At 55.7% G+C, this 56913-nt stretch carries 56 protein-coding genes and 2 tRNA genes (1 of these 58 only partly in view); 20 read left to right on the top strand and 38 right to left on the bottom strand.

Going from position 1 to position 56913, the window contains the following annotated elements:
• The 8 genes in view from flgF to AC07TV_RS19915 are tightly spaced (at most 60 nt apart) and all read left to right on the top strand, a layout consistent with a single transcriptional unit that may run on beyond the window.
• Positions 1-701, top strand: partial view of a flagellar basal-body rod protein FlgF gene (gene flgF, locus AC07TV_RS19950; protein ID WP_494650128.1) — the 3' portion only. Its footprint begins 43 nt before the window's first position; the window shows 701 of its 744 coding nt (coding positions 44-744); its start codon lies beyond the left edge, outside the window; it ends in the stop codon at positions 699-701.
• Positions 702-713: 12 nt separating this feature from the next.
• A complete protein-coding gene (gene flgG / locus AC07TV_RS19945) occupies positions 714-1496 on the top strand; it encodes a flagellar basal-body rod protein FlgG (RefSeq protein WP_494650127.1) in 783 nt (260 codons plus the stop codon).
• 9 nt (positions 1497-1505) lie between these two features.
• Positions 1506-2162 carry a flagellar basal body L-ring protein FlgH gene (locus AC07TV_RS19940; protein ID WP_494650126.1) on the top strand — a complete coding sequence of 219 codons (657 nt, stop codon included), beginning with the start codon at positions 1506-1508 and terminating at the stop codon, positions 2160-2162.
• Positions 2163-2186: 24 nt separating this feature from the next.
• Positions 2187-3281, top strand: a complete 1095-nt coding sequence (locus AC07TV_RS19935; protein ID WP_494650125.1) for a flagellar basal body P-ring protein FlgI — start codon at positions 2187-2189, stop codon at positions 3279-3281.
• A gap of 16 nt (positions 3282-3297) precedes the next feature.
• Positions 3298-4254, top strand: a complete 957-nt coding sequence (gene flgJ / locus AC07TV_RS19930; protein WP_494650124.1) for a flagellar assembly peptidoglycan hydrolase FlgJ — start codon at positions 3298-3300, stop codon at positions 4252-4254.
• Between the two features lie 60 nt (positions 4255-4314).
• On the top strand, positions 4315-6348 hold the full coding sequence (gene flgK / locus AC07TV_RS19925) for a flagellar hook-associated protein FlgK (RefSeq protein WP_494650123.1): 2034 nt from the start codon (positions 4315-4317) through the stop codon (positions 6346-6348).
• Positions 6349-6359: 11 nt separating this feature from the next.
• Positions 6360-7580 carry a flagellar hook-associated protein FlgL gene (gene flgL, locus AC07TV_RS19920; RefSeq protein ID WP_494650122.1) on the top strand — a complete coding sequence of 407 codons (1221 nt, stop codon included), beginning with the start codon at positions 6360-6362 and terminating at the stop codon, positions 7578-7580.
• Complete coding sequence (locus AC07TV_RS19915; protein ID WP_494650121.1) at positions 7577-8035, top strand: hypothetical protein; 459 nt, start codon at positions 7577-7579, stop codon at positions 8033-8035. Before flgL ends, AC07TV_RS19915 begins: the two co-directional genes overlap by 4 nt.
• On the opposite strand, the gene fliR is transcribed toward AC07TV_RS19915, so the two are convergent.
• From fliR to fliF, 13 genes are all read right to left on the bottom strand, one after another.
• Positions 8029-8814, bottom strand: a complete 786-nt coding sequence (gene fliR, locus AC07TV_RS19910) for a flagellar biosynthetic protein FliR (protein WP_494650120.1) — start codon at positions 8812-8814, stop codon at positions 8029-8031. The genes AC07TV_RS19915 and fliR overlap by 7 nt on opposite strands.
• 2 nt (positions 8815-8816) lie before the next feature.
• The gene (gene fliQ / locus AC07TV_RS19905) at positions 8817-9086 is read right to left on the bottom strand and encodes a flagellar biosynthesis protein FliQ (protein ID WP_494650119.1); all 270 of its coding nucleotides are present in this window, start codon (positions 9084-9086) and stop codon (positions 8817-8819) included.
• A complete protein-coding gene (gene fliP, locus AC07TV_RS19900; protein ID WP_494650118.1) occupies positions 9083-9829 on the bottom strand; it encodes a flagellar type III secretion system pore protein FliP in 747 nt (248 codons plus the stop codon). Before fliP ends, fliQ begins: the two co-directional genes overlap by 4 nt.
• Positions 9822-10232, bottom strand: coding sequence for a flagellar biosynthetic protein FliO (gene fliO, locus AC07TV_RS19895; RefSeq protein ID WP_494650117.1), 411 nt, complete (start codon positions 10230-10232; stop codon positions 9822-9824). The genes fliP and fliO overlap by 8 nt, the downstream gene beginning before the upstream one ends.
• A 129-nt stretch (positions 10233-10361) precedes the next feature.
• The gene (gene fliN, locus AC07TV_RS19890) at positions 10362-10799 is read right to left on the bottom strand and encodes a flagellar motor switch protein FliN (protein WP_494650116.1); all 438 of its coding nucleotides are present in this window, start codon (positions 10797-10799) and stop codon (positions 10362-10364) included.
• A complete protein-coding gene (gene fliM / locus AC07TV_RS19885; protein ID WP_494650115.1) occupies positions 10792-11808 on the bottom strand; it encodes a flagellar motor switch protein FliM in 1017 nt (338 codons plus the stop codon). Before fliM ends, fliN begins: the two co-directional genes overlap by 8 nt.
• Before the next feature lie 6 nt (positions 11809-11814).
• Positions 11815-12381, bottom strand: coding sequence for a flagellar basal body-associated FliL family protein (locus tag AC07TV_RS19880; protein ID WP_494650114.1), 567 nt, complete (start codon positions 12379-12381; stop codon positions 11815-11817).
• A 35-nt stretch (positions 12382-12416) separates the two neighbouring features.
• A complete protein-coding gene (locus AC07TV_RS19875; RefSeq protein WP_494650113.1) occupies positions 12417-13658 on the bottom strand; it encodes a flagellar hook-length control protein FliK in 1242 nt (413 codons plus the stop codon).
• Positions 13659-13740: 82 nt separating this feature from the next.
• Positions 13741-14196, bottom strand: coding sequence for a flagellar export protein FliJ (fliJ, locus tag AC07TV_RS19870; RefSeq protein ID WP_494650112.1), 456 nt, complete (start codon positions 14194-14196; stop codon positions 13741-13743).
• 3 nt (positions 14197-14199) lie between these two features.
• On the bottom strand, positions 14200-15603 hold the full coding sequence (gene fliI / locus AC07TV_RS19865) for a flagellar protein export ATPase FliI (RefSeq protein WP_494650111.1): 1404 nt from the start codon (positions 15601-15603) through the stop codon (positions 14200-14202).
• Positions 15600-16319, bottom strand: coding sequence for a FliH/SctL family protein (locus AC07TV_RS19860; protein ID WP_494650110.1), 720 nt, complete (start codon positions 16317-16319; stop codon positions 15600-15602). The genes fliI and AC07TV_RS19860 overlap by 4 nt, the downstream gene beginning before the upstream one ends.
• A 6-nt stretch (positions 16320-16325) precedes the next feature.
• Positions 16326-17330, bottom strand: a complete 1005-nt coding sequence (gene fliG / locus AC07TV_RS19855; protein WP_494650109.1) for a flagellar motor switch protein FliG — start codon at positions 17328-17330, stop codon at positions 16326-16328.
• Positions 17320-19017, bottom strand: a complete 1698-nt coding sequence (gene fliF, locus AC07TV_RS19850; RefSeq protein ID WP_494650108.1) for a flagellar basal-body MS-ring/collar protein FliF — start codon at positions 19015-19017, stop codon at positions 17320-17322. The genes fliG and fliF overlap by 11 nt, the downstream gene beginning before the upstream one ends.
• Before the next feature lie 233 nt (positions 19018-19250).
• On the opposite strand from fliF, the gene AC07TV_RS19845 reads away from it, so the two are divergent.
• The 3 genes from AC07TV_RS19845 to fliE are packed head-to-tail and all read left to right on the top strand — an operon-like array spanning position 19251 to position 22089.
• Entirely contained in the window at positions 19251-20372 is a 1122-nt protein-coding gene (locus tag AC07TV_RS19845; RefSeq protein ID WP_494650107.1) for a sensor histidine kinase, read from the top strand.
• The gene (locus AC07TV_RS19840; protein ID WP_494650106.1) at positions 20365-21714 is read left to right on the top strand and encodes a sigma-54-dependent transcriptional regulator; all 1350 of its coding nucleotides are present in this window, start codon (positions 20365-20367) and stop codon (positions 21712-21714) included. Before AC07TV_RS19845 ends, AC07TV_RS19840 begins: the two co-directional genes overlap by 8 nt.
• A gap of 48 nt (positions 21715-21762) precedes the next feature.
• Complete coding sequence (gene fliE / locus AC07TV_RS19835) at positions 21763-22089, top strand: flagellar hook-basal body complex protein FliE (protein WP_494650105.1); 327 nt, start codon at positions 21763-21765, stop codon at positions 22087-22089.
• Positions 22090-22104: 15 nt separating this feature from the next.
• On the opposite strand, the gene AC07TV_RS19830 is transcribed toward fliE, so the two are convergent.
• From AC07TV_RS19830 to AC07TV_RS19715, 24 genes are all read right to left on the bottom strand, one after another.
• Entirely contained in the window at positions 22105-22902 is a 798-nt protein-coding gene (locus AC07TV_RS19830) for a flagellar brake protein (protein WP_494650104.1), read from the bottom strand.
• Positions 22903-22912: 10 nt separating this feature from the next.
• Positions 22913-23224 carry an EscU/YscU/HrcU family type III secretion system export apparatus switch protein gene (locus tag AC07TV_RS19825; protein ID WP_494650103.1) on the bottom strand — a complete coding sequence of 104 codons (312 nt, stop codon included), beginning with the start codon at positions 23222-23224 and terminating at the stop codon, positions 22913-22915.
• Entirely contained in the window at positions 23205-24533 is a 1329-nt protein-coding gene (fliK, locus tag AC07TV_RS19820; RefSeq protein ID WP_494650102.1) for a flagellar hook-length control protein FliK, read from the bottom strand. Before fliK ends, AC07TV_RS19825 begins: the two co-directional genes overlap by 20 nt.
• Positions 24530-24787, bottom strand: coding sequence for a hypothetical protein (locus tag AC07TV_RS19815; protein ID WP_494650101.1), 258 nt, complete (start codon positions 24785-24787; stop codon positions 24530-24532). Before AC07TV_RS19815 ends, fliK begins: the two co-directional genes overlap by 4 nt.
• Positions 24788-24821: 34 nt before the next feature.
• The gene (gene fliS, locus AC07TV_RS19810; protein ID WP_494650100.1) at positions 24822-25232 is read right to left on the bottom strand and encodes a flagellar export chaperone FliS; all 411 of its coding nucleotides are present in this window, start codon (positions 25230-25232) and stop codon (positions 24822-24824) included.
• A 77-nt stretch (positions 25233-25309) separates the two neighbouring features.
• Complete coding sequence (gene fliD / locus AC07TV_RS19805; RefSeq protein ID WP_494650099.1) at positions 25310-26653, bottom strand: flagellar filament capping protein FliD; 1344 nt, start codon at positions 26651-26653, stop codon at positions 25310-25312.
• Between the two features lie 30 nt (positions 26654-26683).
• The gene (locus AC07TV_RS19800) at positions 26684-27061 is read right to left on the bottom strand and encodes a flagellar protein FlaG (RefSeq protein ID WP_494650098.1); all 378 of its coding nucleotides are present in this window, start codon (positions 27059-27061) and stop codon (positions 26684-26686) included.
• Between the two features lie 77 nt (positions 27062-27138).
• Positions 27139-27825, bottom strand: coding sequence for a flagellin (locus AC07TV_RS19795; RefSeq protein WP_494650097.1), 687 nt, complete (start codon positions 27823-27825; stop codon positions 27139-27141).
• Between the two features lie 152 nt (positions 27826-27977).
• Positions 27978-31715 (bottom strand): glycosyltransferase family protein, encoded by a 3738-nt coding sequence (locus AC07TV_RS19790; RefSeq protein ID WP_494650096.1) that lies wholly within the window; start codon positions 31713-31715, stop codon positions 27978-27980.
• A gap of 115 nt (positions 31716-31830) precedes the next feature.
• Positions 31831-32772, bottom strand: coding sequence for an FkbM family methyltransferase (locus AC07TV_RS19785; protein WP_494650095.1), 942 nt, complete (start codon positions 32770-32772; stop codon positions 31831-31833).
• Positions 32769-33809 (bottom strand): NAD-dependent epimerase/dehydratase family protein, encoded by a 1041-nt coding sequence (locus AC07TV_RS19780; RefSeq protein ID WP_494650094.1) that lies wholly within the window; start codon positions 33807-33809, stop codon positions 32769-32771. The genes AC07TV_RS19785 and AC07TV_RS19780 overlap by 4 nt, the downstream gene beginning before the upstream one ends.
• An 11-nt stretch (positions 33810-33820) precedes the next feature.
• Complete coding sequence (locus tag AC07TV_RS19775; protein ID WP_494650093.1) at positions 33821-34738, bottom strand: NAD-dependent epimerase/dehydratase family protein; 918 nt, start codon at positions 34736-34738, stop codon at positions 33821-33823.
• A 1-nt stretch (position 34739) separates the two neighbouring features.
• Entirely contained in the window at positions 34740-36515 is a 1776-nt protein-coding gene (locus tag AC07TV_RS19770; protein WP_494650092.1) for a radical SAM protein, read from the bottom strand.
• The gene (locus AC07TV_RS19765; RefSeq protein ID WP_494650091.1) at positions 36516-37658 is read right to left on the bottom strand and encodes a methyltransferase domain-containing protein; all 1143 of its coding nucleotides are present in this window, start codon (positions 37656-37658) and stop codon (positions 36516-36518) included. It abuts the gene before it with no gap.
• Positions 37655-38962, bottom strand: a complete 1308-nt coding sequence (locus AC07TV_RS19760) for a radical SAM protein (protein WP_494650090.1) — start codon at positions 38960-38962, stop codon at positions 37655-37657. Before AC07TV_RS19760 ends, AC07TV_RS19765 begins: the two co-directional genes overlap by 4 nt.
• A complete protein-coding gene (locus AC07TV_RS19755; RefSeq protein ID WP_494650089.1) occupies positions 38959-39798 on the bottom strand; it encodes an NAD-dependent epimerase/dehydratase family protein in 840 nt (279 codons plus the stop codon). The genes AC07TV_RS19760 and AC07TV_RS19755 overlap by 4 nt, the downstream gene beginning before the upstream one ends.
• Positions 39798-40877, bottom strand: a complete 1080-nt coding sequence (locus tag AC07TV_RS19750) for a radical SAM/SPASM domain-containing protein (protein WP_494650088.1) — start codon at positions 40875-40877, stop codon at positions 39798-39800. The genes AC07TV_RS19755 and AC07TV_RS19750 overlap by 1 nt, the downstream gene beginning before the upstream one ends.
• Positions 40878-40901: 24 nt before the next feature.
• The gene (locus AC07TV_RS19745; RefSeq protein ID WP_494650087.1) at positions 40902-41690 is read right to left on the bottom strand and encodes a hypothetical protein; all 789 of its coding nucleotides are present in this window, start codon (positions 41688-41690) and stop codon (positions 40902-40904) included.
• A 31-nt stretch (positions 41691-41721) separates the two neighbouring features.
• Positions 41722-42363: an HAD family hydrolase gene (locus AC07TV_RS19740; protein ID WP_494650086.1), complete on the bottom strand. Its 642-nt coding sequence runs from the start codon at positions 42361-42363 to the stop codon at positions 41722-41724.
• A 6-nt stretch (positions 42364-42369) separates the two neighbouring features.
• Positions 42370-44229: a thiamine pyrophosphate-binding protein gene (locus AC07TV_RS19735; RefSeq protein WP_494650085.1), complete on the bottom strand. Its 1860-nt coding sequence runs from the start codon at positions 44227-44229 to the stop codon at positions 42370-42372.
• Positions 44226-45542 (bottom strand): lipopolysaccharide biosynthesis protein RfbH, encoded by a 1317-nt coding sequence (rfbH, locus tag AC07TV_RS19730; RefSeq protein ID WP_494650084.1) that lies wholly within the window; start codon positions 45540-45542, stop codon positions 44226-44228. The genes AC07TV_RS19735 and rfbH overlap by 4 nt, the downstream gene beginning before the upstream one ends.
• 4 nt (positions 45543-45546) lie before the next feature.
• On the bottom strand, positions 45547-46599 hold the full coding sequence (rfbG, locus tag AC07TV_RS19725; protein WP_494650083.1) for a CDP-glucose 4,6-dehydratase: 1053 nt from the start codon (positions 46597-46599) through the stop codon (positions 45547-45549).
• On the bottom strand, positions 46593-47363 hold the full coding sequence (rfbF, locus tag AC07TV_RS19720) for a glucose-1-phosphate cytidylyltransferase (protein ID WP_494650082.1): 771 nt from the start codon (positions 47361-47363) through the stop codon (positions 46593-46595). Before rfbF ends, rfbG begins: the two co-directional genes overlap by 7 nt.
• The gene (locus AC07TV_RS19715) at positions 47360-49117 is read right to left on the bottom strand and encodes a GGDEF domain-containing protein (protein WP_494650081.1); all 1758 of its coding nucleotides are present in this window, start codon (positions 49115-49117) and stop codon (positions 47360-47362) included. The genes rfbF and AC07TV_RS19715 overlap by 4 nt, the downstream gene beginning before the upstream one ends.
• A gap of 45 nt (positions 49118-49162) precedes the next feature.
• Between AC07TV_RS19715 and AC07TV_RS19710 the strand changes: the two genes are divergently transcribed.
• The 7 genes from AC07TV_RS19710 to AC07TV_RS19680 all read left to right on the top strand — a co-directional run bounded on the left by AC07TV_RS19710 (position 49163) and on the right by AC07TV_RS19680 (position 54875).
• Positions 49163-49236: transfer RNA gene (locus AC07TV_RS19710), tRNA-Thr, on the top strand.
• Between the two features lie 304 nt (positions 49237-49540).
• Positions 49541-50359 (top strand): hypothetical protein, encoded by an 819-nt coding sequence (locus AC07TV_RS19705; protein WP_494650080.1) that lies wholly within the window; start codon positions 49541-49543, stop codon positions 50357-50359.
• Between the two features lie 89 nt (positions 50360-50448).
• Positions 50449-50679, top strand: a complete 231-nt coding sequence (locus AC07TV_RS19700) for a DUF2789 domain-containing protein (RefSeq protein WP_494650079.1) — start codon at positions 50449-50451, stop codon at positions 50677-50679.
• 614 nt (positions 50680-51293) lie between these two features.
• Entirely contained in the window at positions 51294-51695 is a 402-nt protein-coding gene (locus tag AC07TV_RS19695) for an MAPEG family protein (protein WP_494650078.1), read from the top strand.
• Between the two features lie 2 nt (positions 51696-51697).
• Positions 51698-52939 carry an MFS transporter gene (locus AC07TV_RS19690; RefSeq protein WP_494650077.1) on the top strand — a complete coding sequence of 414 codons (1242 nt, stop codon included), beginning with the start codon at positions 51698-51700 and terminating at the stop codon, positions 52937-52939.
• On the top strand, positions 52929-53357 hold the full coding sequence (locus AC07TV_RS19685; RefSeq protein WP_494650076.1) for a GlcG/HbpS family heme-binding protein: 429 nt from the start codon (positions 52929-52931) through the stop codon (positions 53355-53357). Before AC07TV_RS19690 ends, AC07TV_RS19685 begins: the two co-directional genes overlap by 11 nt.
• 336 nt (positions 53358-53693) lie before the next feature.
• A complete protein-coding gene (locus AC07TV_RS19680) occupies positions 53694-54875 on the top strand; it encodes an acetylornithine transaminase (RefSeq protein ID WP_494650075.1) in 1182 nt (393 codons plus the stop codon).
• A 222-nt stretch (positions 54876-55097) separates the two neighbouring features.
• On the opposite strand, the gene AC07TV_RS19675 is transcribed toward AC07TV_RS19680, so the two are convergent.
• On the bottom strand, positions 55098-55898 hold the full coding sequence (locus AC07TV_RS19675; protein ID WP_494650074.1) for an IclR family transcriptional regulator: 801 nt from the start codon (positions 55896-55898) through the stop codon (positions 55098-55100).
• A gap of 97 nt (positions 55899-55995) precedes the next feature.
• Between AC07TV_RS19675 and AC07TV_RS19670 the strand changes: the two genes are divergently transcribed.
• Both AC07TV_RS19670 and AC07TV_RS19665 read left to right on the top strand, forming a co-directional pair.
• Positions 55996-56616, top strand: a complete 621-nt coding sequence (locus AC07TV_RS19670) for a ParA family protein (RefSeq protein WP_494650073.1) — start codon at positions 55996-55998, stop codon at positions 56614-56616.
• Between the two features lie 68 nt (positions 56617-56684).
• Positions 56685-56760, top strand: a tRNA-Met gene (locus tag AC07TV_RS19665).
• Positions 56761-56913 lie beyond the last annotated feature (153 nt).

The raw sequence follows: 56913 nt of genomic DNA, 5'->3' as shown, positions 1-56913 counted from the left end.
TCTTCATGCAGCAGGCCGGTACAGCCAACAACCTCGCCAATGCCAGCACTGTTGGCTTCAAGGCGCAGGAGCATCGCTTCCGGGCGGTGCCGATTCTGAGCGATGCCATGCCGACGCGGGCATTCGTCGTCGACGCTTCCGTCAGCGACGTTTTCAGCGAAGGTCCGGTGATGTTTACCGGCCGCAACCTTGATGTTTCAGTTCAGGGGCGTGGCTGGCTGGCTGTGCAGCTGCCCGATGGCAGTGAGGCCTATACCCGTGCCGGCAGTCTGGATGTCGATGTGGCCGGGCTGCTGCAGACCAAGAGTGGTTATCCGGTGGTCGGCGATGGTGGTCCGATCAACGTGCCGCCCGACAACAATATTGAAATTGCCCCAGATGGAACGGTTTCCGTTGTGCCTAGTTTTGGTACACCGAACAATGCCAACGCGATCGGACGTTTGAAGCTGGTTAATCCTCCGGAGGCGGACCTGGTGCGTGGAGCCGACGGTCTGTTTCGTCTGCGTAGCGGACAGCCCGCAGAAGCGGACGCAACGGTTCGCGTTGCTTCGGGTTCGCTGGAAGGCAGCAACGTCAATGTGACCGATGCGATGGTCAACTTGATCAGCCTCTCACGCCAGTTTGAAATGCAAATCAAGATGCTGCAAACCGCCGACACCAATGCCCAGCGCGCCGATCAATTGCTCTCCCTGAATTCCTGATAGGACCAAATCATGATCCGTTCCCTGTGGATTGCCCGAACCGGACTCGATGCCCAGCAAACGCAGCTCGATGTCATTGCCAACAATCTGGCCAACGTCGGAACGAATGGCTACAAGCGTTCCCGGGCGGTTTTCGAGGACTTGCTCTATCAGAACCTGCGCCAGCCTGGCGCGCAATCGTCACAGCAATCCCAGATTCCGACCGGACTGCAATTGGGGGCAGGGGCTCGACCGGTGGCAACGGCGCGCCTGTACACCCAAGGCAATCTCCAGAAAACGGACAACACGCTGGACGTGGCGGTTCAAGGCAGCGGCTTCTTCCAGATTCTTCTGCCGGATGGGACGACTGGCTATACAAGAGACGGTTCATTCCAGAAAGACAATCAGGGCCAGATCGTTACCGCCGACGGTTACCCGTTGCAGCCCAACATCACGATTCCTGCCAATGCCCTCTCCGTCTCGATCGGAACTGATGGGACGGTGACGGTCACGCAGTCTGGAACGGCTGCTGCGACTCAGATCGGCTCGATTCAACTGGCGACTTTCGTCAACAATGGCGGATTGCAGGCGATCGGTCAGAACCTGTTTCTGGAGACTGCGGCAAGTGGAACGCCGACGCCCAATACCCCGGGAACCAATGGCGCCGGGGTGACCAACCAGGGTTACGTAGAAACCTCCAACGTCAACGTTGCCGAAGAGCTTGTCACGATGATTCAGACCCAACGCGCCTATGAACTGAACTCGAAGGTGGTCTCGGTCTCCGATGCAATGCTGGGACGTCTTACCCAGCTATGAGGTGAAATCATGAAACGTCTGTCATTGCTGGCTGTTGTATTGACGAGTGCTTGCGCGACAACGCCGCCGACCAATGTGCACCAACCGATGTCGGCTCGTCCGGCACCGCGCATGGAGTCTCCGGTGACGAATGGTGCGATCTACCAGGCAGCCTACAGCCGTCCGCTATTTGAAGATCGTCGGGCACGCTATGTCGGCGATACGATCACGATCAAGATTTCCGAAAGCACAACAGCGTCGGCTGCCAACGCGAACAAGCTGGACAAGTCGAACACGCAAAAGGCTTCGGTCAGTGCGTTTTCCGGTTTGCCTGGCAAGGGCTTGCTGGGCATGGACTTGGGCGCCACGAGTTCCACCTCGTTCAGCGGCAAAGGCTCTGCTGCGAACAACAATGTGTTTAACGGCAACATTACCGTCACCGTTATTGATGTCATGCCAAACGGGAATTTGCTGGTTTCAGGGGAAAAACAACTGGCGATCGGAGAGGAGCAGGAGTTTGTCCGCATTTCCGGTGTGATCAATCCGAGCTTCGTCGATTTCTCCAATACGATCGAATCTTCCAAAGTGGCTGATGCGCGAATTGAGTACAAATCGGCCGGCCAGATCAGCGATGGTCAGATCATGGGCTGGATGGCACGATTCTTCCTTAATGTCCTGCCATTCTAGGAAATATTCAGGCGGAGACAGATCATGAAGACATTTTGCGGCAATTGGTACCGGCAGGCGGCAATTGTGGCCGCTTGTCTTCTGCCGCTTTGTGGCCAACCCGCCTTTGCCGAGCGCATCAAGGATCTTGCGTCGATTCAAGGGGTGCGCAATAACCAGTTGATCGGCTATGGCATCGTCGTCGGGCTCGACAATACCGGCGACCAGACAACACAAACACCGTTTACGACCCAGGCTATCGGCAACATGCTGTCCCAGCTTGGAGTCAATCTGACGACAGAACAGGCGACCAAGCTCCAGTTGAAAAATGTCGCCGCTGTCATGGTTACTGCGGTTATGCCGCCATTCTCCAAGCCTGGACAGGCGATCGATATCACCGTCTCATCGATTGGCAACGCGAAAAGCCTGCGTGGTGGCACCCTGCTGATGACCCAGCTGAAAGGGGGCGATGGACAGGTCTACGCCGTCGCTCAGGGCAACGTTCTGGTTGGCGGTGTCGGAGCCTCTTCAGGCGGGTCGAAGATAGCGGTCAACCACCTGTCGGCGGGAAGAGTGCCGGCTGGCGCGACGATTGAGCGAGATGTCCCGACAGCAGTAGGCCAGGGCGGATTCATCTATTACGAACTGGGCAGCACTGATTTCGGAACCGTACAAAATATGGTCGAAGCAATCAACCGGGCGATTGCGCCGGGGACGGCTCGCGCTGTTGATGGGCGGCGAATTGCTGTGCGCGCTCCGGACGATATCGATCAACGCGTTGCCTTTCTGGGGCGCCTTGAGGATTTGGATGTTAAGCCGGCAGTCGGGAACGCCCTGGTGGTTATCAATCCACGGACCGGCTCAGTGGTCATGAATCAGAAAGTGACGCTTGACTCGTGTGCAGTGGCGCATGGCAGTCTCTCGGTGGTCGTAGATGCGGGCAATCAGGCGACCGGGCAGCCAGCCGATATTCAGGTCAAGCAGGCAAACGGCAGTCTGGTAAACGTCAAGGCGGGGGCCAATCTGGCTGAAGTGGTCAGGGCGCTCAATGCCCTCGGTGCCAATCCTCTTGATCTTCTCGCCATCCTTCAGGCCATGAAGGCTGCTGGAGCTTTGCGCGCCGAACTCGAAGTTATCTGAGCGGCGTACAAGTTCAATGAAAATTCAGGATACGCCTAACCGCGCAGCTTTTGATATTCAGGGCTCGCAGGATTTACGCAGCCAGTTTCAGAAGGATCCGAAGCAAGGTCTGAAGGTCGCAGCGCAGCAGTTCGAGGCGCTCTTCCTGCAGATGGTCATGAAGAGCATGCGCGATGCAACGCCGCAGGATGGGCTGCTCAATAGTGATCAGTCGCGTTTCTATACCGGTATGCTTGATCAGCAAATGGCTCAGAACATGGCTGCGAGTCGCGGTGGTGTCGGGTTTGCACGGCTGATCGAACAGCAGCTGGGGCGGCATCTGGAAACCCCCAAGGGGCAGGAGGAGTTGATGGCACCGGCAACTGCTGCCGCCAAGGATTTGCCGCTTGCCGTTTCCGACGTCAGTCACCTGCAACACAGACCCGTACTGAGTGGTCTGCCAACCTCTGCTTCGTATGGTACCAATGCTTCGGCGACACCAACTGTCAGCCAGGAGGCGCCAGCCTCTTCACGCGAGTTCGTCAATCGTGTCTGGCCGCATGCGGTTGAAGCGTCACGGTCAACCGGAATTCCGCCCGTTTTTTTAATTGGCCATTCCGCGCTCGAGAGCGGTTGGGGGCGGGGCGAAATTCGCAAGGCGGACGGGACGAACAGTTTCAACCTGTTCGGTATCAAGGCCGGAAAAAGCTGGACGGGCGATACCGTTGAGGCAGCGACGACCGAGTATGTCGATGGCCAGCCCACCAAGGTAACCGAACGTTTCCGCGCTTACGCATCCTATGAAGAATGCTTCCGTGACTATGCCAATCTGCTCCGCAATAGCCCGCGCTATACCGATGTGATTGGGTCTCAGGATGGCACAGAGTTTGCACGGCGTTTACAACAAGCAGGGTATGCCACTGATCCGATGTACGCCGACAAGCTTTCGCGCATCATCAATGGCCCGACACTGCGCCAAGCACTTACCGGTTGATCCGCCCTCAATATTCTGGGATCGGGGCCGTTAACAAAGCTGTAGAGTAAAGGAATTGCTATGAGTAGCGGAATGCTATCAATCGGGATTACCGGGATCCATGCGGCGCAACTGGGACTGGAGGCGACTCAGCACAACATCGCCAATGCCAACACCCCCGGCTACAGCCGTCAATATATCCAGCAATCTGCCGGCATTCCTCGGCTGACGGGGTCTGGTTACTTTGGTAGTGGCACAACCGTCGATACCGTTCGTCGCTCCTATGATAAATATCTGACTGCGCAGACGTTCGCTGCCCAGGCCGCGGCGTCTGAATCGGCGACCCAACTGGCCAAGCTGAGCCAAATCGACAATATGCTGGGTGATCCGAGTTCGGGTCTGGCACCTGCCATGCAGGAGTTCTTTACCGGTGTGCAGCAAGTGGCAGCCAACCCATCACTTGTCTCGGCACGCCAGAGCATGTTGTCATCGGCAGAAGCCTTGGCTGGACGATTCAATTCAATGTCCACCCGTCTTACCGAGCTTTACGACAGCGTGAATGGTGAAATCAGCGGTGAAATAGAGTTGATCAATGTTTATGCTCAACAACTTGCCGATGTGAATGATCAGATCACGCGGGCTGAAGCAGCGACCAACCAGCCACCCAACGATCTACTTGATTTGCGCGATCAACTGGTTGCGGACCTGAACAAGCATGTTCGGGTGACAACTGTTGAGGACTCGATTGGTAATTTCAACGTTTTTGTCGGGAACGGCCAGCAACTGGTGGTTGGTTCTGTCGTGAACAAACTGGTCCCGATAACTTCAAGTTCCGATCCCGAACGGATCGTCGTTGGCTTGCGCGGTCAGTCGGGGGCTGTCCAGGAGTTGTCGGAATCCCTGATTGAAGGCGGTGCCCTCGGTGGCTTGATGAAGTTCCGCAACAATGCGCTGGACGATGCGACAAATACGCTCGGACAGATTGCTACGTCAATTGCTCTGACCTTCAATGCTCAGCACGCATTGGGGCAGGACCTGGACGGCTTGAACCAGACCTCCGCGACGACTGGCTTTCAGGCGAACTTCTTTGAACTGTCTCAGCCCAAAGTGCTTGCCAGTGCTAGCGGTGCAAATTCGGTAACGGCCAGTTTTCTGGCCCCGACCGGTGATCCGGCGACCGGAAATTTCAAAACCAGTCTGACTGGTAGTGACTATGTGCTCACCGCTACTTCAGCGACCAGCATGACGCTTACGCGACTGTCCGATGGTGTGGTATTCCCGGCTAGCGGGGCAGCCGCGAGTGTTGCTGCTCTGAACGCCCTGATTGTTGGCGAAGGGTTCTCGATTGGCGGAAGTGCGCCAACGGTTGGCGTGGATTACCGGATCGAGCCAACCCGGGACGCAGCGAGAAATTTTCAGGTTAATTCAGCGATTGCCGCCGATGTAAAGCGGATTGCTGCTGCAGCGCCTAGCGTGACTACGCTGGGTTCCGGGAATACCGGCTCGTTGCAGGTTAGCCAGGGAGCTGTCAGCCCGGGGTACTCGTTGGCAAACCTCCCTGTCGGGTTCACTTACAGTCAGGGGGGGGGGGCATTTACCTTCACCTTCCCCGCATCGGGGACTGTAAGTGCAACCTATGCTGACGGAACCACGTTGGCCATTGCCGCGGGGTCGATCAATCGACTGAACGCCGGATCGGAATTGGCACGCATTACCTATAACGGTATTTCGGTCGATGTTTCGGGAGCTCCGGCTAACGGTGACAGCTTTAGCATCAATACGAATACCAGCGGCGTGTCCGATAGTCGAAATGCAGTCAAACTAGCCGCGTTGCAGACACAAAATACGATGGAAGGTGGTCGAGCGACATTTCAGGGAAGTTACTCAAGCCTGGTCAGTGGTGTCGGTTCGGTGACTCGCCAGATCAAAGTCAGCGGGGAGGCGCAGCAAGCCCTCCTTAAGCAGAACGAGTTGGCACGCTCGGCGGTATCCGGTGTCAACCTTGATGAGGAAGCTGCCAACCTCATCCGCTATCAACAGGCCTATCAGGCCTCGGCCAGATCGCTCGATATTGCTTCGAAGCTGTTTGATACGCTTCTTGGCATCTCCAATTAAGGAATTGCATCATGCGTATAAGCACTTCGATGATGTTCGACACGGGCACGCAGAATATGCTGCAGTTGCAGACTAACTTGTACAAACTGCAAAATCAGATGTCGACCGGGCGACGTATCCTGACCCCGTCCGATGATCCTGTTGCGGCGGCGCAGGCGCTGGAGGTCAGTCAGCGACAGTCAATCAATTCTCAGTTTATGGACAATCAGGGCAGTGCAGCCAGTCAATTGACGAGTCTGGAAAGCACTCTGAGAAGTGCGAGCGATCTAATTTCGAACGTGATGGTCAGGGCCGCTGAAGCCGACAATCAGAATATCAGCGATACTTCCCGTCAGGCAATTGCATCTGATGTCAGTGAGAGCTTCAGCCAGTTGCTGGGTCTGGCAAACAGCACGGATGGGCTAGGGCAGCATCTGTTCTCGGGATTTCGGGGGGAAACGGAGCCATTTGGCGTCTCTGGGTCTCCGGGGAGCCGAATTACTTCTTATCATGGCGATGATGGGAATCGTCAATTGCAGGTTGAAACAGGGCGCTTGATGGATGTTTCCGCGTCTGGCAGCGATGTGTTCGTGCGCATTCCTCAGGGTAACGGGCAGTTCATGGCGAGTGCCGGAGCCACCAATACGGGGACTGGCGTTCTTGGCGCGTCTTCAACGATTTCCGGCTATGACGGCAGCACCTATCAACTGACTTTTACGGCTCCTGGCGTGTATGACGTATACGTCAATGGGTCTGCTACCCCTTCTCTGACTGGCCAAGTTTATACCGCAGGTTCGGATATTGTGGTTGGCCCGGCAGCGCAGCAGATCAAGATCAACATTTCTGGCACGCCGGCTGCAGGTGACACCTTTACGGCTCAGCCTGCCAGCAATCAGGATATTTTCACGACGCTGGACAGCATGATCAAGGCGTTGAATGCCAATGTGTCGAGCAGTGCTGCGACCAAGGCAGCGTTCAAGAATCAGATGACGCAGATTCGCCAGAACTTGGGGCAGGCATTTGACCATCTGCTGACGGCACAAACCTCTGTTGGCGCCCGCCGGCTTGAGCTCGAGAATCTGACGAGTGCAGGCTCTGATCGAGACCTGCAATACCAGACCGATTTGGGCAAGCTGCAGAATTTGGACTACACCAAGGCGGTGTCCGACATGGCCAATCAGAAAATGGTGCTCGAGGCGGCGCAGCTTTCATTCAAGCAGGTTAGCCAGATGTCGCTGTTCAATTACCTATGAAAAAAATTGGCGCCACACTAATTGCCTCCGCCTGTCTGGCTGGTTGCGGGGGAACGCCCCTGATTCCGAATGAGACCATTCAGCTTACGGCCAAGACTGGAATTAGTCTGTCTTCTCTGGCAACGGCAGCCGTGGTCGGGGCGGCGATCTATCTGGTCTATGATCCGCTGGCGCCCAACTGGGAGATCGAAGAATCCAAGCTGTCGCCGGATGTCTATCGCTTCTCCATGAAGATGAAGCGTTACCATACCGGTGGCGCTGGCGAGTCTGTGCAGATACTCAAGCGGCGCGCCAGCCAGTTACAGTACGAGAACGGTTTTTCCAGCTATCAGATTCTCGAATACACTGAGGGTATTGATTCTCAAACCATAGGCGCACGGCGTATGGCGGAGGGAACGATACGCTTGGTGCAGCGCCAGGATGCTGATTCCTACAAAATGAATGAGCGCTACTGAGCGGCGGGAACGGCGAAACCCAAGGTTGCACTAAGGGCGTATTCGTAGAGCGCCTGCAACGGGGTGGCCAGATAGTTCATGCTGACGGCCAGCGAGATGAAACCGCCGATCATGGTGAGCGGGAAGCCCAGCGCAAATATATTCAATTGAGGTGCGGCCCGGGTGAGCACTGCCAGCGCAATGTTGGTAATCATTAGTGCGACAACCACGGGGAGCGCGAGCAAGACCCCGACCGAAAACATTTTTGACCCGAGTTCGACCAAATTCAGCCAGCTTGTCGCTGCTATGGGCGTCGCACTGACCGGTATGGCATAAAAGCTCTGCGCCAGGGTGGCGACATACATCAGATGGCCGTTTAGTGAGAGAAACAGCAGGAAACTGATGAGGCCGATGAACTCGCCGATCACAGGTGTTTGTGACGAGCTCAGAGGGTCGTAAGACGTTGCAAAGCCAAGTCCCATCTGGGCGCCAACGAATTCGCCGGCGACATCGACGGCGGCGAAGACAATGCGGGCCGCGAAGCCCATGCCGATACCAATCAGCATTTGCTGCGCCAAGATCCAGAGGCCTGCAAGCGAGCCTGGGGCGACCGTCGGCATCGCCGGCAGGGCCGGGGCGATGGCGATGGCTATGCCGATGCCTAGAATGAGCCGGGTGCGTCGGGGAATTCCGGCTGAACCCCAGAGCGGCGAGGTGGCGATAAAGGCCAGAATGCGGGTCAGCGGATAGGCAAAGGCAACAATCCAGGCGTCGAGTTGTGCCGTGGTTATGCTGAGCATGGTCAGCCGATCAGCTGTGGAATGCTCTCGAACAGACGCTGGATGTAGTCAATCATGTATTCCAGCATCCAGGGACCGACGAGGATCAGGACCATGAACATGACGACCAGTTTCGGGACGAACTGCAGAGTCGCTTCGTTAAGCTGGGTTGCCGCCTGAAAGATGCTAACGATCAAGCCAACGACCAGAGCGGAGAGCAGCATCGGGGCCGCCAGAACGAGGGTGACTTCGATCGCCTGGCGGCCGATTTCCATGACGACACCCGGAGTCATGGATTGAAGCTTTTGACCAGTGAGCCAATGACCAGATGCCAGCCATCGACCAGGACGAAGAGCATCAACTTGAAGGGCAGGGCCACCATGACCGGCGACATCATCATCATGCCCATCGACATCAGCAGGCTGGCAACTACCATGTCGATGATCAGGAAGGGGATGAATATGATGAAACCGATCTGGAACGCTGTTTTCAACTCGCTGATGACGAAGGCAGGAATCAGGACGCGCAGCGGGATGTCGTCAGGCTTTTCGATTTTATCGACCTTGGCGACACTCGCCAGCATGGCGATGTCGGCCTCTCGGGTCTGGCGCAGCATGAAGCTGCGCATTGGAACTGCCGCCCGTTCGCCGGCCTGGGCGATGTTGATCTTGTTCTCAGATAGCGGCAGGTAGGCGTCGGTATAGACCTGATCGAGGGTTGGCGACATGATGAAAAAGGTCAGAAACAGCGCCAAACCGACCAGGATTTGATTGGGAGGCGATGTTTGCGTGCCCATGGCATGGCGAAGCAGGGACAGCACGATGATGATGCGGGTAAAACTCGTCATCATCAGCACGGCCGCTGGCAGGAAGGTCAGCGCCGTGAGGAAGAGCAGTGTCTGGATGGTCAGGCTGTAGGTGGTGCCCCCACCGCCGGTTGGTGTGCTGGTGACTGAAGGCAGTCCTCCGGCAGCCTGGGCCAGAGCCAAGACCGGGGGGAGTAGCAGGCCAAGCCCGAGGACGACTCGCCTAAGCATTGTTCTGGCGTTCCTTTATCGACTTCAACCACTGGGCAAAAGGTGCTTCTGTTGTGCCGGCGGTCGGCTCAACCTCCGTGCTGCTGCCCTTGGGGAGTTGATGCAGCGTACGAATCTGCCCGGGGACGATGCCTATGACCAGCCAGCTGTCGCCGACCTCAACAAGTACGATACGTTCGCGCGGACCCAGCGCAACGCCACCGATAATCTTCATGCCTCCCTGGCCGAAACCTTTGCCTCCCGACAGTTTGCGGGCCAGCCAGGCAGTGCCGAAAAGCAGTCCGAGGATGAGGAGCAGGGCCAAGGTCGCCTGCAGGTAGGTGCCGGCTGGAATGCCGGGGTTGGCGGCGTCGCTACCCCACGCGGTGATAGGCAGCAGCAGAGGAAAGAGAAGGCGCAGCAAGTCTGGGATCGCGTTCAAAGTAGGTTAGGGCGCTATCTTAAACCCAAACCTGAAAATTGACTTTGCCACGGTCAACCGGAAATTTTGCCCAAAATTGAAAGGTGGTGGTCTGCGGCGCAGACCACCATATCAGCGGTTCAGCTTTCGCATCCGCTCCGAAGGCGTGATGATGTCGGTCAGGCGGATACCGAATTTGTCGTTCACCACGACCACTTCCCCTTGCGCGATGAGCGTGCCGTTGACCAGCACATCCATCGGCTCGCCAGCCATTGCATCGAGTTCGACGACGGAGCCGTGGGCCAGTTGCAGCAGGTTCTTGATGGTGATTTTGGTCCGGCCAAGCTCGACTGTGATCTGGACGGGAATGTCGAGAATCATGTCGAGTTCGTTCATTATCCCGCCCTGGCCCAATGGTGCAGAGAAGGACGGGAAGATGTCAGCCGGTTGGACGGTGGCCGTGGCGCCATCGCTAACGACCTGTTCGGCCATGGCGGCAGCCCAGTCGTCCTCACTGATCTGCCCGGCGTCTTCAGCAGGAGCTTCCATGTTTTCGATATCATCAGCCATTTTTCTCTCCCATCACCGGTTCCCCGGGCGGTGCGTCGGGCGAAGCAGCGATGAATCGCTCGACTTTAAGTGCGTATTGGCCGTTTTGCTGGCCATAGGAACATTCCATCAAAGGCACGTTATCAACCAGTGCCTCTATTTTCGGCGACAGGTTCAGGGGAATAACGTCGCCCTCTTTGAGATTCAGAATTTCGCGCAGCGATATTTTCCCCGTCCCCAGATGCGCGACAATTTCCACTTCGGCCCCCTGCAACTGCTTGCGTAACGTGCCGATCCAGCGCTTGTCGGTCGATAGCTGGTCACTTTGCATCGTGCTGTAGAGCAGGTCGCGGATCGGCTCGAGCATCGAGTACGGGAAGCAGATGTGCATATCTGCCGTCGCGCCCCCGAATTCAAGCGTGAATGTCGTTGAAACGACGATTTCCGACGGCGTTGCGATATTGGCGAACTGCGAGTTCATCTCCGAGCGAATGTACTCGAAGTTGATGTCGTACACCGGCTTCCAAGATTTGCTGTACTCGGTGAAAACAACGTTCAGTAAACCCTGGATGATGCGCTGTTCGGTGGCCGTGAAATCACGTCCTTCAACGCGGGTATGGAAGCGTCCATCGCCACCGAACATGTTGTCGACGACCAGAAATACCAGGTTCGGATCGAAGACAAACAATGCGGTGCCGCGCAGTGGCTTGGCAATGACCAGATTCAGGTTGGTCGGGACGACCAGATTGCGGATGAACTCGCTGTATTTCTGTACGCGGATCGGGCCAACCGAGATTTCCGCGTTGCGATGCATGTAGTTGAACAGGCCGATACGCAGGTAACGCGCGAAGCGCTCATTGACCAGTTCCAGTGTCGGCATCCGACCCCGGACGATCCGCTCCTGGGTGCCGAGATTGTACGAACGTATCCCGCCGCCTTCCCCTTCGCTGTCTTCGGGTTCGTCGGTTTCACCGGTGACGCCCTTGAGTAGGGCATCAACCTCGTCCTGGGATAGAAAATCTCCCGCCATGGATCCTTACTGAATAATAAATGAGGTGAACAGGACGGCCTTGACCGGACCTTCTGGGGCTTCGGCTACACCTTTCTTGTTCTTGACCGGGGGCTCAATGACCGAATTGATCTCGTCCTTGAGGGCTTCCGCCAGTTTTTCCTTGCCTTCCTTGGGTAGTAGTTCGGAGGCTTTTTTCGACGACAGCAAGAGGGTCAGATTATTGCGAATCTTCGGCATCTTGGTCTTGATATCCGGCTCGGCCGTTGCATCTTCAACTTCAAGCGAGAGCGCCACCTGCAGATACTGGTCGCCGGTTTCGGGGACCAGATTGACGGTAAATGCATCGAGATTGATAAAGACCGGATGCGCTTCCTTGTCTTTTTTCTTGTCTTTCTTTTTGGCGGGCTTGGCTGTTTCTTCAGCGTTTTCTTCATCGTCCTCGGCGTGGTCGCCCTTCTTGAGCAACATGAAGGCAGCGCCTCCACCCAGCACCACTAGAAGAACGACGGCAAGGATGATGATCAACAGTTTTTTGCTTTTTTTCGGGGGGGCTTCGGCCCCTTCTTCGGCTGGCTTGGCATCCTTGGCCATTGTCTCTCCCTCTTTACTCGATCATGACGATCCGGTTATGCGAACAGGTCTACCAAACCTCGTCCCCGCTGAATTGGTATTCCGGCCGGGTTGGAGCTTGCGTGACTATCGGGCGAAAGTATAGCGTTTTCCCCGGTTGAGCGGGCTTCATTGCCAAACTGAAAAGGAGTTTCGCGGTTCTGTGAAGGTAATTGGCTGCCAACATTGGCTTGGCCGAGGCTGATGCCGGCATTCGAGAACATTTCACGCAGTTGGGGCAGGGAGTCCTGAATAGCCTGGCGGACTTCCGGATGCGGCGAGGCGAATGCGGCGGTAGTCTGGTCTCCGTTGATCGTGAGGGTGATTTGAATCGGGCCCAGTTGCGGCGGGTTAATGTTGATCTGGGCGACCTGTTGGTCATTTTTGGCTAGCCAGACGACACGGGAGCCAAAATCCTGAGTCCAGTTTGGTGAATTGATTGCGCTGGTGATGGTCGGCTGGGTCGTTGGCGCAGCTGTGCCATTCGCTGCTCCTGTCGCGGCCAGTGCCGTTGCGAAGGCTGGGGTCGAGCCGCTGTTGCCGGGATTCGAGTCGCCGGCAAGAATTGCCGCATTCCCGGTGTCCGAGCGTGACGGAATCCGCAATTCGGTATTTTGGGCCATGGGTGTAGTGGGAGGTGTGGCGGTCTGAGTATTGCTGGAAAGGAGTGCGTTCCTCTGTTCCGACAAGGCCGGGCGCCCGTCCTTGTCGGCGGAATCAACGCCGTCTGCCTTGGCCATATGAGGGGCTGTGTCCGGCTTGTTGCGGTCGACACTCTCAGTGGGGCGATTTTGAACTGGCGGAGTGGTCATTGGTACGACGTACTGGGCCGCCAAGCCCGGATTCATCGGGATGGAGTCGGCGTTGGCCGCAAGTTTTCGCTCCTTCTCGCTATCTTCCACCTTGTGATCTGGCTCAGTGATGGTCGTTGCGGGCAGGCTGGGGTTGGCGGACAGCGCTGCCAGCACATTCTCGGCACTTCCCTCAATGACCGTGGTGCTTGGCGACGGCTTGGTATCGATGGGAAGCGTGGCTTTGTCCTTGGCCATGCTCGTCTGAGCAATGATCTCGCTCAGCAGTTCAGTGTCCGGCTGTTGGCCAGCCGGAGCGCTTTCGGCTGCGAGTAATGCCGGGGTGGTCTGCCCTGACGCAGGAATCTGCTCGGCAAGAAGTGCTGCAAAGTCTAGCGGCAAGCTGTTCTCTGCAAGTATTTCTCCAAGACCGGGCAAGGCCGTTTTTCCGCCGAGGGCTGCGATCAAACTGGTAACTGCAGGAATACTCATGATCAGACCTTGGGGTACATGGAGATGCTGTCAAGGTAAGCAAGGCATGTGCCTGATATCAGTCCGATTCTTCTTCGTTGCGCACGGCGTATTTTCGGGCCGAGTGTTCTTCCTGGATTTTCTGCTGCTGCTTGTTATCAAGGACTTTCTCACGCACGTCGTGTCGATGCGAGAGGGTGTCGATGGCTTTCAGGCGCTTGTTCTGTTCTTTCCAGTTTTCCTGACCGCTCGCTGTATTCTGCTCTGAATGGCGAACGGCCAATGTTTGCTGACCGATTGCCTCATCGATGCGAGCGAGGAAGTCCTGATAGTTCCTTAGTGCCATCGGTGTCAGCCCTTGCATGCAGGCTTCGCGCAATTTGACTGCATAGTCGGCACGATAATCCTCAAGCATCTGAAGGCGGCTGCGGGCGCTTTGCTCGGCGGCAATCAACTGGCCAAGTTGGCGCGTGGCTTCGTCTGAACGGGTTTGCATCAGTTCCAGCAAGGGCTGCAACGAAAACTTGTTTGCCATGGTTTAGGGGAACAGTGCAGAAAGGGCGCTGACGCTGCTTGTGAAATCGGCTTGCTCGGTCAGTTGCTGCTGAAGAAAGGCTTCCATCCGCGGATAGAGGTTTATTGCCTGATCCAGCACCGGGTCAGACCCCGGCGAATAGGCACCAACCGAAATCAGGTCGCGGGAGCGCTGGTAGCGGGCAAAGAGCACCTTGAAACGGCGAATTTGATCGAGTTGTGCCGGTTCGATCAAATTGACCATGGCGCGGCTGATCGACTGCTCGATGTCGATGGCCGGGTAATGCCCGGCGTCGGCCAAGGTTCTGGATAACACGATGTGACCGTCGAGAATGGCGCGCGCCGAATCGGCAATCGGATCCTGCTGGTCATCGCCTTCGGCCAGAACCGTGTAGAAGGCCGTCATCGAGCCGCCGCCTTCCGGGCCGTTACCTGCCCGCTCGACAAGTTGTGGCAAGCGTGCAAATACCGAGGGAGGATAGCCTCGCGTTGCAGGGGGTTCGCCAATGGCCAGGGCAATCTCCCGTTGCGCCATGGCATAACGGGTCAGGGAGTCCATGATGAGCAGAACCTGTTTTCCCTGGTCACGGAAATACTCGGCAATGGTCGTTGCATAAGCTGCGCCCTGCAGTCGCATCAGCGGGCCGGTATCGGCCGGTGCGGCAACGACGACGGCCCGGCGCATGCCTTCTTCACCAAGGATCTGCTCGATGAACTCCTTCACTTCCCGGCCGCGTTCGCCGATAAGTCCGACGACAATCACTTCGGCTTCGGTATAGCGAGCCATCATGCCTAGGAGTACCGACTTGCCAACGCCTGACCCGGCGAAGAGCCCCATGCGCTGACCTCGGCCAACAGTCAGCAGTGCGTTGATGGAACGAATGCCGACGTCGAGAGGGTGTTCGATCGCTGCCCGGGTCATCGGATTGATCGGGCGGCTTTGCAGGGGGCGGGTCAGGTTTGATCTGAGCGGACCCTTGCTGTCGAGTGGGCGGCCAACGCCGTCGAGCACACGGCCTAGCAACTCGTCGCCAACCGGACCCTGCTTGGCACGATCAATGGCCCGGCGCTTGTGCTTGACAGGAAAGTCGACCCGCGGCGCCGGGTTGGGAGTGTCGCAAGCGATGACGCGAGCGCCCGGGGCCAGTCCGAAGACATCATCGGAGGGCATCAGATAGAGTTTTTCTCCGGCGAATCCGACCACTTCTGCCTCGACTGGTGCTCCGCTAGCCGGGAAAATATGACATGAACTGCCAAGCGGCAGTTTCAGGCCCGACGCCTCCATGACGAGGCCGTTGATCCTTGTCAAACGGCCCGCCGGCCAGAGAGGTTGGGCAGAAGCGGCAGACAACTCGCAGCCTTCGAGAAAACGCTGCCAGCGCCCGACGTGGTCGGGTAGGGCGATCAAGGTTGGTTCATCCATTCCGAAGGGGCGATACCGATCGACTCAAGTACACGCTTCCAGCGTGTTTCAATCGTGGCATCGACCTCGCTTGCGCCGGCAACAAGCAGGCATCCGCCCGGCGAAATCTCGGGGTCGTCAATGATCTGGGCGCCGGTTTGGGAGAGTTGTTCGCCGATCTGTTCGCGAATCACCGTGGCGTCGGCCGGACTCAGCCGGAGAACGACATGGGCATGATGCAGGGGCAATGCAGCGAGTGCCTCGCGAATGACAGGCAAGAGCAGTTCTCGGCGCGTGTTGATCGCGCCGCGAAGTACTTGTGCTGCCGTTTCAAGGGCGAGGCTGAGTACCTGTTCGGCGACGTGTTGGTCGAGATGAGCCAGGGATATCTGCAGGTTGCCCAGAAGCTCGGCAAATTGCGCCGTAGTTTCGGCCGCCGTTGTCGCCATTGCCTGTTGCCCGGATTCAAGTCCTTCGCGGTAGCCGAGGCTGTATCCAGTGGCACGAGCTTCGTCGTGGATGCGTTGAACATCTTCAGCGTTCGTCAGGCTCTGCGCGGCATGCACTTCGGGTTGGCCGGAGGCGGTGGAGGGGGCTGCTGCAGGGGCGGGGCTGGTCGTGTCGACTGGCGACTGGCTGGGTGACACGGGTTTGGCATCGAGCGAGCCGATGTTCCAGCGCTGATAGCCCGCGAGCTTGTCCTTGGGTATGACGCCTGCCATCTCGTGTTAGACCATTTGTTCGCCGCCGGCACCACCAAGGACGATTTGTCCCTCGTCTGCCAGCCGACGTACCACCTTGAGGATTTCCTTTTGCTCGCCTTCGACTTCGGAAAGACGGACGGGCCCTTTCGACTCGAGGTCTTCGCGCAGCATTTCTGCAGCCCGTTGCGACATGTTCTTGAAAATCTTTTCGCGGAGATCGGGAGAGGCACCCTTGAGCGCAAGGATCAGCGAGTCAGACTGAACTTCGCGCAAAATGAGCTGGATGGAGCGATCGTCGATTTCCATCAGGTTTTCGAAAACAAACATTTCATCGAGAATCTTCTGGGCCAGGTCAGGGTCGTATTCACGGATCGCATCGACAACCGAAGTTTCGTTGGCGGTACCGATGAAATTGAGTATTTCGGCAACGGTGCGAATGCCGCCCATTGCCGTCCGCTTCACGCTGGTCGAGCCGGACAGGATGCGCATCATCGCTTCGTTCAGCTCGCGCAACGCGGATGGTTGAATTCCTTCGAGCGTGGCGATGCGCAAAACAACGTCGTTGCGCAGGCGCTCGGTAAAGTGATTGAGAATCTCGCTGGAGTGGTCGTGTTCCAGATGGACCAGAATCGTCGCGATGATCTGCGGGTGCTCGTTCTTGATCAAATCAGCGACGGTTGTCGCGTCCATCCATTTCAAGCCCTCGATCCCCGATGTTTCGCCGCCTTGGAGGATGCGTGAAATAAGGTTCGATGCCTTGTCGTCACCCAGCGCCTTGGTCAGCACGGAGCGAATGTAGTTGTCGGTGTCGACGTGTACGGCCGCGTGTTCTTCGGCATTCTTGTGGAACTCGTCCAGTACGCTTTCGACTGTTGTTCGCGGCACACTCTTGAGTGCAGCCATGGCATGCCCGAGTTTTTGGACCTCGCGAGGTCCAAGGTGCTTGAGCACTTCGGCGGCATGGTCTTCGCCGAGCGCGATCAACAGTGTTGCACTCCTTTCCAGGCCGTCTTCTGCGTTAGGAGGCATTGGCGCCCATCCAGTCCTTGATGATGTTGGCGACTGCCTTTGGATCGGCACCGGCTATGTCGCGCGCCTTTTGTACCTTGGCGGCGTAGTGATCGATCCGCACGTGGTCCTCGCCCGGTTCGCCATCGATTCCAGCAATCTTGACATGCGCTGCGGCGCCGGCGACGCCCTCGGCGGTTGATGCAGCCCGGCGCTCGGCGGCTGACGGGAACATCGTTTTCAGCGAGGGCTGAATAATTTTCAGGAAGAGGAAGGCAACGATCAGGGCGATCAACAGGTACTTGAAAATATCCTTGGCGTAGGAAATGGTTTCCGGATCCTTCCACAGCGGTATCGAGCTATCAATCTTTTCGCCGGCGGTGAAGGGCGCGTTGGCAACCGAGATCGAGTCGCCGCGTTCCTTGTTGAAGCCCATCGCTTCGCGGACCAATTCGTTGATCTGCTTCATTTCCGCCTCGGGAATCGGCTTGTTGACCGGCTGGCCGTTCTTGTCGATGTCCTTGCGATGATTGATGACAACGGCAGCAGACAGGCGCCGGATGTCGCCCATGCCCTGTTTCGTGTGGCGGATAGTCTTGTCGACTTCAAAATTGACCGTTGCGGCCTTGCTTGTGTTGATCGGCTGGCCGACGCCGTTGAGCGGCGCCGTAACGCCAGCGGCGTCAAGCTTGCCTTGAGTTTCGGCCGTTTTTCCCGGTTGACCGGGGGAGGTGCCGGTTGCTGGTTGGGTCAGCGGTGCGGTGGCCGGAACCGGAGGCTGGTTGGTCAGTGCGCCAGGAACGCCCCCGGCTGATTGGTTCACGCTGGCCGATTCATTGGTCTGCCGACTACGGATGGCGGTGGTTTCCGGCGTATTGTTCGGGCGGTAGCTTTCAGCTGTTTGCTCGCTTTGGGAAAAGTCGATGTCGGCAGCGACCTGAACCTTGAAGTTTTCGCCGCCCAGCATCGGCTTTAGGATGTCCTCAATGCGCCTGATGATACTGCCCTCGATATCCCGAACATATTTGACCTGTGTGGCATCGAGGCCGGCTTCAGTGAGCCTGTTTTTTAGTTGTGAAAGCAGGGCACCAGTCTGGTCGATTACCGTGACGTTGGTGGCCGGCAATTGCGGTACGCTCGACGAAACCAGGTGCGTAATGCCGGCGATCTGTGCGCCATCCAGCGAGCGTCCGGGATAGACGTTGAGCATGATCGATGCTGTCGGCTTTTGTTCTTCGCGGACGAAGACCGAGGGTTTGGGGATGGCCAGATGGACCCGTGCCGACTGCACCGCGCCAATTGACTGGATGGTGCGGGCCAGTTCGCCTTCCAGGCCGCGTTGGTAATTGACCTGTTCGGCAAACTGACTAATGCCGAATTTCTGGTTTTCCATCAATTCGAAACCCACCATGCCGCCGCGTGGCAGTCCCTGTGAGGCCAGTTTGAGGCGAATGTCATGGACGCGGTCGGCCGGGACCTGCAATGCGCCGTTGTCGCTGTAGCGGTGAGGAATATTTTGCTGCTCGAGAACGGTGACGATAGTCCCGCCATCCTTCTCGTTGAGATTGGAGAACAGGGTTTTCCAGTCTGGCTGCCGGCTCCACAGAATCGCGCCGACGATAATCGCGATCATTGCGGCCGTCGCTACCATGAAGACAAGCTTCTGCTGGCTGCCGAGCCGGTCGAAGGCGTCGCGCAGACGTTCCACCGGATTTCCTGCCGGTGCGTTTCCTGCTGTCGTCTCAGTTGTTGCTGCCATCAATAGCCGGTCAAATTGCGGTGAAACAGAAGAAGAATCAATCGAGAAGCCAAATTATCCTAGAAATATTCTACTATTACCCGAGCTGAATTCACCCTTTCTTTTTCGATGTTGCCGCACAGATCAATCTCTTGATACCAGACACAGACACCAAGACCGCCGAATTGCAACGGGCATTTGCCATGTTCAATCAGGTTTCGGCCGAGTTGACCCAGGCCTATGAAGCGCTGCAGGTTCGCGCCGCCTCACTGACCGAGGAACTGGCGATCGCCAACGGTGAATTGCGTCGGCAATATCAGGAAAAAGAAGCACTTTCCGAACGTCTCTCGTCTTTGCTCGACGCCTTGCCGGCCGGTGTGGTGCTGCTTGATTCCGCCGCCCTCGTTGTTGCGGTCAACCCGGCTGCCATGGCAATTTTCGGGGCGGACATGGTCGGGCAGCACTGGGGGGATGTGGCGCGCGCCAGTCTGGAGCCGACATTGGCGATTGGTGAGTGGTTGCACGGCGATAGCCGCTTATCGATCGGAGAGAGTTCGTTGCCTTCTGCCGGTGGAAAAATTCTTCTCATCCATGACGTAACAGCCGCTCACCGCATGAAGACCGAGCTGGAGCGCAACCAGCGCCTGGCGGCCATGGGCGAAATGGCTGCTTCGCTGGCTCATCAACTGCGTACGCCCCTGGCTGCCGCGCTGCTCTATACCTCCAACCTTGGCCAGGCCGGTGTTTCGGATGAGGCGCGAGCCCGATTTTCGGAGAAGGCCAGCGGACAGTTGCGTCGTTTGGAGCGCCTGATTCAGGATGTTCTTCTCTTTGCGCGGGGTGAGAGTATTGGGCGGGATGTCATCCTGGTATCAGATTTGTTGGCCGAGGCGGCGCAAACGGTCGAGCCGCTGATGGGCGAGCGCGGTCTCGAATTTTTGTTGGATGACGGTTGTGCAGGAGCGGTGATCGTCGGCAGTCGCAAAGCTTTGTTTGGGGCTCTCGTCAATTTGCTGGAAAATGCCATGCAGGCGACAACGGCGGGCGGCAAAATTTGCCTGTCCGGCAATCGTCGCGGCGATCTTGTGGCGGTTGGCGTGCGCGATAGCGGACCGGGGATCTCGCGTGAAATGCAGGCACGCATCTTTGAGCCTTTTTTCACTACCAAGGGGCAGGGGACTGGTTTGGGATTGGCCATTGCGCTTGGCGTGGCGCGGGCGCATGGGGGGGCGATCGAACTGTTTTCGGAGCCTGGCGACGGCGCCGAGTTTGTCATCACCTTGCCGGTTGCTCCGGTAGAGAGCGAATCTGAACACCATGGCTGAAAATAGTTTGCCTATTCTTGTCGTTGAAGATGATCCCAGTCTGCGCGAGGCGATTGGTGACACTCTGGAGCTTGCCGGGCGCCCTTATGTGGCAGTCGATGGCGGCGAAGCCGCTTTGAAGGTGCTGACTGAGCAGGCTTTTTCGATTGTCGTCAGCGATGTTCGCATGATGCCGATGGATGGCATTTCGCTTTTAAAGGAAATTCGGGCGCGCCTGCCGCATCTGCCGGTAGTTTTGATGACGGCGTATGCCGAGGTGGACAAGGCGGTTGATGCCATGCGCTCGGGCGCCTGTGACTTCCTTCTCAAGCCTTTCGAGCCGAAGGCCTTGCTCGCCCACATCAATAAATATGAGTTGCCGGGAACCGATGACGGTGCCGGGGTTGTTGCCATTGATCCGGCCAGCCGTGAATTGTTTGCCATCGCCCAGCGCGTGGCGCAGACCGATGCGACCGTTCTCCTTACCGGAGAATCGGGGGTTGGCAAGGAAGTGGTCGCTCGCTTCATTCATCGGCAGTCGGCGCGTCGGAACGGACCATTCGTGGCGATCAACTGCGCGGCGATTCCGGATAGTTTGCTCGAAGCGACTCTGTTTGGCTACGAGAAAGGGGCCTTTACCGGCGCCCAGCAGGCGCAGGCCGGAAAGTTCGAGCAGGCGCAGGATGGTACGCTGCTGCTTGATGAGGTCACCGAAATGCCGATGGGGCTCCAAGCCAAATTGCTCCGCGTCTTGCAGGAGCGCGAGGTCGAGCGGGTGGGTGGCAAAAAGCCGGTTGCGCTGAATATCCGCATCGTTGCGACGTCCAACCGCGATATGGCTGAGGCGGTGGCCAAAGGGGTTTTTCGCGAGGATCTCTATTACCGCCTCAATGTATTTCCGGTAGCGATACCGCCGCTACGTGAGCGGCCGCTCGATATCGTGCCGATCGCCCGCTATTTTCTGGTCGAGCATGGCGGTTGCTTTGGTCGGAACGGTGTCAGTTTTGGGGCTTTGGCTGAGCAGGCTCTGGTCCAACATCCATGGCCTGGCAACGTCCGGGAGCTGGAAAATGTGATTCAGCGCGCCCTCATTTTGTCGACCGGGTCGGAGATTTCTGTCGAGCATCTCCGGTTGGCACCTGCGCCGGCTGGAGTTGCAGCGAAGGTTGTGACGGAAAGACCCGTGCTTGAAGCAGACAAAAGAGTTGATAATATGAAAGATCTGGAGCGCGAACATATCCTCCGGACCTTGGCAGAAGTCGATGGCTCAAGAAAGCTGGCTATCGAGCGCTTGGGAATTTCAGAACGGACATTGCGCTACAAGTTGCAGCAGTACCGGGACGAAGGGTTTTTCGAAGACTGATATTGGCCTGACTATTGCTTGTATTGAGGCAGGATTAAGGAGCTGGTTATGGACACCCAAGGTATTGAGCAAATGTTGAGTGTGCTGCGGTCTACCGCAGCGCAGGCATCCGGCAAGCCGGCCGAGAGCGCGGCTGGTGGGGTGGCTGGTGGGGTGGATTTCGCGCAGGTACTGAAGTCATCTATCGACAAGGTCAATCAGACGCAGCAGCAGGCTGACGTGATGGCGGAAAAACTTGCCGCTGGGGACACCTCCCAGAATCTTCATGAGGTGATGATCGCACTGCAGACGGCTAGTGTTTCCTTCCAGGAAATGGTTCAGGTGCGCAACAAACTGGTCACAGCCTATCAGGACGTGATGAACATCCAGGTTTAAGCAGGAAGCTTAGTCTTAGTATTCCAGCTCTGATCGGAGCGCCTTGCGTTCGCGTTCCAGCCGCGTGATGTAGCGCTCGATGAAGGCCAGCCGGGTTCCAGGCAGACTGACAAATTCGCAGCCCAGCCGTAATTGTTGTTGGCCGTCGATCATCTCGATTTTCAGGACTTCACAGACCCGAAGATTGACCGAAAGCACGCTTTCGCCGGGGATTTCGAGGCGGCAATCGTGAAACAACGCCCCTAGAGAAAATAGTTCAGCATCGTCGACCGGTCCCAGCAAGCTAAGTCCGCCACCACTCAGGTCAAATAGTGGGTAATCGACGACCGAGTGGCCGCCTGTGGAATTCCGGACGGCAAGTTTGCAACGCAGGGGCGTGGTGTGATGAGGCGTTTCGACACGAAAAAACTCACGTCGCTGCAAACGCAGGATCGATGCCGGGAGCGGGGCGATCAATGCTTTTTTGCCATCAACGGTCGCCATCGAAAGGCCGGGCAGGCGAATCTGGATTTTGACCCGTTCCAGCGGGGCTGATAGCGTGATCCGAGTGGCCTTCAGCGCCGCATCGTTACTTGCTGGGTGGTTTGATCCGTCGAGGACCAGCTGGTTGGTGCTTTCGTCGATCGACAGCAGTGTCGACAGAAAGAATTCCTTGCCCTCGTCCAGATAGACCGTGATCAGGGTGTGATGTTTGAGCAGGGCGCGCAGATGAACAAAGATTTCAGCGCGGTTGTGGAGGAGGTACTTGCCGTAGGTGGCGGGCTGGTCGATTTCAAATATTGGAACCGAAACTTCGTTCTGGGCGAGGGTCATGAAGCCTGAATTATGGTGGAGGTTGAGCGGACAGGCCGATCTGCGTGGCAGGACTGCCGTGTTCAAGACGGTAAAGCCACGCCAGAAGTTCAGCTACCGCCATGTATAACTGGGGTGGGATGCGCTCGTCAATATCCACCTGGGTTAGCAAGGCGACGAGCTCCGGCGATTCGTGAACATATATGCCGTGCTCCTTGGCGCGGGCGATGATCTGCTCGGCAATCAGCCCCTTGCCTTTGGCAACGACGCGCGGTGCGGCATCGGTCTGACTATAAGCCAGAGCGACAGCCTCGCGGGTGGCGTCACTCCCTGGCCTGGCCATGATCTACGTGTAGTTGGGTTAGCGTTAGCCCGGCTGCCTCCAGTTGCTCACGAAGCGACTGAGCGCTGTTGCGCAGCGTTGCCTCACTGGCCGGATTTTTCGTACTGGCTGAAATGGCCAATGTGCCGCCAGCGCCGAGCCGAAGGGTAATATCGATGCTGCCGAGGGCGGGCAAATCGAGTTTCAGGCGGGTCTGCCACTGGCTGGCTTGTTCGGCATCCGGTGATGACTTCGATTCCGGATCGCCGGATATTTCCCACCACATCGGTTGCCCGGGCCAGACTTGGCCTTGCCAGACAAAATTCTGCGTTGCCAGTCCGTTCAATTGCTGTTGAACCAGTGGGACCAATTCGCGTGGCACCGGATTTTCGTTCGGGATGGCTGGCGTACTTGTCGAGACCGCGGCTTGTGGCGTGGGCGCCGTTGTGGCGGGGGGCTGATTCAGAGGTAAGCCTTCAGTTTTTTCGCCAAAATTCCGGTTGACCGTGGAATTCGTATGGAGCGCTGGCGCTTTGTCAGTTGGTTCTCTGGGCAGCTGCTGTGTCAAAACATCGGCATCGGGCAAAGGCGTTGCTGATCCCCCCATTGCGGAGACTGAAGGCCTAAGCAGTGGTGTCTGCGAGATTTCATCTGCAAAGCTGGTTCCCGCTGGAAAATTTGCGCTGCGATTGATGAATTCGGGCGCATTCAATGGGGCCGGGGAGAGTTTTCCTTGCGGCTCCTGTAGTAATGCAGCGGTGGGCAGTTGTCCGTTAACCCAGCGCGCCTGATGTGCTTCATAGAACATGCCGCTCTGACTGAGCGCCTGCTTCAATAAAGGAGCCAAATCAGCAGCGGATTTGGGCATCGCTTCGACCAGTGGCTGGCTGCGGTTCAGTGCGGCCGGCGCAGCCTGCTTCCCTTCGCCTTCCAGTGGCGTCAGCAAGTTACCGATGACCTTGCCGGCGGTGCTCAGGGATGTACTGACTGACTCAGCCGGCGCTGTGGCGTTGTTGCCCGAAGAGCGATTTGCCACGAATGCCAGCGTGAGCTTGCCGTCGCTTTCAGCAACCTCGAGTTCAAGTGTATCGCCGGGCTTTGCTGAAAATGGCAGGGCCAGTGTGATATCGCGCTGGCCAACCATGGCCCGGTAGGTGCCGTTTGGCATCAGCGCCTGGATTTCGGCCATGACACGTTGGCCGGGAACAAGATTGCTCAGTACATCGGCAATCCGTTGGGCACTGGCGACCGGTTGCGCCTGGGTGTTTGTTACCGAACGTTGATCGGGGATGACCGCGCGCAGGCTGTTGGCGACATCCGGCGGGATCATGGCTTGGCAGGGGCGTCTATTGCCTTGGCGAACGCATTAACCAAGGGGGCAATTTGATTCTTGCGTGCAGAGCATAGCTGGATAGCTGAATGTAGCAACTGCAAAATTCGTTCAAGTTGATCTGGGCTAGCTGTTTTTGTCAGGAATTGCGAATCCAAAGAGCGCACTGCCTCCATCATCAGCAGCAACTCTTGATTTTGGCTATCGAGTTTTTCCCATTCACCCTTTTTAGCCATATCCTGCAGGGCTTCCAAGCCTAGGAAGAGCCGCAAAAGGATATCTTTTGGGCTAAGGGTACTGGTCAGGATTTTGCCTCCCTGCTACTCCAATTTCTCGCCATGCCGAGGCAATTTCGCCAAGTAATCCTTGAACCTCTCGAATAGCATTGGCGTCTTTATGTATGTTTGCGTGAATCAGGCGTGATGCCATGTAGTCGTACAGGGCCTTGAGATTCTTTGCCAAGTCGCCGCCTTGTTCCGTGTCAAGACTTGCAGAGAGACCGCTTTGAATAATCTCGATAGCTTTAACGATTGAATCCGATTTACCTTTGGCATCATTGACGGCCAGCCGTTCAATGGATTGTTGCAATGCTCTCTCGGCGCCATCGAACAACAACACAATCAATCGATGTGGATCTGCACCGCGCACGTCCGACTCGATGCTAATCTGCTGGTATGAAGCAATAGGGCTCGAAAACATGGGTTAACGATCACAATGAATAGATGTGTATCTTAGCAAGGACGACAGCTTAAGGTAGCAAGTGTTGGTCATTGGCTTCATTTCTGCAGCATCGCAATCTGTTGGGTTAGGTAACTGCTAGTGGTCTGCATGGAGCTCACGAGTTTATCAAGGGCAGTGAATTGGGCGCGGTAGCGTTTCTCGACCAGACTTACTCGAATCTCCAGCGCCGCCTGATTGTCCTTGAAGCGATTGACCAATGAATTGAGACTGCTTACGCGAGTTGAAACAGTGCCTCCCCCGGCTAATAAGGAGGTTACTTCTGTACTGAATGATTTCCCGTATGCACCTAAGGTTTTTACGACATCGGTTGCCGATGTACTGATCGCAGAATTTAGTGCGGTAGCGTCCAGTTTCAACTGGCCGCTTGTTTGGATGCTGACACCTAGCGAAGAGAGTGTTTGCAAGGTGGCGGCGCTGAGTTCCGTCGGTATAGTCGTTCTGGCACTTCCTAGGGTGTTGAGCAGCGAGCGAACAGTGCTATCGCCACTGAAAGCTTGGGCTGTCTTGGTCGTCGTGTCGTAGTTGCTGTTGGCCTTTATTAGCGATACAACAGCATTGTAGCTATCGACGAATGACTGCACCGCTGATGTGATTTTGGTGCTGTCGTTTTGCACGGTTACGTTCGATGTGCCGAGCTTGACAGCGGTCAACGTTAGCCCGGCGACATTGGAAAAAGTATTGGTGCTTGAGTTGACTTCGATACCGTCGATTTTCAGAGTTGCATCTTGGGCTACGGTACGGTTCAAACCAACGGTTGTCGTGTCAAAGCTCGCCAGAGACGCTTGGCTACCCGATGCAGTCAACGTCGAAGTTAGAGAAAAATCATTTCCAGCACCCGATTTATCACCGGTAAGCACCATGCGCTGCTTGCCTGTTGAATCGGTGATAACGGTCGTTGTCACGCCTACTTTTGCATTATTGATGGCGTCGCTAACTTCCTGTAACGAAGAGCTCGAACTGGTGAGACTTATAGTGGTTGCGGCAACTCCTCCAACTGTGAAATTAAGGTCGCCGGGGCCAAAGGTCGTGCCTGATACATAAGCGGCAGTGAAGTCTTTTTGCGCACTTGCCAGTTGGGTTACTTCCAGTCCATAACTGCCTACTGACGCGGTGTACGCAGCGCTGGCATTGAGTACAGTGGTGTCACTCGAAGTGGCGCTTAGAGCAGAAAGCCGGGAAGGGTACTGCAAGGTGTCTGCCGCAGTTTGCAGTGCATCCAGCTTGGATTTAAGAGTGCCGTAGAGGGAAATCGTGTTGTTGGTCGCCGAAATCTTGGTATTCAGCGCGGTTATTGGCGCTCGCTCGGCAGTAATGATACTGGTCAGCATGGTATTCAAATCAATACCTGTACCGATTCCCAGCGAACTGGAGGTGGCCATCGCGACTTTCCTCTCTCAGGTAGTTAGTGGTTAAGCCTTATCTTTGATCAAAAGGCCCTGAAGTTTGTCCAGCGCATGGGCGATTGCCACGGCCTCTTCCGATGGAAACTGCCGGATCACCTGCTTGGTTTGGGTATCCATGATCTTAACAATTTGCGAACCTGAGGCGTCGTCAATTGAGAAATTGAGCTCAGATTGCCTTGATGAGATGAAATCAGAAATCTTTTCAACGGCTCGCTTGACCTCAAGTTTGTCTGGCGCTTTTTTGTCCGTATTTTCTATTGCCTGGGAGGTTCTTGCTGCTTCAGGTGCTTTTGCCTGAACGCCTTGCTGGCGTACTTCAGTCGCGGCAAACTCCGGCAACGCGACTCGTGGAGTCGAACTCGCATTAGTTGTGTCTATGTTCATTTTCTGCTCCTAACGACAAAGGTGCAGAGGCCTTTGCAAGCCACCGCACCTTTCTACGAGATTGAGGCAGCAGCCGTTTAACGCAACAGAGTCAGCACATTTTGCGGGATCGCATTGGCCTGAGCGACCATGGCGGTACCAGCCTGCTGGAGAATCTGGAAGCGTGACAGATTAGAAGTTTCTTGAGCAAAGTCAGCATCCATGATGCGGCTTTGAGCAGCCTTTTGATTTTCGTAGGCAGCTTGTTTTGCCTGGATCGAAAACTGAGCATTATTAATGGTAGCACCCTGAGTGATCCGTGCATTTGCAACCGTTGCGAGAGAGCTGCTTGCGGCTTCAGAACCTGTGACGGCGACTGAGGTGAAAGTTGTCCCGCCGAAAACGGCAATCGCGGCATTGGCTTCTGTTTGAATGGCCGTTGCTTGAGCCGACAGCAAATTACGTTCGGCTGAAGTTGAGGCAGAAGTGGCTGAGTTCGCATTCAATTCAATAACGCGCGCCATGATATCGCCTACAACGGCGAGCGCACCGTCTGCGATTTGAGCCGCAGAAATGGTGTCGCCCAATGTGCGGATTTGAACCACTGTCTGACGTGCTGCTGCATCAATTTGAATGCCGGAGGCGAGGCCTGATGCATCGTCCTTGGCAGAGTTAACTCGCAGGCCGGACGAGAGACGCTCAAGGGCGGAAGAAAGTCCTAGGGAGTTCTTGGCCAGATTCTTTTGTGCGTTGAGCGAGTAGTTGTTGGTGTTGATTTGTGACATTTTGATCTCCTGATGGCAATGTACTTTAGGTCGGTTACTGGCGGTCAGGCTTTCCGCCGACCCTTTCTGTACGGCGATTTATTTCGCTGACAAGTCCATTACGGCAAGGCTAGGCATAACTTTAGAAAAATTTTGGAAATTTTGGCTCGTGTCTATTGGCTTGGTAGATGAGCCTTTAGCCACTCTTCCAGATGATCTTCAAGCATGTAGTGGCGCAGCACCCATTCGCGCATTGCCTTCCCTTCATGTTCACGTGCTTCCGGGTCGTGGATTCTCTCGCGTAGCGCTGCTATCCACGCGTTTGGGGTATTAGCCACACGACAGGCCGGGCTGTTGTGATAAGGGTCGATATCTGTGCAAACGACGGGAATGCCAAGCGCGCCATATTCCAACAGGCGTAGATTGCTCTTGCCTTGATTGAATGGGGTTTGGGCTAGTGGTGCAACGGCGATATCGAGATTGAGTGAGGCCAGATAGGCGGGGTAGTCGTCAAAGGGGATCAGATCGTGATATTCGGCCAAGAGTGGGCGGATCTCGTCGGGGCACATGCCAAAAAATATCCAATCCGCCTCGCTTCGAGTCTGTTCAATGATTTCTTTCAATAAAATAAGATCACCTTGGTGGGTTGAGCCACCGGCCCATCCTATGCGAGGTTTGTCTCCCGTTCGTTTCTGGTTAGTGAGCGGAAGCCATACCTCCTTTTGCAGTCGGTTAGGAACAACCTTGATATCGGCAATGAAATGTCGGTAGGTGTCGGCAAGGTATTCGGTTGACAACACCAGTCGATCGCATCGTTCAAGGGCGTACTTGAAGCGAGATCGAGCATTTGGCGGAATGTGTTTACGGAATGGGTTGGTGAGATCCAAGTCATTGACTAGGTCATCCAACGTGTAAACAATAAATGGCCGCGTGCTAGATGCACGCCAATCATCCAGTGCTGCCAAGGAAATATCATGGATATAGTTCTGGATAATTACTGTGGTTGGGTCAAGTTGGGCAATTTCGGCGGCAGTGAAGTAGCGCGCAACGCCACTGATTTTTTGTCGCCAAACACACTCCATTGCCAATCCTGCCTTACGGACAGCAGTCAATGGCGATGTAACCCGGAAATCCCCTTGTCCGTTCCCTAGAGGGTTGGCCAAAATTCGTGGTTTATTACTTGGCATATACTGCCATTGGGCACGAAACTCCGTCTCAGGAAGCGGGGTGGGCGAAAGTAGTGAGAGGTTGGGGTTCCAATAGGGGTCTTTGATTGAGCGCGTTCCCCAGCGCTTCCGAAGGGTTCGACTGGCCTCTCGCTTGAATGAAAATGCAAGCAGGCGCTTGCCAAGGTCGTAGTGGCTTGTTTCGCCCCCAAATACCACGCTAGCTCTCGGATGAACCAAGCATCGCAATCCTTCATTGCGAAATCTGAGACCGAGGTCAATTTCGCCGCAATAGTCTCCATAGGCTTCATCGTCCATGCCTCCAACTTTCTGATAGCTCCCTTTGCGAACCAACATGCACGACGATGGAGGGGCCGCGACATCTCGAGTGACCTTCAGGTAATTCAGGTAACCATCGTCACCGAGTGCGGCCGAACTGGCGAAGGGTGATCCAAACTCGCCCATCATGCCAAATACGCAACCGGTAGCGGCGATCTGCGCATTCCCTGCATGATGGATTAGCGGTGAAACGGCAGCAACGCTCTCAGACATTGATGCTCGTGAAAGTTCGTCCAGCCAACGGTCCTGCACAATGACGACTTCTTCGCGTAGCAATACCACCAATTCATGTGCAGCCGCAGCAATTGCCTGGTTGCAAAGGGCAGCATAATTTGAGCCACCAAGCGTAAATGCCACCCTGATACGGGGGGCATCTGCGCGTTCCTGAACGGCTTTTAGCCAGCTGTAGTAATCGGGGTCTCCTGCGAGGGGTTGGGTGACGATTACTATTTCAAAATCAGGATACTGAGTGTTTTTAATAAGGCTGTTAACACAACGAATAATGAATTCTAGTTGTCCTTGTGATAATACAGCGACTGTAATTGCCGGGTATGTTGCCGGGTTGTAGTGAATCTCCCAGCTGTCATTGGTCAGGTACTGAACATCGGCAGCAATCCCCTTGGCCTTGAGTGATTCAGCTAGGGCGCTAGTACATGATTCGGGGTTGCTGGGGAAGCTCTTGTAATACGTGAGCAATATGTCTGGAACATGTGCGATTGACTGCCAACCAAATCTGTCTGCAATACGGATTAATTGGCCATACCAAGGACTCGTGGATTCATTGCTTGCACCCCCTGAGGCCACCCAGCATTTTTTGCTTACGCACAAAGGCCCTGCCAAATCGACAGACTGCAGGTAGGCAGGATTGACCCGGGGTTTGTAGCGAGGGGAAAAACGAGTCTCTGTTTCATCGCAACAGTCGTCATCGACATAAAACGCCAATGCATCCGGTGAACGTTCTGTTTCTTTGGCTAATCGTGCCAAATACAAAATATCGGGACGGACCCCGGCGGGAAGTTCAATTACCCATTTACACGGTGAGGCCGCAACCAGATCATCTAGAAGCGGTTTTGCCAAGCTGAGAGATTCCACTGTGTACCAGCGAATATTCGGAACCTCTTCAATACCGTCTGGACTTGGTAACTCGGAAACAATGTCAAGTATCCAACGCTCATCAATTTGCTGTGACAGTGCATCTAGCGTGTCAGCAAGTAAGGCATTATCAGATGTGCCAAGGCGAATTAAAAGCTTAAATTCGCTATGCAAGAAAGCGTTCGTGTTGTGCTGGACCTCCAGAAAAAGGGTGTCGGTTTCAATAAATCCACGCTTGTCAAGCCAAAGTTGGTGCACCCGGTCAAGTTGACTTTTGGAAACGGATGATCGGCGTACGTGGCCTTGTTCTAGACCCGAGTTCAGTGGTTCTAAGTCGTTGATGTCTTTGAAATAAAGACCGCTATCTAAATAAAACTCCCTAAGCTGATCTAAAGCGGATACGCGTTCATCCTTGCTCAAATTCCATAGTTTTTGGCCATTATTTACGAGCGGCTTTCCATTCTCTTCCAGATCGCGTTGGGCCGCGTACACATTTTGGATGAGCTGAATTGCCATTTCCCAAGAGTTGGCCCGATTTCGAGAATGCCGTTCAGTAATCTGAGGGAGGGTTATTAATGCCTTTTCGTACGCATTTTCTTCGCCATAAATTGCGAGACCCGGTATCCGATGATGGGTGTCGTCCGATGGGAGGGGGAAATAATGGGATTGAATCAATAGGACTGGACAGCCGCAAGCCTGTGCTTCGCTGATTATGCCCGACGGCTCATAACAATAGAGCACCTTGGCTTTGCGCAAAATCCCTGCAATTTCTTCTGGCGTACGTTTAATCTCTTGGCCTAAGCTGATCAAGTTCCTGTGTTCAGGCAGAATCGGTTTGCGGCCAAGATGGTATTTGTTGGCGTAATAACACTCAAATTCACGATTGGAGTCTTCAGGATTGTCTGCGTTATTAAAAACAGCATCGACCACCGGATGAATAAAAAGCGGTAAGCCTTCTTTACCCTTGGGGAGGCACCAAGCCTCATAAAAGAAGATCAGGTCCTTTTCTTCGAATTCGATGGGCTTACCCAAGTGACCTGGAACATTCAGTAACCAGCGAACAACTACCGGAGTACTGGCCGGGTTCGCATGGATGATTTCAGGATAGACGGTTACTGGGTTTCTACCGGCAGCATAATGCTCTTCAAGCTTGGCAAAGGTCAGCTGGGGAGTGCGAAGAGTTTTTGAGACTTCTTTTGCATTGAGTATATATGCCTCTTCTCCCAATTCGTTCAATATGTGGCAGAGATAGTGTAAAACTCGAATTCCACCCGATGTCTCTCGGTAGTCTGGGGCAAATATATAAAACGGCATGCCGGCACTTTGGCTTATGGACCGTGGACGATTTGCCGAAAAGCAGAAATTACCAGTGTTTTGTATAGGCTTCATTTATTTTTAGCGCGGAATATGCCAAAGATTGTTTTGGTTATTACTGTTTTGCTTCGTTCTTGTATTGATGTATAAGTCTTTTGTGCTGGTTTGAATGCAAAAAGAAAAAATTGGTTTCCTTGGTGGAGTCGGTCATTTTTTCAAATTCAAAGAGATCGGTGCCATCCGTCGTAAAGGCAAGATAACCAGCGCAGTAGAGCTGCTCAAATATCTCATTTGGATTGTAATTGAATTTGGATGACCATTTTCTGAGAATTTCGGCCATAATTATTGGACGGTGTGTGTTTATTGTTTTTAACCCGCCTTTAATTACCATTAGCTCAGCGCCCTCAACATCGCATTTAATGAAATCAGGGGGGGGTAATAAATTGTCGTGAACAAATGTGTCAAGCGTTGTCTGTTGGCAAACAATTTCGTCGACATCTGCGCGATCGGAGACGTTGGTCGCAGATGCATTTCCAGAGCAGGCTGTGTAGTAGTAAAACTTCTGTTCGCCGACTTTGTCGGAAAGTGCAATATTAAACGCCGATATTTTATCCGCGCAATTGAGACGGATGTTGTCAGTGAGTTGCCCGTAAGTTTTTGGAATGGGTTCGAAACAATAAAAATTGGCCTTTCGTGATTTGGCAGAAAGATTGAGCGAATGCCATCCAATATTCGCTCCAATATCGTAAAAAGTCTTGTGGCCATCAAACATTTTTTCCATCATCCGCGATTCGGCGGGTTCAAAGTCGGAAAAATTGAACGTTTCAATCGGTGGGGATCGATGGTCGCCGAGCTGGCAACGAATCTTGATTCCGGTACTTCTTATGGTAAATATGACACCGGTTCCGTCAATGCAGATTTCCTTGATGTCGATATTGTTAATGTTGGATGCGTATTCAAACAGAATTTTATGGAATTTTTCATACGCGGTTTCGATAAATTCTGGCTTTCCAATATGTCCATTGGAAAAAGATTGTTTGAGTTCGTCAATGGTCATGATTGTTGTTCCACATAATGCAATATTGTTTTTCTAAAACCCGCAAGAACGGGGATTTTCTGCTGCCAGCCCAATCCGCTCAGTTGGTCGACTGATGCGTTTGTGCTTTTAAAGTTGACCCGCATCATCGGATTTTCTTCTGGTAGCGCATGCGCTACCGGACCCAGAGATTCATCAAGTCCTGAGTCGTTGAGCAGGGTTGCGAGTTCGAGGATGCTTACTGGGTGAGGCGACGCAACATTGAATACCGACCCCGATGGGGCTTTGTTTAGAACAAGCAATAGTCCGGAAATAAAATCGGTAATGTATAAGAAGTTTCTAATTGCACTGCCATCGCTCGTGAGTTTGATTGGCTTTTTCAACAACAGGGAACGGACAAAGTCTGCATATGAGCGTCCGTCGTCCAGATCGAACCCCGGGCCATAAGTAATCGAGGGGCGTATTACGAGAGTGGGTATGCCATATTGGCGGAAATAGGCCAAGCAAAGCATTTCGCCAAAACGTTTCGATTCCAAATAGCAGTTTCCCAAGTCCGTACAACTGAGGGGGCCGTAATCCGATTCAGATGTCGGGCGTTGTTCATCGGGGATGAAGCCGGTCACACCGGTGGTGCTGAGGTATACGAATCGACATGTCGGGTTGTGCAGGCGCAATTGCTCGAGGAGCCTTTGAGTGACAATTCCATTGGCCTCCATGACGTCGACAGGCGTTGCTGCGAAATGTTTGGGGCTGGCTTTGCTAGCGCAATGAATGAGCACGTCGCAAGGGTATTTTGCCAAATGCTGAGCCGCATCGTCCGCGACCACGAATTGACAGGGTAGGGACCCGTGATCGGGGTATTTCTCGCTAAGCCGCTCTTGGTTGCGAACGTGAGCGCTTAGCTGACATTGCAAATCTCCGGAGTCGATGAGAAAAGATATGAAGCGGATGAGGTACCAGCCGATCTGACCCGTGGCCCCCGTGATGTAAAGCTGTTTACCCTGCAAAAATGCGTAATTTTCATTTTCTGCGGCCAGAAGGGAAAAGTCTTCGTACATCGTGCTTGAAATCATGGGCTATTAATCGATTTTGCGTATTGCAACAATTGGTCCTGCTTCAATGAATCGCAATCGATTTCCTGTCTGTTGTTTGTGTAATGGTTGGCCAGTCGCCGGATGGATACTTCGATTGGTGAGAATTGGAAGTTGTCGAGTATTGCGCGGAGTTTTTTGTTGCAACCAGTATAGGTTTTTCCAAGACCAGGATTTACGATTTGGTAACCTTTGTTGATTCTCAAGCAATGATCTACTGTTTCAATGACTTGCGATAGTTTGATCGAATCATCTGGTGTCACATTAAAATCGCCTGTGCGCACGTTTCGGTCAAATAACTGCTCGATAATGTTGCAAAAATCGGTTACGTCCAGATAGTCATAAATGGCATCTCTGAACAGTGTCACATCGATATTGGCAAGACGTTTGGCAATCGTGTTGGAGATGAACTTGTACCGATAATCCTCGTATTTGCCGAAAATGCCAAATAATCGCAAGGTGACCACGTCCTCGAGATGTTTTGCGTAGCTTGCGATGACGAATTTTGAGAATCCTTGGCTGTCCGCTGGAATGTGAACGCCTAGGTAATCCTCGGTCATCTTCTCGGCCCAGTTCTCGCGGTTGTAACTCGATCCACTACATAGCGTATAAATAAGGCAGCCTTGCGGTCGGTGGCGCAATAGATTGAAGAACATGCGCAGATTCTGTTCGCACACGTTGCTGTCGTAACCCTTGCCAACTGTATTCGAGGTTGCTGAATGGATAATCAGGTCAGGTTGGAAGGCATCTACGCACCGGGCGACATCGGTACTGTCCGTCAGATCGACGTCACATTGCCTCGGGGAGCAAAGTACAAAATCGTTGCGCTGGCTCAGTACTTCCAGCAGATTGCGACCGACGAAGCCTTCGGAGCCGGTCAGAAAGATTTTTTTCATGCTAATGAGCCCATTTTTGCTCAATGGTTACGATGATGTCATCAATTGATGGCGGTACGCTCAAGTCCATGATCTTCAGGTATTTTTCCCAGCCACCTGTACCGTGGTAATGATGGCACTTGGCCAGACAGTCGGCGGCATTGTCGTCGTCCCCCCGTTTTGCATGTACGTAAGCCAAGCAGAGATTGGCCATCAGGTGATCCGGTCGCAGGTTAAGGACGTTGCGAAACCCGGTTTCCGCGAGTGATAGATTGCCCAGGCGCAGATCGCTGTTGTACAGAAAGTTCAGTTCGAGATTGAAAACATATTGCATGTCCTGAATGTAGTCGGCACTGAAGTCGGGGGTGTTAATAACGGCAATCCGATAGTCAGCCCCCAAGACATCGCCGGAAATATAGCCCATTTCCGAGGCGATCTTATGTATTTCGCTGCCGACAACAGGGCTGGCACAGACGACGTGGTACCAGTTTGCCGGAATGCTCCGCAAATTGAGTCGCGCTTCCTCAATATCCTGGCAAGTTTCACCGGGGAGACCGATGAGAACGTTGGCATTGGAGTAAATGCCCAGTTTTCGGCAATCCTTGGCGACTTGTCTTGAGATGCTCATCTTGAGCGGCTTTTTCATCTGGTGCTTAAGGACTTTTTCGCTGCCGCTTTCGATCGGGAGCACGAGCTGGTTGACCCCCGCACGCTTGAAGGCAGATAGGGTTTCGTAATCGAGCGAGTAAAGCGTCAGACCATTCTGGAAGATAGCATTCAGCTTTTCCTGTTCGATGAACTCGAGAATTTTCAAGACTCTTGCCTTGTCCGCCATGAAGTGGTCGTCCTGAAAAATCAGGGTTCTTGCCGCGTATTCGTCGACCAGGCGATGGATATCCGCAAATACGCGCTCGGTCGAGTGGTACCGCATTTTCCGCCCATGAACCTGGTGCGAAGCGCAGAAGGTGCAATGGAAGGGGCAGCCACGCGAGGTCATGATGTGGTAGCCCATGCTGTCCGAGTGGGCGGCATAGGATGTCATGACTGGGTTCAGGCTATGTCGTCCATGATCGCAGAGGGCGTAATCGTAGAAGGGGATTTCATCCAGATCGACGATAAAGTCATGCTTGGGAACGAATAAATTGTCCAGCTTCCGGGCCGTAATCCAGGATTCGGACTGGTTGGCGTAGCCTTCCGGGGATTCTGCACCAATGAGCCCCAGCATCGGTTTTTCTCCCTCGCCGAAACACAGCGCGTCATAGAAGCGGAAGCCACCTGTCCGGTGAATGTGTTGGTAGGAGTTCGTCGGGATATTGCCTCCGCCGACGAGAAAGGCTTCTGGCCAGATGGTTTTTATGGTCTGCCCTAGTTCGATGAAGTTCTGATAGGAAGGGCTGAACAGGCTGGAAATGCCGATGATGTCTGGTGTGAAGTCGGCATCGAAATTTTCCGTCAGGTAGTGCATGGCAAACGATGCAAAGTTGGGAAAGTCGAAGTCATTCAAGGCGCTGACTTCAACGTTGAAATCGACCAGTCTGACGTCGAGCTCGTAATGTTTTTTCAGGTAGGCGGACATTGAGAGCAGTCCGAGCGGCAGGTCAGTGGCCAGGCTGTTCAGAATCCGCCCGTTCTTGAGGACTGTCCGCGCATTTTTAGGGGGCGAGACGTAGGACTCGTAGGAAATATGGACGGGAACGAGAAATAATATTTTTTTGGGCGCACTGACCATCGGGGGCTCCTGTTGTTTTTGTCCTGCTACTGCTTGTTTCCAAATGGTCGTTTGCCATGTGCCCGGCAATTACGCTTCGGGGGGAAACTGCTCTGCATGGTAATGAACTGGTAAGGCGTTAATCGTGGCGATCACTTCCTTCGGGTAAATCCCGGGGACCATGACTAGAACGACGTCGATGTTGCAGCCCGGGGTCAGCAGGGTTTCCGGCGGCAGTATCCTGAGATGAGATATTGGCGCAAATTTGTGATGCTTGAATTTCGCCGAGTCGATGATGCATTCGATCCGGTGGTATTCCGATAGCGAAAGCAGGGCGAGCGTGCGGTGCCCTGCTCCCCATACGGCAACTTTCTGGCCACGGTCGGTGAAGTTTCGCAATGTTTCGTTGAAGCGGGCAACCAGCGCGTCGAGCGCCAATTTGCTGCTTGCGATGGCACCCACGCTGCGCTTTTGAGCAATGATCTGGATGTCGTATTGGTTGTTGATGATCTGTATATCTATCAACGAAAAGCCGGTCAGCCGCAAGGCGGTTTCGAGACTGTCTGCAGTGAAGTACACCAGATGGTCGGCAACGAATTCGTGGGCCGACTGGCTGGCCAGCAGAAAATCCAGGTTGGGCACTGTCAATAGCAGCTTGCCGTCATCCGCCAGCAAGGCGCGGCATTTTTGTAAAAATGTCCTGGCATCCGGTTGATGTTCCAGATAGTTGAACGAGATCAACAAGTCGTATTGGCCATGTTCTTCGGAGCCAACGTCAAGGAGGTAGCGATTCGCGACACCTTCCGGCATCGAGAAGGCTTCTATTTGCGGTGGCGAAAACTCGATACCGCTGGCGACGTAGCCGGCTTCTCGGAGCAGGGGCAGATTTTCTCCGCTGGCGCAACCTATCTCCATGGCGCGGGGTTGTTCGGTGAACTCTTTGCGAAGTTGCTTGAACAGCGCCAAACGCTGGTCGCGGACGACGGGGGATAACGACGCTGCTGTGATGACCTGTTTGAAATAGTCGACCGGTTCGTTCATCAATTGCGTCAAGCCGCAGCCTGGGCATTCCGTAATTTGCAGCACGACGCCTTGGTCAGCAGCGAATTCGTCCGGCTCGGGATAGTATTGCGCCGCCTTGGGAAAGGGGCCGATGGGAATGGCGTCAGCAATCGCCAGGGGCTGACGACACAAACGGCAGTGGTGTGCTGCGGCAGTGGCCGTGGGGATCATGATTCGAGCGGGGCGTCGAAGCTGGGCTTGGTTGCCGCGATGGCTTCCCAGCGGCTGCGGTTCAGGCCGAGATTGTAGGCTGGGAGACCATGGCGCTGGCAGGTTTCACAAATCGAAGCTTGTTGTTTGGCGGTGCTGATTTCTGCCTTGCTGGCCGCCAGGAAGTTTTCAGCGATGATATTCGGACCACGGTTGAAGGTCGTGCAACAAACCGGCACGCTCAGATCCCAGTTAATGATGGTCTGGTTCTCCAGAAAGGGGCATCCCGCTTCTGAATTTTGCCCATTTTTGCCGTTGACCGTGGCAGCCGCGATGCCCTCCTTGACGCTAACAAGCAGCTTGTCTTCCAGAGTCAGCGTTGTCGGACTGGGACGCCCTTCCAGCTTTTCGATGACGCGTTCGAGGGGCATTACCAAGGCGTAGGTGGTCGACAGGAAGAAACCAAGTTCATCGCAAAACTCCCGCATCTTGTCCAGATTTCGGCGGTTGTTGTTGTTGTACAGGTGATAATTTACATCGATCACAGTATCGAGGCGGTATTTGTCGATGTAATACCTGAGCCGCAGCATATTGGAGCGGACCAGATGGATGTCGCCACCGCTATGCGTGTCGTTGTAGGCCTCGGGGTAAAACCCGGACAGGGAGACTTTCAGGTATTCGGGGTTCTCGCGCATGACCTTGTGCAACAAGGTCTCGTTTTTTATCGAGAGATTGCTCGATAGCGCGGCGGCAATGCCGCGTTGGTGCAGGTAGGCCACCATCTCTGGCAGCGACGGGTTAAGAAAGGGTTCGCCCCAGCTGTACAGACTGATGTGCGTTACCAGATCATTTTCTGCAACGATCTTGTCGATAACCTGGTGATAGGCATCGAGCGTCATCAGGCCGCGCGGATATTGTTCGCCACCGGCACCATGGGCGCAGGAAAGGCACTTGAGATTGCAGGTGCCCATGACATCGACGGTGTAAAACAGATCGCAGTAACGCGAGTAGTTGATGAAGTTGTTTGCTGAAACGCCGTACTGCAACAACAGCTGGTTGATTTCCTGTTCCTTTGTAGATGCGGCGACAACGATCTTCAGTGAGGGGTGCTGTGAGTGGATTTCGGGCAGGGCCGTTGGCGGATGGCAGGGTAGTCCGGCGATCCGCTTGCCGGAAAATGCCGGATCAGAATCGATGAAGCCCTGGATTTCAATGCCATGAGTCCTGCACAGGCGTACCAGCCCCAGTCCGGTCATCCGGGCGCCCCAGATCAGAACCGGAGCGCCGGTTAGTTGCGTCAGCAGCTCTGCCTGCCGGGGATTCATGCAATCCTGCCTGCAGCGAATTCCGTTTCGTACCACGCGAACAGACGCTTGACGGAGTCCTCGATCGGGGTAAAACGGAAATCGCCGATGGCATCTAGCAGGCGACGGTTGTCGCCAGTGTAGGTCGAGTAGATGTCGCTATTAACGATAGTCAGGGTGTTGTCGCGACCACTTTCGTGGTCAATGACGCCAGCCAGATCGGTCAGGCTGTGCTGGGTTGCAGTGCAGACGTTGTAGGACTTGAATGCTGTTGGCAAGGTCAGAAATTTTTCGATGATTCTGACGAAGTCCTGAACATCGAGGTAATCAAAGATCGAATTGCGATTGACGGTGATTGTCCCGTTGCGGATCGAGGCGCAGATATTGTTCGAGATAAAGCGCCGGCTATGGTCCTCGTGCTCGCCGAAGATGGCGAAAACTCGCAGATTGACGAAATCGTGGGGTGAGCGCTCGATATCCTTGGCGATGCAGAACTTGGAAATGCCATAGGTGTCTGCTGGAATATTGCAGCCAAAATAGGATTCGGCCATCAGTGGCGTGTAGAAGCGGGCAGCATATTCGGCGCCCGAGCCGATGTTTATCAGCCGCCCAAAGTGCGCTGCGCAACGTTCGAGGTTGTAGTAGATGTTCAGGTTGGCTTCAGCCGAGTGGATGTTGATTGCACTGTTGATCACCACGTCGGGATGTTGTTGGCGCAGATAGGCTTCGGTCGCCTCCTGGTCAAGCAGGTCAAGCTCGGCGCGTTTTGGCGCGAGAATCTCATAGTTGCGGGTGGCCAAGTAGTGCACCAGGTTCCTGCCAATGAAACCGTTGGAACCAAGAATCAGTATTTTCATCAACGCGATACCTCAGCCAGCAGGGGGCGGATTTTCTCCAGCAAGCTGGTCTTGTGCGGGTCGAGATCTTCCTCAACGCAAACGACGGGAGCGGTGCAGTTCTTGCAAAAGTTGATGTCGCAGCGTTTACCTTCGAGCATTGCGACCTGTAGCGCCCGCAATTGCTGGCCATTCCAGATGTCTTTGACGGACTGCTGTTCGACATTACCGATAACGACCTTGCGTGGCCAGTCCAGTGTGCAGGGGCTGGTTGTGCCGTCACAGTTGAAATGCAGGTACATGAAGATAAAGGGACAGACATCCTTGTCTACATTGACCTTCTGGGCATACATGCCTGTTTCTGAGACCTGATTTTGCTTGTCAAGCTGTACCTCGGCCCACTGCGGGACAACCTTCTCGATGAAGATCTCGTCGCAAATATTGCCGAAGGTGTCGTAAAAGTATTCGCGCTCGGCATCGCTCAGGACGAACTTGTGCGTGATATTGCTAGATAGCGCGCTGGTCTGATCCGCAATCTTGACATAGATCTTGCAGTCGCCACGAATGGAATAAAGATTTCTGACCCCTTCAACAATCGCTGGGAAGCTTTGCTTGATGCCGGCAACCTGTTGATAACGTTCGTCTGACAAGCCTTCGAGCGAAATGTTGATGCGTTGCAGGCCACTGTCGATCAGCGCCCTGTTGAGTGCGGGCTCAAGTTGGGAGGCGTTGGTGAACAGTTCGATGATTTCGGCGGTGCCACTGTCGCGGGCATAGCGAATCATCGCCGGTAGATCCGGATGCAGGGTGGGTTCGCCGTGGTTGCCAATCTTGATCTTCTTGATTTTTTGATCGAAAGCCTTGAGGTCGTCGACGATCTTCTTGAACAGGCTGAGCGACATCATGCCGCGCTTAAGGCCGACGGCTTTCATTGCGTGGCTATCAGCCTGAAAGCAGAAGCTGCATTTGTAGTTGCAGACACTACATACGTCTATATGGACAGAGAACGGTGTGCTCAACGGCACCTGATCTTCCAGGGGGACTTTGGCTGCGGAGTGGATGCGCGGCTGGATGACGGCGGCAATGCTTTTTTCGCTCACGACGGATGCCTTTGTTGGGGGATGTCAGTAATTTGGTATGGTTTCGGATAGTACTTGCCAGCGCTTTTCAAGCATCTCGATTCGAGCATTGTCTTCCCGATGGATGAAGCCATGATAATCACGCTTGTTCTGCAGCCACAACAGTTCGAAATGCACCGCCACGCGCAGGCCTTCACGGATTTCAGAGATGTCTAGAGCGTTGGCGCCGAAAATAACCTTACGCGTCTCGAAGCGAGTCAAATGCGTTTTACGGACCTCCGTCAGAAATGGGATTGCGTCAGCCGATACGCCACCACCAATGACAAGGTCAAGATGCTTGTCACGGCAGTGCTGGGCCGCTACCTGACAAAACTCTGCCATGCTGGGGGAATTGACTGCCTCGCGGCCCCAGCCTAGCGAACCCACAAAGTCGACACGGCCCAAGACAATGCCAGCCAAGCCCCCTGCTACAGCCATATCGGACATTGCGGCAATCGACGTAAAGGTCGTGTGGGTCTCCATGTTGAAAAGGAATTCGGTGTCAATCTGCTCATCTTGGGTGTAAACATGATCCTTGGCCTGAATGAATTTGCTTAATGCGTATGGGGTTTCGACCATCGGGGCAATGATGTACTCCACGCCAAATTGCTTGCTCTCGATGAGATCGCGCATCGCTTCGCAACCACCGACTTTCAGTCCAATTTTCAAATCGGCTTTGCGGGCGATCTCCATGAGGCGAAGCAGTTCGTCCACGCGAGTGCCCTCTGCTTCAAACTCTGCTTTGACCGCAACACAGCCATAATCGTTCTTGAGTGCTTTGAGCAGACTCAGCATCTTGCGTTCGCAAACATTCATGATGGAACCTTTATTGGAATTGGATCAGATTGAATATCTCAGCATGGTGCTGAATTGTTAGGGTGCGGTTTTCCTGACTAACGCCGTCATCGTAGCCACCGCTGAAGAATACAAATCCGGTGCCACATGCCTTTGCTATGGCTTGATCAACGCAACTGTCGCCGACTACGAGAGTTTCGTCCGGGGAGCAGCCCAATCCATTCAAGCACGCATGCAGGTTATCCGGATGGGGTTTGCTGGTGGGCAAGTCTAGACCCGCACAAACGGCATTAAAATATATATTGAGCCCCGTTTCGGCGAGGATTTTTTCGGTGAGTTGCCTTGGCTTGTTGGTGCAAAGGCCAAGCCGGATACCTCTGGATTTCAGTGTTGATAATGTTTTGTGTACGTCAGGGTAGAGTGTTGCCGGATTGGTTGGCAACGCGAGGTAACGAGCACGAAATATATCAAGATAGGCTTGTGCCTCGTCCTTGGCAATGTTAAGTGCTGCGGCAACCATGGTCTTGCCTCCAACACTTAGCCATGGCGTTAAATCTTCCCTTGCCAGTGGCAGCAAAGTGCGTTCGGCTCGCAGGTCATTCAGCAGCCCTGCTACCGTCGCCGCGCTATCGATCAGCGTTCCATCGAGGTCGTAAACAATTGTTGAGTACATGAGTTCTCAGTCTGAGAAACGGCTTGCTGCAAGCTCATCTCTATCCAGAAACGGAGACATGTCATCCAGCGCTGGTGTACTCATCGACCCATCGGGGAGTTTTCTTGAGGCTAGTTTTGGAGAAAATCCTTGTGCGGGGTCGACAACGACCTCTATGAGCGCCGGTCCCGGGGCTGAAAGCAAGTCTTCGGTTGCTTGCGATAGCCAGTCTTCCGCGCTTGCGACGCGGTGCGCAGGCAGTCCCAGAGAGTGCGCCACGGCGACAAAATCGGGCAGGCTGACGCCGTTGTCCGGGCCGATGCCGAACATGTTGTCTTGGAAGTAGGCAGACTGGGTTTGGCGAATGGAGAGGTAACCGGCGTTGTTCAGGACGATGACCTTGACTGGTAGCTGATAGCCAACGAGCGTTTGCAACTCCTGAAGGTTCATCATCAGGCTGCCGTCGCCGGCGAGGCAGATCACCCGTTGCCGGTTGCGTGCGATACAGGCGCCGATTGCCGCCGGCAGGTCGTACCCCATCGAGGCATCGCCGGAGTTGGTAAATAGACGCTGCCCGGCCCGCAGGCGAGCCGCCTGGAAGCCCATGACGCAGGCGGAGCCGTTGCCGGTGACAACCACCGCATCCTCATCCAGCTTGGCGAACAGCAGTTCGATAAAATAGTAGGGGTTGAGTGGCCGGTTTGTTGTTCTTTGTGCAGTGCTAACGACGGGGTAGCGGCTAACCCGGTCGCGGCACCAGCGAAGGTAGTCTTGGTGTTCCCTGGCTGGCGTGTAGCCATCGAGGCGCTTGAGCAGTGCCGGAATGAAGTCGGCTAGATCGGCGTGGATCTTGTAGTCGATCGACAGCGTTGGCTTGTCCATTTCGACGGCATCAATGTCGACCATAAACTTACGGGCGCCGGCGGCGAAGCTTTGCCAGTTGTAACTGATCTGGCGGATATTCAGGCGGCAACCGAGTACGATCAGCAGGTCCGCATTCTGGACCGTGAAGTTGCCGGCGCGGTCGCCGACGGTACCGGGGCGGCCGGCATAGCAGGGATGGTCGTCGGTCAGAGAGTCGTGGGCGTTCCAGCCGGTAACTACAGGCATCCCGAGTCGGGTGCACAGGGTGATGAACGCCTCCTGCATACCAGACAGGCGAATGCCGGTACCAGCCATCAGCACCGGCCGCTTGGCCTCCTTTAGGGCTGCCAGCAAGGCGTCCAGGGCCGTATCGAAGGTCGTCGTCGGCTGCTGCGCTAGCCAGGCGCGTGTATTTGGACAAAGTTCGGGGTCGTCGAGCAGGCTCTCGTGATCGGCACTATCCCAGCCTGGCAGGTCGCTCGGATCGATTTGCGTGCTTTGGACGTCGACCGGAACGTCTATCCAGACTGGCCCGGGGCGGCCGTGCGTAGACAGGAATATCGCCTTGTCCATGACGCGCCGAATCTCGCACGGGTTCTGGACCGTCGTGGCGTACTTGGTGATCGGGCGCGCCATGCTGACGATGTCGACTTCCTGGTCGCCCAGTTGCCGCAAGGGTTGCGGGTAGTTACGGAGGTAGGTTTCGCGCTTGACCTGTCCTGAAACAACGAGCATGGCGATGGAGTCGACATAGGCGCCATAGACTCCGTTCAATGCGTTGATTCCACCAGGGCCGGTGGTCACATTGAGTACGGCAAGGCGGCGCGAGGTACGATAATGACCTTCAGCTGCCATGGCTGCTGCCTGCTCGTGGTGGAAACAGATCGGCGAAAGCTGTGGATGGCGACCAAATGCATCGTTCAGGTGCATTGCACCACCACCCGTGACCAGAAACACATGGCGTGCACCGGCTTCGGCGCAGCGCTGCGCAATGTAATCGGCAACGCGCAGGTGACCGGTCATGCGAAATCTACCCCGATAAAGGTTCTGATCCGGTCAGCGACGTAGGAGATCATGTGCGGGTCCAAGGCCGGGTGAATCCCAAGCCAGAAGGTGTTTTTCATGATGCGGTCGGCGTTGTCCAACGGGCCGGCCACACGGTAGTGTCGGCCGGCCATGTACGGCTGGCGCGTCAAGTTGCCGGCAAACAACAGGCGCGTACCGATCTTGTGCTGATCAAGGTAGCGCAGCAGCGTGACGCGGTCGAAAGGCACCTCGTCGCGCAGCGTCAGCGGGAAGCCGAACCAGGATGGATCGCTGCCAGAAGTGGCTTCCGGGAGAACCAGGAACTCATGCAAGCCGGATAGGTGACTCAATAAATCGGCAAAATTGCGTTTGCGTGTGGCGATGAAGTGGTCGACGCGTTCCAGTTGGGCAAGCCCGATCGCCGCCTGCATATCGGTGATCTTCAGGTTGTAGCCCAGGTGCGAATAGACGTACTTGTGATCGTAGCCGGCCGGCAGTTCGCCGTGTTGCCAGTCGAAGCGCTTGCCGCAGGTGTTGTCACAGCCCGGGGCGCACCAGCAATCGCGGCCCCAGTCACGGAAGGATTCCAGAATTTGCCGTAATTTCGGGTCGACCGTGAAAACTGCCCCGCCTTCGCCCATGGTGATGTGGTGCGCCGGATAAAAGGAGAGTGTGCCGACGTGCCCGAAAGTGCCAACCATACGCCCGTTGAGCGTCGATCCAAGGGCGTCGCAGCAATCCTCAACCAGCCATAATCCGTGGCGGTCGGCCAGTTCACGCAAGGCATGAGCGTCGAACGGATTGCCCAGTGTATGCGCGAGCATGATTGCCCGAGTTTTAGGTGTTATGGCGGCCTCGATGCTGGCTGGCGACGGGTTGTAGGTCGGAATTTCAGAGTCGACAAAGACCGGGATCAGACCGTTTTGCAGTATCGGATTGACAGTGGTTGGAAAGCCCGCAGCGGCGGTGATTACCTCGTCGCCGGGACGCAGCGCGCGTTTGCCCAGTTGCGGCGAAGTCAGGGCGGTAAGGGCCAGCAGGTTGGCACTCGACCCAGAATTGCAGGTTAGCACGTGCGGGACGCCAAGAAACTCGCCCAGCTTTTGCTCGAACGCGGCATTAAAGCGTCCGGTGGTCAGCCAGCCGTCCAGCGCTGCGTCAACCAGATTCACAAACTCATCCGGCCCCAGCAACTTGCCGGAGGGTGGAATGACGCTCTGTCCTGGGGCGAAATCCGGCGCAGCAGTCGTGCGCGCGGCGTATGCGCGCACTCTCTGAAGGATATCTTGTCGTTCTTCGTTTAACGTCATGGTGTCAATCTGCGTATTCGGTGATCTGCCGGCGGCAGATCGCTTGCATGTCATGCCCGGCAAGCCACGCCTTATGCCACGCGGTGGTTTGCTCAACGGCCACTGTTAACGGCCATTTCGGACGCCACTTGAGAATATTCTTTGCATCACTGGCATCGAGACTCAGCAAGGTTGCTTCGTGCGGGAAATCTGCTGCCTCGTCGGGCGCCCAGCTGGCTTGCGGACCCCAGGCGGTTGACAGTCGCGTGGCAAGCTCGCCGGTGGTGACGCAGTCTGCGGTCTCTGGCCCGAAGTTCCAGGCCCGTTCAGCCACCGATCCTGCACATAACCGCTCTGCGAGCATGATGTATCCGGAGAGTGGGTCCAGAACGTGTTGCCAGGGGCGAATGGCTTGCGGATGGCGCAACCGAGCAGTCTCGCCCCGAGAGAAGGCGCGCAGGAGATCGGGTAGTAAGCGGTTGGCAGCCCAGTCGCCACCGCCAATGACGTTGCCTGCCCGAGCGGTGGCCAGACGGATACCATTCTGATTCAGGAAGGATTGGCGATAGGCATGGCTGACCAGTTCGGTGCACGCCTTGCTACTGCTGTAGGGGTCGTGACCGCCCAGTGGATCGGATTCCTTAAAGGCTCGGCCGGTCTCGTGATTGGTGTAGCACTTGTCGGTAGTGATGACGACAATGGCGCGCAGGCTGGGTAAGCATCGTGCCGCTTCCAGAACATTGACGGTCCCCATGACGTTAGTCGCGTAGGTGTCGACCGGGTTGCGATATCCTTCACCGACCAGCGGTTGGGCGGCAAGATGGAACAGGATTTCCGGCGCAGCCGCGCGCATCGTGTTGGCCAGTTGCGCAGCATCACGGATGTCGCCTATGGTGGAGGACAGGCATTCACCTACCCGTGCGATGTCATAGAGCGCCGGGGTGGTTGGTGGCGCAAGGGCGTAACCACTGAGTTCAGCGCCCAGTTCGTGCAGCCAGATAGACAGCCAGCTACCCTTGAAGCCGGTGTGCCCTGTCAGAAAAACCCGTCGGCCCTGCCAGAACTGTTGGTTCACCATGTTTTCCAGGGGGCTTTTCCTTGTTGCCAGAGCTCTTCCAGATGCATCTTGTCGCGCAGGGTATCCATCGGTTGCCAGAAGCCTTCGTGCATCCACGCCGCCAATTCACCGCGACTGGCCAGGTTGCGCATCGGTTCTGCTTCCCAAGGCTGGGCGTCATCTTCGATCAGGTCAACGACTTCCGGCTGCAGAACGAAAAAGCCACCGTTGATCAGGCCGCCCTGGCCGATTGGCTTTTCTTGGAAACGACTGACCTGAAAACCGTCGATGTCGAGCGCGCCAAATCGCCCGGGGGGGGTGACTGCGCAGACCGTTGCAGCCAGTCCGTGGCGCTTGTGAAAGGCGATTTGTGCTGTGACGTTGATGTCTGCAACTCCGTCACCATAGGTGAAGCAGAAAGGCTCGTTGGGAACGAGAAAATCCTTAATTCGCCGAAGTCGGCCGCCGGTTTGGGTATGTTCGCCGGTATCGACCAGTGTCACTTTCCAAGGCTCAGCATGCCGCTGGTGCACCTGCATTTGGTTGTTCGTCAGGTCGAATGTGACGTTGGAGTTGTGTAGGAAGTAGTTCGCGAAGTATTCCTTGACGACGTAGCCCTTGTAGCCGAGGCAGATGACGAAGTCATTTATTCCGTGTGCGGAGTAAATTTTCAAAATATGCCAAATGATCGGCTTTCCACCAATTTCAATCATGGGTTTGGGCTTGAGGTGCGATTCTTCGCTGATGCGGGTGCCAAGTCCCCCGGCCAGGATGACGGCCTTCATATGCTGACCACCCGGTTTTTGCCTGTCTGTTTTGCTTGGTACATCGCTTCGTCAGCCCGTTTAATCACGGTAGCCTGGTTGTCCTCAGAATTCATTTGCGTAACCCCCGCACTAAATGTGATCAGCACCTTCTCATTGGCATGCAGGAAGAATTTTTTGGTCAGTTCGCGTTGGAGGCGGGTGAGCGCGCTCACCGCATCATTGAGCGGAGTATCCGGGAGCAGGACAATGAACTCTTCACCGCCGTAACGGGCGACAGTGTCTTGCGGCCGGAGCGTTTCGCGGCAGATTGTCGCCAGATGGATGAGCGCTTCATCGCCGGTCTCGTGCCCCATCGAGTCGTTCAGTTTCTTGAAGTTGTCGATGTCGATCAACGCAACGCACAGTGAGGTTTCATGGCGCGTTGCCCGGGCGGCTTCCTTGGTGAAGATCTCTTCCAGGCCACGGCGGTTGAGGACACCGGTCAGTTGGTCGTGGCGGACGAGTTCGCTGGTGGTTTCGAGTTCGCGTTCGAGCTCGGTGATGCGCGCTTCCGATTCCTGCACCTTTTGCTGGGTTATTCGCAGTTCGTCGCGGGAGCGCTGGGCGTTGATCTGGATCGTCCGGGTTTCGCGCATGACTTCACCCAGCACGCTTTCCAGTTCGGAGATGTCGGTGGCCGAACTGATTTTTCCGGCGCAGCTTTCAATCTTGTCGTGATAATCGGAGGTCGCATCGGCGAAGTCGGCGAGGTGGTCGACGAAACCGGCCAGCATGCTCTTGATGGCATCCCTGGCTTCTGACAGGCTGGCCTTGAGCTGGCTTTGCTTGTAGAGGACTTCCTTCAGCCGCCGTTCGGCGTCATCTAGGGCGCGCTGTGACAGCGGCTTGTCGATGATTTCCCGGACCACCTCTATCTGTCCGTGCAGCCAGTGATCATCGAGGACCAGGTCGGTGATGTTGCCGACCAGCAGACGAAGCAGACCAAGGAGACTTTGGCGGAGTTCTGCCTGATCTTCGGCCAGTAGTTCGAGCTTGAAGGCGAAGCGCTTCAGGCGAACGAGAAATTCCTGCAACTGGGCCGGGCTCGTCGCGCTGCGGATGTCCTTGGCCAGCGCCTTGGCATCGGTGGAAAGCTGCGGGCTTTCGATCAGTTGAGTGGCCATCGCCGTTTCGAGCGTAAAAGCAAACAATTCGCGCAGCTCGGGCAGCAGGTCGGCCGTTGTTACGGTCAACCCGGAATTTGGGCTAATTTCGATATTGCCGGCTTCGGCGGGATTGACGGCCTCCGCCTCCTTGCCTTGTCCCCACGAGCGTAACAGGCTCTGCAAGCGGGTGTACAGCGTGTCGGGATTGGCGGCGTTGCTCGTCAACACGTGTTCGAGCGACTCGCGTTTGCGGGCGGAGGTCAGCCCCGGATGTTTGGCATCCCACAAACGCAGCAGATCGGTTATCAACTCTGACCAGGCCAGTTTTTGCGATTCGGCAAGGCCAGCAACGAAATCACTCAGATACTTCTTGTAGTCGTCCCAGTTGGCCGCTTTGACCGACTCTTCGAGTTGCCGGGCCAAGCGTAGCTGATCGGGGGATGCTTTAGGCAGGGCGGCGGCGAGTGAGCGCAGTTGCGCTTCCGGAAACGACGCGCCGGCCGGTTTGGTCCCGGCGATCTCGTGATAAAGCGTCTGGTAATTCTCCGGCGATGGCGGAATACGGCGCACGGCCAGAAGTCGCAGGGTTTCCCGGGCGATCTCGAAAGGATTGGTGAGAGTGCTCATGTCGAAATTTGAATGTTCAAGCTATAATCGCGCCCCATCACTTGGGCCCCCGTAGCATGAAGGTCGTGCAGTTGATTTGTAATCATCAGGTAGCGGTTCGATTCCGTTCGGGGGCACCAGTAAAATCAAACAGTTAAGCCATTCTTCGGAGTGGCTTTTTTGTTTTTCGGGTGCCGTGCAGGAACCCAAAGGGGTTTGGCCATTAATGTGTCTCAAGGTAGCCGGTCGTAAGCTCTCCGAATCATACCTGCACAGCGACACCCTGTTGAGTGACTTGATGCAATCCTGACGCTGTTTCACACCAGCCATGGTCAATCTGCTTACCCATACTTAAAATAGGGGTAATATTCCATTGGTCTAAACCTAGGGAGCGTCCGGATGTTTTTCAATAAACTCAATGGGCTTGTTCATGGCCCACGTGCCATGTCTCCGACCCATCGGTTTGTCGAGAAGGTGGTCGCAGCCCTAGGCGAATCGATTTCCGAGGCGAACAACTTCGAACCCATCCTGGCGCAGGCCTTGCACTCTGCAGAGGAGTACTACCATCAGCAGATCAAGGGTATCCCCGGCCCGTTCGAAATTTCGGCCAGCGCTTCTTGCCACAATTCGTTTTTCCAGACTGTTTTTCCCGAACCTGCTGATGTCCAGGTTGCGCTGGGGAGAAGCATCGAGATCCGGGATTTCTTGCCGCCGTTGGCCAGGGAGGGCAAGCTCGAGTTCTTCGGGCTCCTCGGTTTTCGCGAGAGGGCGGGGTTGGGCAATGAGCTTGGCCTGCAATTCGCTGACCACACCATCCGCAGTATTGGATATAGCGAAGAGTATTGCCGGGAAAGTCTGCGCAACTCTTGTCTGCATCGTCTCCTCGGGCAGTTCCGTGAGCATGTCGAGATTCTGCGGAACAAGGGGCGGCTCCTTAAGTCGGAGTGGGACATTGAAAACGGAGCGCCCGCTCCAACACCGAAAGATGGCCAGGCTCCCGAGTATGTTCTGGCCGAACGGGAGTTGCAGCCTGACAATCTGTTGAAAGGATTGGTCGCCTGGCTGGAGACCCCCCAAAATCATTTGCGGCTGGAATCGAGCAATATTGCCGTTGCCGACCCACGGCTCGGCCGGGCCGAGTTGCCGGTAATGCGTTGTGCCGACCGGCGCCATTGGCTGGTCAGTCTGGTTCAGATCTCCGTTCAGGAAGCCATGGATGCGCTGGCCAGCGAGTCTCGCTGCCATCGTTATATCCTGATCTAGGTGGAGTGACTTTCTTCTGGAACTGTTTTGATTTCATTTCATCGAACCAGCATGCGGATATCGCATGGACAGTCGGGAAAGGAATTCACATGGATGCCAGCCTGCACACGATGGACAATCTGTTTGCCCAGCTTGGATTGCCGGACGATCCAGTGGCGATTGATAGTTTCATCGCCAGCCATCGTCCCTTGGCGCACGGCGTAGCGCTATATCGCGCCCCGTTCTGGACGGCCGCCCAGCGTGCGTTCCTCAAGGAGGAAATAATCGAGGATGCAGACTGGGCCGGGGTTATCGACGAACTCAACGTTCGTCTGTCGTAAGCCGTCAGTCGATTTACGGAGGGAGTGCTCGGCAGATTAATTGTCGACCTTGGGGCCTGTGCGACTCTGAAAAGGGGGCGGTATTCGGCCGTAAAGGCTCCTGTCAATGTCTTTGACGAGTACATGGAAACCAAGTATCTGGCCTTGGGGGGGCTGTGCGCAACCTACTTCGCATTCCCACGGTCAACCCGAAAATTTGCCCGAAAATGAAATCCTTCAGTGGGGGGGGCTCTGAATCATGTATTCCTCGCCCAAACCAGGAAGCGAGTGCCGTTTTGTTTTGTGGATCGCCGCTTCTCCTCCCTTCCATGTCTCTGCTGTAGGAGCGGGACCATCCATGCCGCCATGCTGAATTTTGTTATGGTTTGGCGCCAGTTTCCGGAAACGCTAACGGTCGGCACCGCCTTTGCTGCGATGCTCGTCAATTTTTCAGCCAACCTTTTTAACTTCATCGTACTCTCTGGGCAAAAGTAAGGTCGCTGCTGTCAGTTACACTCACGACGGTAGCGGCCGGCCGATGGTCTGGGTCATCCTGGCGACGAGCGCTGCCTCGCTGGCCGGCTATCTGCTCTTCCGGCGCGCTTCGCGCTGACCAACAATAACGTTCAAACCTCATGCCCAACATCCACCCCGTTGCCCTCTACTGCACCGCCGCCCTCGGCATGCTGCTCTTTCTACTCGGACTGGCTGTCTCCATCTTCCGCTTCCGTACGGGTACCGGTTCCGGTCCTTCGGCTGAGCGCAACTCCATGCTCAACAGGTTGATCCGGGCGCATGCCAATACCGCCGAATTTGCCCCATTCCTCGCCGTGATCTTTCTCTATTTCGGCTGGCGCGGGCCGTCCGACCTCGTCGTCAATTTGATTATCGCCGCCACCTTTTGCCGCTTTCTGCTCGTCATCGGGCTGATCGCCTGGCCCAGCCTGGGGCGGCCCAACCCGGCCCGATTCGTCGGCGCGCTTGGCACTTATTTAGTCGGCACTGCGCTCTGCGCGGCCATGTTCGCAGGAGCTTGAACATGGCTTTGCCAGCCGGCATGCGAGCGCTGGCGCATCGCAACTTCCGCCTATATTTCACCGGCCAGGCCATTTCCATCCTCGGCTCGTGGATCCAGCAGGTGGCGCTCGCCTGGCTGGTCTACCGGCTCACCGGTTCTGCCGCGCTGCTTGGCATCACGGCCTTCTGCGGCCTCATACCGCAACTCGTCGTCGGCCCGCTGGCCGGCGCCTGGATCGATAAGCACGACAAGAAAAAGTGGCTGGTCGGCGTCCAGTCGCTGATGGCCGTCCAGGCTTTCGTCCTCGCCGGCCTGTGCTGGCTGGACTGGATAACCCCCGGCTTCATCGTGCTCATGGCGCTGGTCCTCGGCGTCCTGAGCAGCTTCGACGCGCCGCTGCGCCAGTCGCTGATCGGCAGCTTCGTCGGCAGCCGCGACGACCTGCCCAACGCGCTGGCCCTCAATGCCATGCTCTTCAATGCCGGCCGCTTCATCGGCCCGCCGATTGCCGGCCTGCTCCTCGGCCTGACCTCGGAAGCCTTCTGCTTCGCCATCAACGGCTTTTCCTTCCTGGCGCTCATCGCCGCCATCCTGGTCGTCCGTAGCCAGCCGCCGCTGCGCGCCACCGGCTCGGTCGGCCAGGTTTTCAAGGAAGGTCTGCTCTTCGCCTGGCACACCTGGGTCATCCGCATGCTGATCGTCACGCTCATCGCGCTCAACCTCACCGCCTCGGCCTACGCCGTCCTGCTCCCGGTCTTCGCCCGCGACGTCTTCGCCGGCGATGCAACAACGTTGGGCTGGCTGTGGGGCGCCGCCGGCTGCGGGGCTTTCACCTCGACGGTCTTTCTCGCCACCCGAAAAACCGTCTCCGGCCTGATCGCCGCCGTCGTCTCAGGCGTCGCCATCAGCGCCGTCGCCTTGCTTGTTTTCGGCGCGACCACCCGGCTGCCGCTCGCACTGGCCGCCATGGTCGGCCTCGGCTTCGGCATCTCGGTGTGCAACGTCGGCATCAACATGATCCTGCAAAGCTCTGCCCCCGAGCAGCTGCGCGGCCGCATCGTCTCCTTCTTCACCTCGGCCCGCTTCGGCTTTGACGCGCTCGGCGGCCTGCTCGCCGGCTTCGTCGCCGTCGCGCTCGGCGCCGGCCAGACCATGTTGGTCGAAGGCGCCGCCCTCACCGTTTTCGCAATATTCCTGCTCACCCTGCGCCAACGCCTGACGGCGCAAGTCTCGGCAGCGCATGGAGAAAGTCATGGACATTGAAATGATCGCCTCGCTCGGCCTGTGCAGCGCCGAACAATTGGCCGACCGGGCACTCGCCGCCGCCAGCGGAGCCGGCGTCAAAATCTGCGTCGCCGTCGTCGACCGCGCCGGCTACCCGCTCGTCTTCAAACGCCACCCCGGCGCGCCCTACCACTCCATCGACATCGCCCTCGACAAAGCCTACACGGTGGTCAGCTTCGGCCCCGCCACCGCCAAATGGGATGCCCGCCTGGCCAAAGGCTCCGAAATGCTCCGCCACGGCCTGATGCAACGTGACCGCTTCGTCGGCTTCGGCGGCGGCCTGCCGGTCAAGCACGAGGGCGTGCTGGTCGGGGCGATTGGTGTGTCAGGCGGGAGCGAGGCCCAGGATGTGGCGTTTGCCGAGGCAGCGTTGGCGGGGTTGGTTGGGGGCGGGTGAGGCATCCGGTCGATGGCCGGTGGCGTTCAGACTCGCGTGGCTTCACGCATCCAGGCGATGACCGGCTTTTAGGACGACGCCCTCGAGATTGAAAGGTTAGTTTAGTTGGCACCTTTAAGCACGATTGAATCGCCCGTAACGTTCTGAATGACATGGGGATTGTTTGGTGAGGGTCGCAATATCAATCAACAGTCACGCCGACAGAGCCAATGTTTGCAATGCACCTGTTTCTTGCGAGAACGCGCCTGACCGAATTTTGCGAGCGCGCAACCGCCTCGCGTAATTCGGTAATATCGCGGACTTATTATTCCAGCTCCCTTCCACGGAAAACCGACCATGCAATACCACGCCGCCAATACCGATTCCCTGATGAGCATCACCAACCGTCCCGATCTCGTTTTCGAGCGCGGCGAGGGGTCGTGGCTTTACGACCATCAGGGCAAGGCTTATCTCGACTTCATCCAGGGCTGGGCGGTGAATACGCTGGGCCATTGCCCGCCGGAAGTCGCCGCGGCACTGACTGCGCAAGCGGGCAAGCTGATCAACCCGAGCCCGGCTTTCTACAACGGGCCGATGATCGAACTGGCCAGCCTGCTCACCGCCAATTCGGTGTTCGACCGCGTCTTCTTCGCCAATACCGGTGCCGAAGCCAACGAGGGGGCGATCAAGCTGGCGCGCAAGTGGGGCCGGCTGCACAAGGATGGCGCCTACGAGATCATCACTTTCGGCCATTCCTTCCACGGGCGCACGCTGGCGACCATGTCGGCTTCCGGCAAGGCTGGTTGGGACACGATCTACGCGCCGCAGGTGCCGGGCTTCCCGAAAGCGACCTACAACGACATTGCCACGGTCAACGAGAAAATCGGGCCAAAAACGGTAGCGGTCATGCTCGAACCGGTGCAGGGCGAGGGCGGGGTGATCCCGGCCGATATCGAATTCCTCAAGGCGCTGCGCGAGCTGACCACGGCGCGCGGCATCCTGCTCATCGTCGATGAAGTGCAGACCGGCATGGGCCGCACCGGCAAGCTGTTCGCCTACGAACACGCCGGCATCACGCCGGACATCATGACGCTGGCCAAGGGCATCGGCGGCGGCGTGCCGCTGGCGGCGCTGCTGGCGTGCGAGGAAATCTGCTGCTTCGAGCCGGGTGACCAAGGCGGCACTTACAACGGCAATCCGTTGATGACCGCCGTCGGCCTCGCCGTGCTGACGCGCCTGCTGTCCCCGGGTTTCCTGTCGGGCGTCGAGGCGCGCGGGCAATATCTGTCGAAACTCCTGCTCGAACTGTCGGCAAAACACGGCTTGCAGGGCGAACGCGGTTCTGGCCTGTTGCGGGCCTTGGTGCTGGCCGACGAGCGCGGCCCGGATATCGTTCGCCGGGCGCTCGAAGGCGGCCCGACGGGCTTGCTGCTCAATTCGCCACGCCCCAATCTACTGCGCTTCATGCCGGCGCTGAATGTGACCGAGGTCGAGATCGATCAGATGATTGCCATGCTCGACGCCCTGCTGCAAGATTGAAAATAGACTAACCGTGACCAGTTCTCGCTTGCTGAGTGCAGCGCACGCCCATTCGAGCGTCGGAGGGAAATAAGTGGGCGCAAGGTCGAAAAAAGGCTGCGGTGGGCTCAGCACCAGTGACGAGGCGCAATTCTTACCCGGATTTTCTCCCGGCTAGTTGCGTCTACCCGCGCAACTAGCTTTCTATTCTGGGGGCACTGTATTCTTTGCCGCCAACTTGAGTCATTCAGCCAAGCTGCCATGGCCAAGACGGTGCGACAGCGCTTTTGAGGCTTCAAGCATTGCCTTGGCTACGGGGCTATCCCATTCCACGTTAAATTCACCGATTGAACCCAACGAGGTAATCGCGGCAACCATAGTACCCGTGTGATCGTATACGGGGGCGCTAAAGCCGTTGATGCCCGGGGTCAGGCTACCTGATGCACGGCTGATCCCGTGTGAACGAATTTCTGTCAGGTTCTTCTCGAGCTGTCTGCGAACCGTCGTGATGGCTGTTTTGCTCGCGTCGGAGATTTCCTTTAACTCGTCGTCGAGCTTTTTCTTTAGGAATGGCGAACGGTAGAAGGCGGCGAAAGCGCGTCCTGTTGCCGAGTTGCACAGCGGCAAGACGGTCCCGGCGCGCAGCGTGATCGTGATCGGGCCGCCGGCGTCGACGATTCGAACAATGGTCGCCCCGTGGTTGCCCCATACGGCCAGAGCAACGGTCTCCTGAATCTCTTCGCAGAGCGTCTCAAGAATAGGACCGGCCAGGCGGACCGGATCAAGTCGCCCGAGTCCGGAAAGCCCCAATTCCAGAGCGTAGGCTCCCAGATCGTAGCGACCGCTACTGTTGTCCTGCTCCACGATCCCTATACGGAGGAAGCTGACCATATATCTATGTGCTTTCGCCGCGGGCATCCCGGCGCCTTTGGCGATGTCGCGCAACATCATCGGGCGATTGGTTGCTGCCAGTACGTTCAACAGTCGAAATCCCACCTCGATGGATTGAATGCCCTGACGGTCGCTAGCTGCTTTTGTGGCCATGATGGTTCTGATGGAAGGAAAGCATCCATTTTATGCATCTATGAGCCCTTTGAGGTGGCGAATATAATGACCCCGCAAATATATAAGGGGAGGTCATATGCGGGCAGTTCTGGTTGCAAATCCGAAGGGCGGGGCTGGCAAGACAACGCTGGCGACGAATCTGTCCGGCTACTTTGCAAATAAAGGCAAGAAAACGACCTTGTGCGATCTTGATCGCCAACAGTCATCGCTGCGCTGGATGGCGTTTCGCGACCCGGCATTGCCGGCAATTACCGGTTACTTTGCCGGGAACCAGATTTCCCTCAGTTTGCCGAAGGAGGCAGACTGGGTTGTGGTTGATGCGCCTGCCGGGTTGCAGGGATACAAGTTGACCGACTATCTGCGAACGGTGGATAAGGTGATTGTGCCGTTGGTGCCATCAGTTTTTGATATGGCCGCCACAGAGGATTTCTTGAATTCAATCCGCAACGAAATTCGTGGCCAGCGGGTAAAGGTTGGAATCGTGGCGATGCGGGTTGATCCGCGTACCCGGGCAGCAGCAATGCTTGAAGAGTTTCTGAAGCACTTCGATATTCCTATCGTTGCCTACTTGAGAAATACACAGAATTACGTAAACGTGGCTGCGGCTGGTGCAACGGTATTTGACCCTCCGCGAGCAAAGCATCGACGAGATGTTGACCAGTGGTCGTCCATGGTCGAGTGGATCGAAAAGAAATAGTCTCTTTTTTTACGATTGTACTTGACGCACTGCAACAAGCTCTGGATAATGCGCCCTCTTCTGACGGACGCGGGATGGAGCAGTTGGCAGCTCGTCGGGCTCATAACCCGAAGGTCGCAGGTTCAAGTCCTGCTCCCGCAACCAGAAAATAGTTTGATTAGTGGTTTTAATTGATCGTAAGGTTTCTGGAGTTTGAAAGAAATATTTCAGGAATTCTCTGAAAAGCTTGACGGGAGGTGAGAAGTTCTTCATAATCTTGCCTCTCTGCTGCAGACGAAGCGAAAGCGACGGCGCGGT

It is taken from the genome of Azonexus sp. GW821-FHT04F04 (assembly GCF_059420025.1).
Note: the sequence above shows the minus strand (reverse complement) of the source record. Positions and strands in the feature narration are given on the sequence as shown.

Coding starts and splice junctions, on each gene's coding strand:
- AC07TV_RS19705 (WP_494650080.1), top strand. CDS start 49,541: ATGTCTCCGACCCATCGGTTTGTCGAGAAGGTGGTCGCAGCCCTAGGC.
- rfbG (WP_494650083.1), bottom strand. CDS start 46,599: ATGGTGAACCAACAGTTCTGGCAGGGCCGACGGGTTTTTCTGACAGGG.
- AC07TV_RS19840 (WP_494650106.1), top strand. CDS start 20,365: ATGGCTGAAAATAGTTTGCCTATTCTTGTCGTTGAAGATGATCCCAGT.
- flgJ (WP_494650124.1), top strand. CDS start 3,298: ATGAAAATTCAGGATACGCCTAACCGCGCAGCTTTTGATATTCAGGGC.
- AC07TV_RS19745 (WP_494650087.1), bottom strand. CDS start 41,690: ATGCTGAGTCTGCTCAAAGCACTCAAGAACGATTATGGCTGTGTTGCG.
- AC07TV_RS19700 (WP_494650079.1), top strand. CDS start 50,449: ATGGATGCCAGCCTGCACACGATGGACAATCTGTTTGCCCAGCTTGGA.
- flgG (WP_494650127.1), top strand. CDS start 714: ATGATCCGTTCCCTGTGGATTGCCCGAACCGGACTCGATGCCCAGCAA.
- AC07TV_RS19800 (WP_494650098.1), bottom strand. CDS start 27,061: ATGAACATAGACACAACTAATGCGAGTTCGACTCCACGAGTCGCGTTG.
- AC07TV_RS19795 (WP_494650097.1), bottom strand. CDS start 27,825: ATGTCACAAATCAACACCAACAACTACTCGCTCAACGCACAAAAGAAT.
- fliE (WP_494650105.1), top strand. CDS start 21,763: ATGGACACCCAAGGTATTGAGCAAATGTTGAGTGTGCTGCGGTCTACC.
- AC07TV_RS19935 (WP_494650125.1), top strand. CDS start 2,187: ATGAAGACATTTTGCGGCAATTGGTACCGGCAGGCGGCAATTGTGGCC.
- AC07TV_RS19690 (WP_494650077.1), top strand. CDS start 51,698: ATGGCTTTGCCAGCCGGCATGCGAGCGCTGGCGCATCGCAACTTCCGC.
- AC07TV_RS19860 (WP_494650110.1), bottom strand. CDS start 16,319: ATGGCAGGCGTCATACCCAAGGACAAGCTCGCGGGCTATCAGCGCTGG.
- AC07TV_RS19740 (WP_494650086.1), bottom strand. CDS start 42,363: ATGTACTCAACAATTGTTTACGACCTCGATGGAACGCTGATCGATAGC.
- rfbH (WP_494650084.1), bottom strand. CDS start 45,542: ATGACGTTAAACGAAGAACGACAAGATATCCTTCAGAGAGTGCGCGCA.
- AC07TV_RS19830 (WP_494650104.1), bottom strand. CDS start 22,902: ATGACCCTCGCCCAGAACGAAGTTTCGGTTCCAATATTTGAAATCGAC.
- fliK (WP_494650102.1), bottom strand. CDS start 24,533: ATGATCCCGCCGGATGTCGCCAACAGCCTGCGCGCGGTCATCCCCGAT.
- AC07TV_RS19685 (WP_494650076.1), top strand. CDS start 52,929: ATGGACATTGAAATGATCGCCTCGCTCGGCCTGTGCAGCGCCGAACAA.
- AC07TV_RS19735 (WP_494650085.1), bottom strand. CDS start 44,229: ATGACCGGTCACCTGCGCGTTGCCGATTACATTGCGCAGCGCTGCGCC.
- fliM (WP_494650115.1), bottom strand. CDS start 11,808: ATGGCGGGAGATTTTCTATCCCAGGACGAGGTTGATGCCCTACTCAAG.
- fliR (WP_494650120.1), bottom strand. CDS start 8,814: ATGCTCAGCATAACCACGGCACAACTCGACGCCTGGATTGTTGCCTTT.
- AC07TV_RS19845 (WP_494650107.1), top strand. CDS start 19,251: ATGTTCAATCAGGTTTCGGCCGAGTTGACCCAGGCCTATGAAGCGCTG.
- AC07TV_RS19675 (WP_494650074.1), bottom strand. CDS start 55,898: ATGGCCACAAAAGCAGCTAGCGACCGTCAGGGCATTCAATCCATCGAG.
- flgL (WP_494650122.1), top strand. CDS start 6,360: ATGCGTATAAGCACTTCGATGATGTTCGACACGGGCACGCAGAATATG.
- AC07TV_RS19760 (WP_494650090.1), bottom strand. CDS start 38,962: ATGAATCCCCGGCAGGCAGAGCTGCTGACGCAACTAACCGGCGCTCCG.
- fliN (WP_494650116.1), bottom strand. CDS start 10,799: ATGGCTGATGATATCGAAAACATGGAAGCTCCTGCTGAAGACGCCGGG.
- AC07TV_RS19780 (WP_494650094.1), bottom strand. CDS start 33,809: ATGTACGAAGACTTTTCCCTTCTGGCCGCAGAAAATGAAAATTACGCA.
- AC07TV_RS19695 (WP_494650078.1), top strand. CDS start 51,294: ATGCCCAACATCCACCCCGTTGCCCTCTACTGCACCGCCGCCCTCGGC.
- fliQ (WP_494650119.1), bottom strand. CDS start 9,086: ATGACTCCGGGTGTCGTCATGGAAATCGGCCGCCAGGCGATCGAAGTC.
- AC07TV_RS19670 (WP_494650073.1), top strand. CDS start 55,996: ATGCGGGCAGTTCTGGTTGCAAATCCGAAGGGCGGGGCTGGCAAGACA.
- fliS (WP_494650100.1), bottom strand. CDS start 25,232: ATGTTTTCGAGCCCTATTGCTTCATACCAGCAGATTAGCATCGAGTCG.
- AC07TV_RS19880 (WP_494650114.1), bottom strand. CDS start 12,381: ATGGCCAAGGATGCCAAGCCAGCCGAAGAAGGGGCCGAAGCCCCCCCG.
- AC07TV_RS19915 (WP_494650121.1), top strand. CDS start 7,577: ATGAAAAAAATTGGCGCCACACTAATTGCCTCCGCCTGTCTGGCTGGT.
- fliD (WP_494650099.1), bottom strand. CDS start 26,653: ATGGCCACCTCCAGTTCGCTGGGAATCGGTACAGGTATTGATTTGAAT.
- fliP (WP_494650118.1), bottom strand. CDS start 9,829: ATGCTTAGGCGAGTCGTCCTCGGGCTTGGCCTGCTACTCCCCCCGGTC.
- AC07TV_RS19785 (WP_494650095.1), bottom strand. CDS start 32,772: ATGACCATTGACGAACTCAAACAATCTTTTTCCAATGGACATATTGGA.
- rfbF (WP_494650082.1), bottom strand. CDS start 47,363: ATGAAGGCCGTCATCCTGGCCGGGGGACTTGGCACCCGCATCAGCGAA.
- AC07TV_RS19940 (WP_494650126.1), top strand. CDS start 1,506: ATGAAACGTCTGTCATTGCTGGCTGTTGTATTGACGAGTGCTTGCGCG.
- AC07TV_RS19790 (WP_494650096.1), bottom strand. CDS start 31,715: ATGCCGTTTTATATATTTGCCCCAGACTACCGAGAGACATCGGGTGGA.
- AC07TV_RS19755 (WP_494650089.1), bottom strand. CDS start 39,798: ATGAAAATACTGATTCTTGGTTCCAACGGTTTCATTGGCAGGAACCTG.
- AC07TV_RS19715 (WP_494650081.1), bottom strand. CDS start 49,117: ATGAGCACTCTCACCAATCCTTTCGAGATCGCCCGGGAAACCCTGCGA.
- AC07TV_RS19825 (WP_494650103.1), bottom strand. CDS start 23,224: ATGGCCAGGCCAGGGAGTGACGCCACCCGCGAGGCTGTCGCTCTGGCT.
- fliJ (WP_494650112.1), bottom strand. CDS start 14,196: ATGGCAAACAAGTTTTCGTTGCAGCCCTTGCTGGAACTGATGCAAACC.
- AC07TV_RS19680 (WP_494650075.1), top strand. CDS start 53,694: ATGCAATACCACGCCGCCAATACCGATTCCCTGATGAGCATCACCAAC.
- AC07TV_RS19765 (WP_494650091.1), bottom strand. CDS start 37,658: ATGATCCCCACGGCCACTGCCGCAGCACACCACTGCCGTTTGTGTCGT.
- flgK (WP_494650123.1), top strand. CDS start 4,315: ATGAGTAGCGGAATGCTATCAATCGGGATTACCGGGATCCATGCGGCG.
- AC07TV_RS19775 (WP_494650093.1), bottom strand. CDS start 34,738: ATGAAAAAAATCTTTCTGACCGGCTCCGAAGGCTTCGTCGGTCGCAAT.
- fliG (WP_494650109.1), bottom strand. CDS start 17,330: ATGCCTCCTAACGCAGAAGACGGCCTGGAAAGGAGTGCAACACTGTTG.